Below are 54,224 nucleotides of genomic sequence, written 5' to 3'. Positions count from 1 at the left end.
GGAAGTTCGGCGGACGGGAAGACCAGGGACTCGACGTCGGGCAGGCGGTCCGCCGCATACCGGGCGTAGTGCTGGTCCTCGTTGCCCAGTGCCTCCCAGTGCAGGGTCGCGGTGACCAGCGATGCGCCGGCCTCGGCGGCCAGGAAGCACAGGGAGGTGGAGTCCATGCCGCCGGACAGGTCCGCGGCGAGCACTCGCCCGGGGCGCACCCGCAGGGCGACCGCGTCACACAACGCCTTACGCAGCGCGAGCGCCGCCTCGGCCAGAGGCAGTCCGGCCTCCGGCGCCTGCCACCACGCGACGGTACGGCAGCTTCCGCCGGGTTCCAGGTGCAGTGCGTGACCCGGTGAGACAGTCTCCACTCCGCTCCACATCGCCGCGCCCGCCAGCGGGTGCGGCAGGGGGGAGGCAAGGCGGGCGGCGAGTTGGGCGGTGTCCGGCCCGGCGTCGGTGAGCCAGGCCAGAGTGCGCGCCCGGTCCGCGCACACCGTCACACCATCGACCACGGCCCGGTGAACGCGACGGGCCCCGGAGGCACTCCCGCGCACATAGCCACGCCCCTTCAGGGACGCGACCACATGGAAACTGCCGTGCACGCCACGCAGCGCCCCCTCCACGTCCGCGACCGCGCTCACGCCCTTCAGACGAGCCCGCAGATCTGTGGTGGTCACCGAGGACGTACCCGCCACGGCCAGCAACTGCCCGCCCGCCGACGCCACCACCATCCGCTCCGGCGCCCAGTCACCCAGCAGCCACGGCCGCCCCGACGGGTAGCGCACCACCCTGCCGACTCGCGGCCTCAACCGGGTCAGCAGACCGGGGGGCAGTTCCTGGTCCGGAACCACGATGAACCAGCTCCGCGAGGTACCACTCGCCATACTCAGCTCCTCATGCCTGCCGCGAGATCTCACCCATGGACGGCGATCGGCCGTGCTCCGTGGTGTAGCGGCGGACGAATGGCAGGCGGAGGCGGCGAAGACGCACACCCATGAGACCGGTCAGCACCAGTAGTATTTGTTGTACATACCTTCGGCACATCCCGTGTACGAGGTGCCCTGAGTGGCTTCGGCGAACTCGCCCGCCTCGACCAGCAGCGGCGGCTCGTAGACGTCCTCGGATTCGATGTTCGCCAGCGTTTCGCTCACGGCACTCACCTCCATCGGATGGGAAACGGAATCTCCGTCTCCTTTCATTCAGTAAGACAGGCTGCGCGGAGCCTGACCAGAGATGCCCAAGCCGGTCCACCCGTATGGAGGTGCCGCGCGTGAGGCACGACACCAACCGGAACGCACACTGGGCGCCTCCGAATGCTTCACCTTCGGCCTCGTGCGCCCTATCAGGCTGACGACGCCCGATGGGCCCTGGTGGAACCGCTGTCGACGAGCCGACGGGACGGCAAGGCCCGCCACGGGCTCAACATCGGAAAACACGGTCTACGGCTACTTCGGCAGGTGGGAACGCGACGGCATCCTCGAGCACCTCAACGCCCTGCCCGCCGAACTGGACCGTTCCCTCGGTTCGTTCATGGTGCTGCTCACCGCGGGCCGGATGCTGGTGGTCCCGGCCGCCCGCGCCTGGCTGCCCGACCTGGTCGAGGACCGCAGGCTCGGGTTCTTCACCGGCGCACTGTCCGCGCTCTCCGGCGCGGTGGTACTGGCGGGCGGCGCGCCGGTGGGGGCACTTCTGGAGCGCGGCGGGGCGCTGCCGTGGCTGGTGCTGGCGGCGGTGCCACTGGTGGGGCCGGCGGCGGTGCCGCGCCGGTGGTGAGCGCGGAGTTCGGATGTCGTGGTGCCGAAGACTCTGCCCCGGAGAAGTCCGTCCCGAACCGTTGACCTCCTCCTATCCCGCCCTTACCGTTTCGGCGTTCGGTATAGCAGATGTTGTTCGATATATCGAATCCACCTCCTGGCCCAGGAAAGGCAGAACAGATGAACCACAACGCCGGCGAACTCCCGAGCCGCAGACTCCTGTTGAAGGGCTCACTGGCCGCGAGCGCCGCGGCGGCGGGCGCCCTGGGCATGGCCCAGGGCAGCGCCCACGCCGCCGACCCGGCCGCCGCGCCGCACGCCGCCAAGGCAGCCCGGCTCTCCAACCCCCTCGTCCCCAACCGCGCCGACCCGCACATCCACCGCCACCGCGACGGCCGCTACTACTTCACCGCCACCGCCCCCGAGTACGACCGCATCATCCTGCGCCGCTCCCGCACGCTGCGCGGCATCGCCACCGCCGAGGAAGCCGTCGTCTGGCGGCGGCACACCAGCGGCGACATGGCCGCGCACATCTGGGCACCGGAGATCCACCACATCGACGGCAAGTGGTACATCTACTTCGCCTCGGCGCCCGCCGACGACGTGTGGAAGATCCGCATGTGGGTCCTGGAGAACGCCCACCGCGACCCGTTCAAGGGGGAGTGGGTGGAGAAGGGGCAGATCACCACGGCCTGGGAGACCTTCTCGCTGGACGCCACCACCTTCACGTACGAAGGCTCCCGCTATCTGTCCTGGGCACAGCACGAGCCCGGCATGGACAACAACACCGCCGTCTTCCTCTCCAGGATGGCCGATCCCTGGACGCTGACGGGGCCTCAAGTACGGCTCACCACACCCGAGTACGACTGGGAGTGCGTCGGCTTCAAGGTGAACGAGGGTGCCTCGTTCCTCCAGCGCAACGGCCGCGTCTTCATGACGTACTCCGCGAGCGCCACCGACGCCAACTACTGCATGGGGCTGCTCACCGCCCGGGCGGGCAGCGACCTGATGGACCCCGGGTCCTGGACCAAGTCGCCCCGACCGGTCTTCACGAGCAACGACAGGACCAAGCAGTACGGCCCCGGCCACAACTCCTTCACCGTCGCCGAGGACGGCCGCACCGACGTCCTCGTCTACCACGCCCGCCAGTACAAGGACATCGTCGGCGACCCCCTGAACGACCCGAACCGCCATACGCGCGTCCAGCGCCTGGGCTGGAAGGCGGACGGAACCCCGGACTTCGGCGTCCCCGTCGCGGACTGAGCGGCTGGTCCGGTGAGACAGGACCGGCTACGGCTCACCCCTCGCGTCCCATCGCGTGGAGGAACCGCAGCCGGTCCTGCTCGGATGCGTCCGGCCTCGTGTCCTCCGTGCGAGGGCCGTAGTAGCGGTGGCCGTCCGGGAGCCGGCTCTCGCTGACGTCCACGTAGAGGAGCAACGCCTTGTCCGTGTCACCGGCGGCCCCCGCTCAGCGCGCCGAGAAGCTGTGCACGGTGCTTGACCGGTACGTCTCGCCGGGGCGCAGCACCGTCGAGGGGAACGACGGCTGGTTCGGGGAGTCGGGGAAGTGCTGGGTCTCCAGACAGAGGCCGTCGCCCTGGCGGTAGGTGCGGCCGGAGGGGCCGGTCAGGGTGCCGTCCAGGAAGTTCCCGGAGTAGAACTGCACACCCGGCTCGGTCGTCGCGATCTTCATCGTGCGGCCCGACTCCGGGTCCCGCAGCGTCGCGAAGTGCTCGGCACGGTCCGTTATGCCCTTGTCGAGCACCCAGTTGTGGTCGTACCCCTTGGCGGTCACCAGCTGGGGGTGCGCGGCGCGGATGTCCTCGCCGACCGTCTTCGTCCGCCGGAAGTCGAAGGGCGTACCGGCCACCCTCGCCAGCTCGCCCGTGGGGATCAGACCGGCGTCGGTCGGGGTGAACCGGCCGGCGGCCAGGGTCAGTTCGTGGTCGTAGACGCCGCCGCTGCCCTCGCCCGCCAGGTTGTAGTACGTGTGGTTGGTGAGGTTCACGACGGTCGCCTTGTCCGTCCGCGCCGCGTAGTCGATCCGCCAGTCGCCGCGCGCGGTCAGCGTGTACGTCACCTTCACGCGCAGCGTCCCCGGATAGCCCATCTCGCCGTCGGCGCTCACATACCGCAGCACCAGTCCGATCCCGGTCGAGTCGGTGAACGGCTCCACGTCCCACACCCGCGTGTTGAAGCCCTTGGCGCCGCCGTGCAGGCTGTTCTCCCCGTCGTTGACGGACAGCTGGTGCGCCGTGCCGTCCAGGGTGAAGCGGCCGCGGGCGATCCGGTTGCCGTAGCGGCCGATCAGCGCGCCGAAGAACGTGGTGCCCGCGGCGTACGCCTCGATCGAGTCGTAGCCGAGCGAGACATTGCGGTACGTGCCGTGCCGGTCGGGCAGTTCCAGGGACTGCACGATGCCGCCGTAGGAGAGGACCTTCAGCCGCGTGCCGCCGTTCGCCAGCGACCAGCGGTGGACCTTCGTGCCGTCGGCGAGCTTGCCGAACAGTTCCTTCGTGGGCTTGGCCAACAAGCGTGCGGGCTGTGCGGGCCGCACTGGCTTTCCGCCTTCCGATGCGTACGAGGTGCCGGCGACGGCGGCGGTGAGACCGGCCGCGGCCGCGGTGGCCAGGACAGTGCGTCTGCTCGTTTCCATGTGCGGCTCCAGAGGCGAGAGGTGAGAGGTGAGAGGTGAGAACAGGGGAGGGTTATCGGCCGGCCTTGCGCTTGTTCCATACGTCGAAGCCGACCGCCGCCAGCAGCACCAGACCCTTGATGACCTGCTGGTAATCCGTGCCGATGCCGACCAGCGACATACCGTTGTTGAGGACACCGAGCACCAGGCCGCCGATCACCGCGCCCATCACCGTGCCGACACCGCCGCTCATCGACGCGCCGCCGATGAACGAGGCCGCGATCGCCTCCAGCTCGAAGTTGAGACCGGCCTGCGGAGTGCCCGCGTTCAGCCGGGCCGCGTACACGCAGCCCGCGAGCGCCGCGAGGACACCCATGTTGACGAAGACCAGGAACGTGACGCGCTTGTCCTTGACGCCGGAGAGCATCGCGGCGGCCTTGTTGCCGCCGAGCGCGTACACATGACGGCCCACGACGGCGTTGCGCATCACGTATCCGAGGCCGATGAGCAGCCCGCACATGATCAGCATGACGACCGGCACACCGTGGAAGCTGGCCAGCGTCAGCGTGAACGCCACCACCGCCGCCGTCATCGCCACACACTTGGCCACCCACAGGCCGGTCGGCAGGACCTCCAGCTCGAACGCCACCTGCCGCTTGCGGTCCCGCCACTCACGGATCAGCAGGAAGGCGACCGTGGCCAGACCGATGAGCAGCGTGGGGTTGTGGTACTGCGTGTACGGGCCCATCTCCGGGATGAAACCCTTGGCGATGTTCTGGAAACCGTCGGGGAAGGGCGCCAGCGACTGGCCTTCCAGGACGATCTGCGTGAGGCCGCGGAAGAGCAGCATGCCGGCCAGCGTCACGATGAACGAGGGGATACCGACGTACGCGATGAAGAAGCCCTGCCAGGCACCCGCGACCGCGCCGATCAGCAGCGACAGGACCAGGGCGAGCACCCACGGCATGTCGTGTCTGACCATCATCACCGCCGACATGGCGCCGACGAAGGCCACCAGGGAGCCGACGGACAGATCGATGTGGCCCGCGATGATGACGATCATCATGCCGATGGCCAGGATGAGGATGTAGCCGTTCTGCTGGATCAGGTTGGAGACGTTGTTCGGCAGCAGCAGCGTGCCGTCGGTCCAGATCTGGAAGAGGACGACGATGAACGCGAGCGCGATCAGCATGCCGTACTGGCGCATGTTGGAGCGCATGCTGTCGATCAGCAGCGCACCGGCCGACCGCACGGCGGGCGGCGGCGCGGAGGACGAGTCCCGCGGGGGAGTGGTCGTGGTGGTCATGGCGGCCCTCAGCTCTTGCTTCTGGTCTTGGTCATATGGCGCATCAGCACTTCCTGGGTGGCCTGTGCGCGCGTGACCTCACCGGTCAGGCGGCCCTCGGCCATCGTGTAGATCCGGTCGCACATCCCGAGCAGCTCCGGCAGCTCCGAGGAGATGAACAGGACCGCCTTGCCCTGCGCCGCGAGCTTGTCGATCACGGTGTAGATCTCGTACTTGGCGCCCACGTCGATGCCGCGCGTCGGCTCGTCGAGGATCAGCACCTCGGGGTCGGCGTGGATCCACTTGCTCAGGACGACCTTCTGCTGGTTGCCGCCCGAGAGCCGGCCCACCTGCTCGAACACCGTGGGCGTCTTGATGTTCATCGACTTGCGGTACCGCTCGGAGACCTGGCGCTCGTGGTGCTCGTCGACGACACCGCGCCGCCGCATGCCCGGCAGCGACGCAAGCGAGATGTTGCGGTTGATGTTGTCGATGAGGTTCAGGCCGTAGCGCTTGCGGTCCTCGGTGACGTACGCGATTCCGGCGTCGACCGCCGCCGGAACCGTCTTGGTGACCACCGGACGGCCGTTCACCGCCACCGTCCCCGCGACGTACTGCCCGTACGAACGCCCGAACACGGACATCGCCAGCTCGGTGCGGCCCGCGCCCATCAGCCCCGCGATGCCGACGATCTCACCGCGCCGCACCGTCAACGACACGTCGTCGACGACTGTCCGCTGATGGTCGACCGGATGCCGCACCGTCCAGCCCGCCACGGCCAGCGCCAACTCTCCCGCGTCCGCGCCCTCGTACGGCGTGCGGTCCGGGAAGCGGTGGTCGAGGTCGCGGCCGACCATGCCCCGGATGATCCGGTCCTCCGACAGCTCCGCGTCGTGCGCGGGGCTCTCGCGCACCGCCAGCGACTCGATGGTCCGCCCGTCGCGCAGGATCGTCACGGCGTCGGTGATCTGCCGGATCTCGTTGAGCTTGTGCGAGATGATGATGCTCGCGATGCCCTGCTCCCGCAGCTCCACGATCAGGTCGAGCAGCTTCGCGCTGTCGTCGTCGTTGAGCGCGGCCGTCGGCTCGTCGAGGATCAGCAGCTTCACCTCCTTCGACAGCGCCTTCGCGATCTCCACCAGCTGCTGCTTGCCGACACCGATGTCCGACACCGGCGTCTGCGGCTTCTCCCGCAGTCCCACCCTCTTGAGCAGAGCGCTCGCCCTGCGCAGGGTGTCGTTCCAGTCGATGAAGCCGCGCTTCGCCTGCTCGTTGCCGAGGAAGATGTTCTCGGCGATCGACAAGTACGGGACCAGCGCCAGCTCCTGATGGATGATCACGATGCCGTGGCGCTCGCTGGCCCGGATGTCCTTGAACGCCATCGACTCGCCCTCGAAGAGGATCTCGCCGTCGTAACTGCCGTGCGGGTACACGCCGCTGAGCACCTTCATCAGTGTCGACTTGCCCGCGCCGTTCTCGCCGCAGATCGCGTGGATCTCCCCCGGCCGCACGGTCAGATCCACACCGGAGAGCGCCTTGACGCCGGGGAACGTCTTCGTGATCCCGCGCATCTCCAGAATGGGCGCGCTCACTTGAGCTGCCCCGCTGTGAAGTACCCCTCGTCGACAAGGAGCCTGGTATTGGACTTGTCGACACTCACCGGCTTCAGAAGGAAGGACGGCACGGTCTTCTCACCGTTGTTGTAATCCGTGGTGTTGTTGACCTGGACCTTCTTGCCCGTCAGGACCGCGTCGCCCATCTTCACCGTCTGCGCGGCCAGCTTCCGCGTGTCCTTGAAGACCGTCTGCGTCTGCTCACCCCGGATGATCGACTTCACCGACGCCAGTTCGGCGTCCTGCCCCGTGATGACCGGCAGCGGCTCGCTCTTCGTCCCGTAACCCGCGCTCTTCAGCGCGGAGATGATGCCGATGGAAATCCCGTCGTACGGGGAGAGCACCGCGTCGACACGCTTGTCGCCGTAACTCTTGCTGATCAGGTCGTCCATGCGCTTCTGCGCCGTGCCGCCGTCCCACTTCAGCGTCGTCGCCTGGTTCAGCCTCGTCTGCTTGCTGCGCACCACCAGCTGACCGCTGTCGAAGTACGGCTTCAGCACCTTCATGGCGCCGTTCCAGAAATACTTCGTGTTGTTGTCGTCCGGGTCACCGGCGAACAACTCGATGGACCGCGCCTCGCCGGCGTTCTTGTCGGGCTTGCCGAGCTTCAACTTGTCGATCACGTACTGGCCCTGGAGACGCCCCACGCGTTCATTGTCGAACGACGCGTAGTAGTTCACGTTCTTCGTGCCGAGGATGAGACGGTCGTACGAGATCACGGGAATGCCCGCGTCATGCGCCCGCTTCAGCACATCCGTGAGCGCGGAGCCGTTGATCGCGGCCACCACGAGCAGCCGGTGCCCCTTCGTGATCATGTTCTCGATCTGGGCGACCTGGTTCTCCACCTTGTCGTCGCCGTACTGCAGGTCGGTCCGGTATCCGGCCTTCTTGAACTGCGTCGCCATGTTCTTGCCGTCGGCTATCCACCGCTCGGACGACTTGGTCGGCATGGCGAGCCCGATCGTGCCGCCCTTGCCGGAATCCGGTTTGTAGCGGCTGCCGCCCTTGGCCTCCTGACCGCAGGCGGACAGCGAGACGGCGAGCAGCGCGGCGGTGACGGCGATGCCGAGAGTGCGGGTGCGCATGGGTCAGTCCCCTTCCGGGACGGCGAAGCGGCGCAGCTCGCCCGGCAGCCGCGAACCGAGCGGCGACATGCCGCCGTCCGCGCCGTGCCGGGCCAGCAGATCCAGGGCGAGGCGGCCACGCCTGACCCGTTCCCGGGCCGTGGCGAGGGCATGGTCGCGCACGTGGGCGCCGTAGGGGTAGATGCCGGTGGCCTTGGAAAGGCCGAACTTCACATACAGCGGGGCGCCGCGCCGGATCAGCTCGGCGACCTCGTACATGCGGATGTAGCCGCCGAGGTCGTCGGGTGCCTCGACGTACATGTCCATGGGCGCCCGGCTGACCCGGCGGATCTCCGTGAGGTGGGCGGTGGTCAGATCGGACGGCACATTGAGGGAGTCGGCGCCGAGACGCTCGTACACCGCGTACGAGGCCGGGTTGACCGGCCCTGTCAGGGCGGACAGCTTGAAGGTGGTGTCGGCGGGGAGCACCCCGGTGGCGCGGAGCCTGTGCAGGGTCCACAGCACGCCCTCGTCGGCGACGAGCAGGCACCTCACGCCGAGTTCCGTGGCGCGTACGGCGTCCTCCACGCAGCCCGCGAGCGCGTCGTGGCCACGGGCGCGCAGACCGGCGCCGCCGGAGTCGGTGCGGGTGGAGCCGCCGATGTCCCAGGTGCCGCGCGGCCCGGTGAACAGGCAGAGCTCGATGTCGCGCTCGGCGCACGAGTCCACCATCTCGGTGATCTCGTCGTCACCGAGCATCCACACGCCGCTGCCCTGACTGATGCGGTGGACGGGCACGTCCAGGCGGGCGCTCTCCTTCAGGACCACGGCGAGGGCCTCGGGCCCCTCGACGGAGGGGATCTCGGTGCGCCAGGTGCCGCCGTCGGGGAACGTGTGCGGGGAGGCGTCGGCCGGATCGATGGCGGGCAGGGGATGCCCGATACGGGCGAGGGCGTCGGCGCCGGGGCGCCGGGGGGCTGACGGGGCGGTCACGGTACTCCAATGTTCGATATGCCGGACGGAGTTCGGCAATTGAGGCATGAGGCATGAGGCACGAGGGACGAGGCATATGAGGGAAAGTGCCCCATAAGGGGCAGGCTCTCAAGGCCGCAGAAGCACCTTCCCCGTCTTCGGGTCACCCCCGCCGACCAAGGCGACCGCCTCCCCGAAGCACTCCAGCGAGAACTCATGAGTGATCAGCGGCGCCGGATCAAGAAGCCCGAGCCCGAACGCCCGCACCGCGTCCGACCAGGCCGAGGACGGTGCCCCGAAGACGGAGCGCACCTCCAGCTGACTGAGGGACAGATGTACCGGATCGATGCCTACGGCCCCCGCCGTGAACATGCCGGTGAGCACGGCCCGCCCGCCCCTGCGGGCCAGCAGACAGGACGAGGCGGCGGTGGTCGCCGCGCCCGCCGTCTCCACGACCAGGTCGAAGGAACCGTTGACGGACTCCGCGTCGGCCGGGGAGAGGGCCGCGGTCGCCCCGAAGCCCAGCGCCAGCTGCCCGCGCGCCGCGCGGGGGTCGACGACGGCCAGCTCCGCGGGGTTCGACGCGGCGAGCAACTGGACCGCGAGCAGCCCGAGGGTGCCCGCGCCGACCACCGCGACCCGTTCGCCGGGCCGGGGGCGGCCGGTCCGTACCGCCGCCGCGATCACCGCGGACGGCTCAAGCAGCGCGGCGGCCCGCAGATCCGCGTCGTCCGCCAAGAGGTGCAACAGGCGGGCGGGCACCGTCAGATGGTCGGCGAAGGCCCCCGGCTCGGTGAACCCGGTCTCGGCGTAGCCGCCGGTGCACAGGCTGGTCTCCCCGCACCGGCACCGCTCGCAGACACCGCACGCCCGGAACCCCTCGGCGACGGTCCCGCGGCCGACGAGCGCGGGGTCGACGCCCTCGCCGACCGCCGCCACGGTCCCGGACCACTCGTGGCCCGGCGTCACCGGGTAGCGGACGTAGGCGGCGTCGCGATGACCGTCGTACACCTCACGGTCGCTCATGCAGATCCCCGCGGCGGCCACCTGGACGAGGACCTCGCCGGGCCCCGGCACCGGGATGTCGCCGGTGACCAGCCGGTGCTCGCCCGGCCGGTCGACGACGATCGCGCGGCTGCTCAACTCTCGGCCCCGCCCGGCGAGCGCTTCTCCCAGCCCTCGGCCCACAGGTCGAACCGGGCCTGCTGCTGGGGGAACTCGGCGGCGGCGTCGGTGTCGAGCTCCACGCCGAGGCCCGGCTCGTGCGACAGCTCGAAGCAGCCCGTCTCCGCGTCGACCTGCGGCGCGCCCTTGATGACCTTCTTGATGTCCGCGTCCGCGAAGTCGTTGAAGTGCTCCAGGATCTTGAAGTTGGGGGCGGTGAACCCGACCTGGAGCGAGGCGGCGGTCAGCACCGGGCCGCCCACGTTGTGCGGGGCGACCAGCATGTAGTGCGTCTCGGCGGTGGCGGCGAGCTTGCGGGTCTCCCAGATGCCGCCGATGTGGCCGACGTCCGGCTGGATGATGTCCACGGCCTGGCTCTCGAACAGCTCCCGGAACTCGATCCGGTCGTGGATGCGCTCACCGGTCGCCACCGGCATGTCGACCTTCGCGGCGACCTTCTCCAGGGCCTTGAGGTTCTCCGGCGGGACCGGCTCCTCCAGCCAGGCCGGGCGGAACGGCGCGAGGTCGCGGGCGAGGCGGATCGCCGTGGCGGGCGAGAACCGGCCGTGCATCTCCAGCATCAGCTCGGCGTCGGGCCCGATGGCGTCCCGTACGGCCTCGATCAACGACACGGCGTACAGGCTCTGCTCGTGGTCGAGTTCGTAGTGACCGGTCCCGAACGGGTCGATCTTCAGGGCACGGTAGCCGCGCTCCATGACGCCCTGGGCCGCCTTGTGGTACGCCTCCGGGGTGCGCTCGGTGGTGTACCAGCCGTTCGCGTACGCCTTGACGCGGTCGGTGACCTTGCCGCCAAGCAGCTGCCAGACGGGGACGCCGAGGGCCTTGCCCTTGATGTCCCAGCAGGCCATCTCGATGACCGCGATGCCCGACATGACGATCTCGCCGGCGCGGCCGTAGTCGCCGTACTTCATCCTGCGGACGAGGTCCTCGACCGCGAACGGATCGGACCCCGCGATGTGGTTGGCCTCCGCCTCGCGGAGATAGCCGATGAGCGCGTCGGTGTGCCCGAGCATGCGCGTCTCACCGATGCCGGTCAGGCCCTCGTCGGTGTGCACCTGGACGTAGGTGAGGTTACGCCAGGGCGTTCCGACCACATGCGTACTGATTCCCGTGATGCGCAAGGCAGTTGTCCCTTGACTTGTTCGGTATTTCGTCACACGTTCGAAATGCTGGCGTGACGTTATTCACCCTGGCCGGAAGGTGTCAATGGTTCGCGCGAAACGGTCTTGAGCCGCCGTGCCATTGCGTCGCGAACGGCGCCATGCCTAACCTGTGTTCGTCATATCGATCAGCGGCCGAGGTTTCGGACGCACAGGGTGGGAGGCCTCATGGGACGACTGGTTCCCGCGGTGACCAGGTCGCTGGACATACTCGAACTCTTCCTGGAAGGGGACGGGACGTTCTCCGCGCCCGAGGTGACGCGCAGGCTCCAGCTGCCGCGCACCACCGTGCACGAGCTGCTCACCACCCTGGCGGCCCGTTCGTACCTCGTACAGATCCCCGACCAGCCGGGCCGCTACCGCCTCGGCGTGCGCACCTACCAGCTCGGCAGCCGTTACGCCGAGCAGCTGGACCTCGCGGCCGAAGGGCAGCAGGTGGCGCGCGAGGTCGCCGAGACCTGCGACGAGACCGTCCACGTCGCCATCCTTGAGGACACCGACGTCATCTACATCGCCAAGGTGGACTCCACGCACGCCGTGCGCATGGTCTCCGCGGCGGGCCGCCGGCTCCCGGCGCACTGCACGTCGGTCGGCAAGATGCTGCTCGCCTCGCTGCCGCAGCCGGAACTCGAAGCCCGCCTGGACGGCCGCGAGTTCGCCGCGATGACGCCCGACAGCATCACCGACCCGGACGAGCTGCTCACCGCGCTCACCGCGGTCCGCGAGCGGGGCGTCGCGGTCGAGCACCGGGAGTCCAACCCGGACGTCAGCTGCGTGGCCGCGCCGGTGCGGGACAGCGCGGGCCGCGTCGTCGCGGCGCTCTCCATCTCCGTACCGATGATCCGCTGGAGCGAGGAGCGCGAGAGCGAGCTGGCCGAACTGGCGGCCAAGGGCGCCGGCGACCTGTCGGTCCGCCTCGGCCACCGAGGCGGCGCGCGATGAGAGCCGCGTACGAGGTGGCGGTGCGCGAGCAGGCGCTGCTCGGCGAGGGCCCGACCTGGGACGCGGCGACCGAGCGCCTCATCTGGGTCGACATCCTCGCCTCGCGCGTCCATACGTACGCACCCGGCGACGGCCGCCGCACGGTCATGGCCACCGAACAGCACGTCGGCGCGGCGAAGCCCCGCGCGGGCGGCGGCCTGGTCGTCAACCTGCGCGACGGCATCGGCCTGTACGGCCCAGGCGGTACGCCCTTCTCGTGGCTGGTGCGCGACCCCGTGCCGGGTCGGCGCGGCAACGACGCGGCCGTCGCGCCCGACGGCGCCCTCTGGGCGGGCACCATGCGCTACGACGAGGCACCGGGCGGCGGCGGCCTCACCCGCGTCGCCGCCGACGGCACCGTCACCGGACAGTCCGGACCGCTCGGCGACGTGGCCGTCAGCAACGGCACGGGCTGGAGCCCCGACGGTCGGCTCATGTACTACGTGGACAGCCCCACGCGCCGCGTCGACGTCCTCGACTTCGACGGACGCCGCGCACACGGCCGGCGCCCGTTCGCGGTGGTCGAGGACGGCGCGGGCGACCCCGACGGGCTCACCGTCGACGCGGACGGCTGCGTCTGGGTCGCCCTCTGGAACGGCGGAGCCGTCCGCCGGTACACCCCCGACGGACGGCTCGACCTGACCGTCGACCTCCCGGTATCCCGCCCCACCGCCTGCGCCTTCGGCGGCCCCGGTCTGCGCGACCTCTACATCACCACGGCCGCCGTCGGCCAGGAGCGCCCGCATCCGCTGGCGGGGTCGGTGCTCGTGCTGCCGGACGCGGGCCGGGGGCTGCCGGGCACGCCCTTCGCGGGCTGAGCCGCACGGAGACGGCGACGGTCAGCAGCGGCGATGGTCAGCGCTTCAGCTCCCGCAGGTACTTCCCGAACTTCTCAAGGCCGTCGATGTTGCGCGGCCCGCTGATGCCCTCGTTGTAGTCGAGGACGAAGAAGTTGTTCTTCTTCACCGCGGGCAGCTCCTTGGTGTGCGGGGACTTCTTCAGGAACTCGATCTTCTTCTTCGCGGGCTGGTCGCCGTAGTCGAAGATGATGACGACCTCGGGCTCGGCCTGGGTGACGGCCTCCCAGTTGACCTGGGTCCAGCGCTCGTCGAGGCCGTCGAAGACGTTCCTGCCGCCCGCGGTCTTGATGATGTCGTTCGGGGGGACCTGGCTGCCCGCCGTGAAGGGCTGGTCGGTCCCGGAGTCGTAGAGGAAGACCGGCACGGGATCACCCTTGGGCGCCTTCTCCTTCACCGCCGCCACCCGCTTCTTCAGGTCCCCGACGACTTTGTCGGCCTTCTTCTCGACGCGGAAGATCTTCCCGAGCCGCTCCAGATCGCTGTAGAGCGCGTTGAACGGCGACACCTTCTGCGGGAAACCCGGGTAGTTGAAGCAGCTCTCCGTGTGCATGAAGCTCTGGACGCCGAGCTTGTCGAGGATCTTCGGGGTGATGCCGCGCTGGTCGCTGAAGCCGGAGTTCCAGCCCGCGACGACGAAGTCGGACTTGGCCTGGACGACGATCTCCTTGTTGAGCAGGTCGTCGCTGAGCATCTTCACCTTGGCGTACTCCGACGCCCAGGGGGACTCGCTCACCGGCGGGTTGGCGGGCGGCATCACGTACCCGTGGACGTGCTCGGTCAGACCGAGGCTGAACAGCTTGTCGGCGCTGCCGCCCTCGTAGGCGACGGCGCGCTGGGGCACCTTGTAGGGGACGGACTCGCCGCATCTCTTGACGGTGACCTTCTCGGACGCCTTCGCGTCGCCGTCCGATTCGACCTCGGCTCCGCAGCCGCTCAGCAGCAGCGTGGCCGCGAGCGCGGACCCCAGGGCGATGGACCGGGTGTGGGACATGGGGATGTGGTGCCTTTCAGAGGTGTTACGGCAAGGGTCGGTGTTACGGCAAGGGTCGGTGTTCCGGCAGGATCAGAGGGAGGGGCGCAGCGCGTAGAGCAGCTGGGGGTCGCCGGTGAGCGGATGCGGGACGACGGTCGCCTTCACACCGAACACATCGGCCACGAGCCCTTCGGTGAGTACGTCCTCGGGGGTCCCCGAAGCCACCAGGCGCCCCTGGGAGAGCACACCGATCCGGTCGCAGGCGGCGGCCGCGAGGTTCAGGTCGTGCAGCACGACCAGGACCGTGAGCCCGGCGCCCCGCAGATGGGAGAGCATCTCGATCTGGTGGCGTACGTCGAGGTGGTTGGTCGGCTCGTCGAGCACCAGGATCTTCGGTTCCTGGACGAGAGCGCGGGCGAGCAGGACGCGCTGGCGCTCCCCGCCGGACAGGGTGAGGACGCCCCGCCGGGCCAGGTGACGGATGTCGAGCCGCTCCATGGCCCACTCGCACAACTCCCGTTCGCGTCCGCTGAGCGCCTGGTTGCCCCGCTGGTGGGGTGCCCGGCCGAGCGCGACGACCTCCTCGACGGTGAAGTCGAGGTCGACGGCGCCGTCCTGCGTCATGGCGGCGACGAGCTGCGCGCTACGGCGCATCGGCAGGCGTGAGATGTCGTCGCCGCCGACCCGGACGGTGCCGGCGGCCGGGCGCAGCGCGCGGTAGACACAGCGCAGCGCGGTCGACTTGCCGCTGCCGTTCGGGCCGACGAGGCCGACGACCTCGCCGCTGCCCACGTCGAGCGACAGCTCCCGTACGAGGCTCTTGCCGTCGATGTCGACGCCGAGCCCCTCGATTCGCAAGTCCATCTCAACGGCCCCCGAACACATAGCCCTTGCGGCGCATCAGCGCGATGAACACCGGCACCCCGACGAGCGCGGTGATGACACCCAGCGGCAGTTCGCGCGGCGCGACCACCGTGCGGGACAGCAGATCGACCCAGACCATGAAGACCGCGCCGACGAGCGGGGCGACGGCGAGGACCCGGGCGTGCCCGGCGCCGACCACCATGCGCACCAGGTGCGGCATGACGAGCCCCACGAAGCTGATGGCGCCGCTCACGGCGACCATCACGCCGGTGATCAGCGAGACGAGCACGAGCAGGGACCTGCGGTGCCGGTCGGGGCTGTATCCGAGGCTCGCCGCGGTCTCGTCGCCGAGCGCGAGGACGTCCAGGGCCCGGCCGTGGCGGTGGAGCACGGCCAGGCCGAGCAGGACGACCGCGGCGACGACGGGCAGCGACCCCCAACTGGCCGCGCCGAAGCTGCCCATGGTCCAGTACAGGACCATGCTGGTCGCCTCGCTGTCCGGCGCGAAGTAGATGATCACGCTCATGACGGCCTGGAAGCCCAGCGACATGGCGACGCCCGTCAGGACGAGCCGCAGCGGTGAGAGCACACCCCGGCTCGACGAGGCGACGTACACGAGGAACGAGGCGACGAGCGCGCCGATGAACGCCCCCGCCGACACGGCGTAGACGCCGAGCGCGGCGAGCCCGCCGGTGACCGTCACGCCGACCGCGCCCACCGACGCCCCCGAGGAGACACCGAGGACGAACGGGTCGGCGAGCGCGTTGCGCACCATCGCCTGGATGGCGACGCCGACCGCGCTCAGCCCGGCCCCCACCATCGCGGCGAGCAGCACGCGCGGCGTCCGGATCTGCCAGATGATCTGGTACGTCGTCGTCTCGTCGGCGCCGATCCGCCCACCGCTGAGCGCCGCCCACAGATAGCGGGCGGTCTCGGCGGGCGTCACGAAGGCGGCGCCGAGCCCGATGGCGACGACGACGGAGACGACAAGGACGAGGAAGAGCGCGACGCAGGTCACGACGAGGGCCCTGGGCGAGGCGAGCCGCTCCCGCACGGTGGCCCGCGCGGGTGCGGGTGCCGCCTCCACGACGGTGCTCACGGGGTCTCGGCCTCCGTCTCCTCGTCGTCGCCCCGGTGCGCGCGCGGCACCAGGACGGCCGCGCCGAGCGCCGCGACGACCAGGGCGCCGAAGACGACGGCGGTGCCGGGGTAGCCGGCGAGGCCGAGGCCCGCGCCGCCGAGCGCCGCGCCGGCGAACACGCCGAGGCTCTGTCCCGCCGCGTTCAGGCTCAGCGCCGAGCCGCGCAGCGTCGTGCCGCAGCGCCGCACGATGAGGCTGACCACGCACGCGGCGACGATCGCGTGGCTCGCCGCGTGCAGCGCGGTCATGGCGAGGGCGAGCGGCAGCCAGTGCGTGAAGTAGAAGCCCACGACGGAGACGAGGGCGGCGACCAGGCCGAATACGAGCATCCGCTCCGTGGTGACGCGCGGCGCGGCGGAGTTGGTGACGCGGCCGGTGAGCAGATTGCTGACGAAGAACGCCGCGCCGCTCAGCGTCCACACGAACGCGAAGAGCCCGGCGTCGAGATCGAACCGCTCCTCATAAAAGGCCGCGAGATACGACAGATAGCCCATGAACACGGCGGTGCGCAGGAACCCGATGAGCAGCAGCGGCACCACGCCGCGCACCGCCGCCAGGGCCTTGAACGAGGCGAGGTAGCCGAGGCGCCGCTCGGGCGGAGTGCCGACCGGGGACGCCTCCCGCTGCTTCCTGCGCCGGGCCACGAAGACCACCGCGAGCAGCAGCGACACCACCGTCACGCCGAACAGGTCGCCCTGCCAGCCCCAGAACAGCGCGGGCAGCGCGATGACGGGCGCCGCGAGCATGGCGGTCATCGACTGGGTGGCGGTGACCAGGGTCGCCGCGCGGCCCGCGGCCTTGCCGGTGCCGAAGCGGTCGGCGGCGGCGGCCGTCAGCGCCGGGTTGAGGACGGCCGTACTGGCGCCGATGAGCAGGCAGAACACGGCGAGCAGCACGAAGTCGCCGCTGGCGCCGAGCGCCGCCGAGAGGCCGAGCGCGGCGAGCGCGCCCGCCACCGCCCACTCCCTGGGCACCCGGTCGATCAGCGGGGCGAGCGCGGTGCCCACGAGGAGGGCGGCGAGACCGCCGAGTCCGCGCAGACCGCCCATCGCGGCGACGCCGCTGCCCGCCTCGTCGGCGATCGGTACGAGGTAGGTGCTGAAGACGGTGAACGGGAGCAGGCCGACCGCGGAGGCGAGCAGGACCGGCCACAGGGTGCGGGCCATGCGCAGATCGCCCGGTACCGGCTCCTCGACCTTGTCCGCCGCGGGGCCCTTGACGGCGTCGACGCTCACGCGGCCGCTCCGTTCGGGAGGGCGGCGCGGTAGCGGTACATCGGCGTGGCGTCGGCGCTGAACTGGGAGAACGTGAACGGCTCCGCGTTCAGTCCGGTGACCCCCGCGCCGAGGAAGGCACGGGCGACGGCGCTGCCGCTCTGGGCGTACACGGTCAGCGGCACCTGGTGTTCGACGCAGTGCTGGAGGATCAGGTCGAAGGTGCCGTTGCTGAGCGTCATGCCGGTGGCGACCACCGCGTCCGCCTGCGCGAGCACCTCGGTCATGTCGTCGCTGACCGGCTCGCCCCACGCGGTCGTACGCAGATTCAGATCGCAGGGCAGACAGACGCCGCCCCGCTCCCGTATCGCGGCGACGAGGGGGTTGACCACGCCGATCAGGGCGACCTTGGCGCCGGGCGCGATGTCGAGGAGCCCCGCCACGGCGGCGTCGCGGGCCTCGGCGCGGACCTCCGGAGTGCCGGTGGGCAGCATGACGCGCTCGGCGTCGTCGGCGTCGCGGTGCGGGCGCACCCGCGCCAGATAGGCGTCGAGGGCGGCGGTCCGCACCGGCGCGGACTCGTTGCGCAGGAGCTTGTCCAGGGAGTGGCCGGAGGCGTTCTCACAGAACTCCGGGGCGAGTTCGCCCGCTTCGAAGGAGCAGGCGCCGAAGGAGTCGCCGACGCGCAGCAGCAGGTAGTGGTTGTGGTACGTGACGTCGCCGCCGGCCAGCCGAGTGGTGTTGTACAGCCAGAACGCGCTGGTGACGGTGAGCTCGGCCGGGTCGGGCCCGTGGGCGCCCGCGAGGACGGCTTCGGTGAGCTCGGCGACGGTGTGGGGTGTGGGGTGCGGCATGTGTGTTTCTCTCTGGGATCGCCGGGCGGTTCAGGGGTGATTCAGGAAGTGGTGCAGAAAGCGGTTCAGCGGGTGGTTCAGCGGGTCGTTCAGGAGGTGACGGGGGGCCAGGCCGTGGTGGACCAGGGGTGCTTGAGCTGGTCGAGCGAGGTGATCTCGTGCGGCTTCAACGTGTCGATGCCCAGGGCCTGTTGGTGCCGTGCGTAGGCGCTCTCGACGTAGCGGTGGCCGGTGTCGGCCGCGATGAAGACGTACGTACGGGAGTCGTCCCTGCGCCGCTCCCACAGGGCGCTCAGATACGAGGCGCCCGCCGAGAGCCCGGCGAAGATGCCGCTGGTGCGCAGCAGGGAGACCGCTCCGGAGACGGCGCTGTCGAAGTTGACCCAGTGCACGCGGTCGTACAGCTCGTGCCGGACGTTCTGGAACGCGATGGCGCTGCCGATCCCGGCGATGATCATGTCCGGGTCCGCGACGTGCTCGGAGCCGAAGGTGACGCTGCCGAAGGGCTGTACGCCGATGAGCGTCACATCCCGCCCTGCCTCGCGCAGATACGTGGCGACGGCCCCCGTCGAGGCCCCCGACCCCACGCCGCCGACCAGCGCGAGGGGCCCGGCGGGGAGGTCCTCGTCGACCGACTCGGCGACCTCGCGGTAGCCGTGGTAGTGGATGGCGTCGTGGTACTGCCGCATCCAGTGGTACGTGGGGTTGTCGGCCAGGATCTCGGCGATGCGGCGCACCCGCAACTCCTGGTCCAGGCGCAGGTTCTTGGAGGGTGCGACCTGCTCCAGCGTGGCGCCGAGTATCTCCAGCTGTACGCGCGTGGAGCGGTCCACGGTCGTGGAGCCGACGATGTGGCACTTCATTCCGTAGCGGTGACAGGCGAGTGCGAGGGCCTGGGCGTAGATGCCGCTGGAGCTGTCGATGAGGGTGTCGCCGGGTTCGACGGCACCGGTTTCGAGGAGGTGGCGGACGGCTCCGAGAGCCGAGTAGATCTTCATGGTCTCGAACCGGAGGCACGCCAGATCCGGTTCGAGGGATATGAGATCGGGTCTTTTCACGGCTTCGGCGATGTGTGGGTGCATGGCGGAGATCCCCCCGTTGGGACGTCGGAGCGGAAGACGCCGAGAGCATCACACTAGATGAAAATGATTGTCAAGACCGGGTAAGGTCGCCACACTGGTCCTTACTGGTCCGTGAGGGGCGGCGGTGCCGTTGTGTGCCCCGCCGTGTCGAGAGGAGTCGCGTGAAGCTGTCCCAGGAGGCCGGAGCGGGGGCTCGCCTGCCGAGGCAGGGCCCGTTCCCTGGAGGAAGGCCGGGAGCGGGGGTGGGCATGGGAACCGGGGTGGGCATGGGAACCGGGGTGGGGACGGCTTTCGGCACCTTCGGTGAGCTGCTCCAGGGCGTGCTGCCGGAGGAGGACGGGGACTTCCTCGTGACGCTGCCCGTCGCCCGCTGGACCATGGCGACGTTCCGGCAGGAGTCCGACTCGGGAGAGCTGGAGGTCTGGCCGCCGCGCAAAACAAAAGCCCTCCGACTCACCCGCATGATCGCGGAGTTGGCGCCTCGCGGGGCGCGGTCGGCGCGCGGCGGGGTGCTCACCGTCAGCAGCGTGATCCCCGAGGGCAAGGGGCTCGCCAGCTCCTCCGCCGACCTCGTCGCCACGGCGCGGGCGGTCGGCCGGGCCCTCGGCGTCGCCATGCCGCCCGCCCGGATCGAACGGCTCCTGTCCCGCATCGAACCCACCGACGGCGTGCTCTACCCCGCGATCGTCGCCTTCCACCACCGCAGCGTGCGGCTCCGCGCGGTCCTCGGGTCGCTGCCCGCCATGGCCGTGGTCGGCGTCGACGAAGGCGGCTCGGTCGACACGGTGGACTTCAACCGCATCCCCAAGCCGTTCACCCCGGCCGACCGGCGCGCCTACGCCGACCTCCTCGGCCGGCTCACCGAGGCCGTACGCGCCCGTGACCTAGCGGAAGTGGGCCGCATCGCGACGCGCAGCGCCCTGATGAACCAACGCCTGCGGCACAAAGCCCTGTTGGAGCCGATGCGGGCGATCTGCCGCGATGTCGGAGGCCTCGGCGTGGCCGTCGGACACAGCGGTACGACCCTGGGCATCCTGCTCGACGCCACGGACCCGGCGTACACGCGCCGCGTCACGGCGGCGGCCCAGGCATGCGGGGAGCTCGCCGGCGGCGTAACGGTCTACAGAACCCTGAGCTTCGGGAGCGCCGCCTGCGCGACGCCCACCCTGCCGACGCGGCCCGCCCCGTTCCCGGCACCTGGCCTACCGACGGCCCCCGCCTTGACGGCGCCATCCGCCCCATCCTCGGCGTCCGCCCTGCCCGGGCCATCTGCCCTGCCCGGGGCACCCGCCCCGCCCCCGGTCTCCACCGCGCCTGCGGCACTCGCCCCGCGTCCCGTGTCCGGTTGGCCGGTGGTGTCTGGCTTGTCGACGGCACCCGCCCTGCCGGTGCCATCCACCCCGCCCTCGGCATCCACCGCGCCTGCGGCGTCCGCCCTGCCTGTGGCGTCCGGTCGGCCGGTGGTGTCTGGCTTGTCGACGGCGCCGGCCCTACCCGTGGCGCCGGCCCCGGCCGTGGTGGACGGCCCGTCCCTGGCGCCCGCCGCGCCTCCGGGGTTCGCCCGGCCCTCGGTGTCCGACCTGTCGGCGGCGCCAGCCCAGCCTGCGGCACTGGCTCCGGCCGTGATGTCCGCCCCGCCCTCGGCGTCCGCCCCGCCCTCGGCGTCCGCCCCGCCCCCGGCGGCGGGCGAGGCGTTGCCGTGAGCGGCGGGGTGCGGCGCGTGCGTGTGGGCGGGGGTGTGGGCGTGGTGGCTGAGGAGGTGGGGCGTGGGGACGCGGGGGTCGGGGTGCGTAGGACTCCGCAGCGTGTCGCCGTGCTGGAAGCACTCGGGCGGTGCCGGGAGTTCGTTTCCGCGCAGGAGTTGCACGGGCGGCTCGTCGGGGCCGGCAGCGCGGTCGGGCTCACCACCGTCTACCGCGCGCTGCGGCACCTCGACCGCGCCGGTCTCGTCGACGTCGTACGCGACGAGACCGGCGAGCGGCTCTATCTGCGGCGGCCCACCGACGAGCACCGGCACTACCTCATCTGCCGCCGCTGCGGCCGCAGCCAGCCGGTCGACGCGCGGGACGTCGAGGCGTGGGCCGAGCGCCTCGGCGAGACGACCGGCTTCGCCGAACTGGAGCACACCCTCGAACTCAGCGGCGTGTGCCGACCGTGCCGCCCTCCTGCCGCCAGGCCGAACGGCGAAGCAGGCGCAGGCCGTTGAGCCCGACCAGGACCGTGGACCCCTCGTGGCCCGCGACGCCGAGCGGCAGCGGCAGATGTCCCGCCAGATCCCAGACCACCAGGGCGCCGATGCACGCGGAGGCGATGACCAGGTTCTGCACCACCACGCGCCGGGCCCGCCGGGAGAGCGCCACGACCGCGGGCACGGTGGCGAGTTCGTCCCGTACGACCACGGCGTCGGCGGTCTCCAGGGTCAGGTCGGAGCCGGTCCGCCCCATGGCGATGCCGCTGTGCGCGGCGGCCAGCGCGGGCGCGTCGTTCACACCGTCCCCGACGACGAGGACCCGCTCGCCCAGCCCCTCCCACTCCCGTACGGCCGCCACCTTGTCCTGCGGAAGAAGCCCGGCCCGCACATCCTCGATCCCGGTCTCCTCCGCCAGGCGTGCGGCGGCGTGCGGCGTGTCGCCGGTCAGCAACACGGGGCTGGAGCCGGTGAGTTCACGCAGCCCGGCCACGGCCTCGGCGGCTCCGGGGCGCGGCAGGTCGGCGAGGCGCAGGAGGGCCGAGGGGACGCCGTCGACCACGACGAGTACAACGGTGCGGGCGTCGTCGTCCGCAGCGGTAGCGGTAGCCGCAGCCGCCGTAGTCGCCTCCCGTGTCATCGCGTCCGCCGCCATCACCGACGTACGAGAGGATTCGCCGGCGAGGAGCCGGTCCGGGCTGCCGACCTGCACCGCGCGTCCCGCGACGACCGCGCGGACCCCGCGCCCCGGAGCGGCGACGAAGTCCCGCGCGCTCTCCAGGGGCAGCCCACGTTCGCGGGCCGCGGCGACCACGGCGCGCGCCAGCGGATGTTCGCTCGGGTGCTCGGCGGCCGCGGCCAGACCAAGCACCTCGTCCTCGGTGAGGTCCGTGCCCGGCAGCGTCCGGATCTCCGTGACACGCGGCGCGCCCTCGGTCAGCGTCCCCGTCTTGTCCAGGGCGACCTTGGTCACCGTCCCGAGCCGCTCCATCACGACGGCGGACTTGACGAGCACGCCGTGGCGCCCGGCGTTGGCGATCGCGGAGAGCAGCGGCGGCATGGTGGCCAGCACCACCGCGCAGGGCGACGCCACGATCATGAAGGTCATGGCCCGCAGCAGTGTCTCCGTGAACGCGGCGCCGAGCGCGAGCGGAACGGCGAAGAGCGCGAGAGTGGCCACCACCACGCCCACCGAGTACCGCTGCTCGACCTTCTCGATGAAGAGCTGCGTGGGCGCCTTGGTCTCGCTCGCCTCCTCCACCATGGCGACGATGCGCGCGATGACGGAGTCGGACGGGTCACGGCCGACGCGGACGCGCAACGCGCCCGTGCCGTTGAGGGTGCCCGCGTACACCTCGTCGCCCACTTCCTTGGCCACCGGCAGAGGCTCACCGGTGATGGTCGCCTGGTCGACCTCGCTGCTGCCGTCCAGCACGGCGCCGTCGGCGGGCAGCCGTTCACCGGGTCGGACGAGAACGGTGTCGCCGATCCTCAGCGAGTCCGCCGACACTCTCTCCTCGCCGCCCTCGCCGCCCTCGCCGCCCTCGCCGCCCTCAGCGGTGAGCCGGAGCGCCATCGCGGGTGCCAGGTCCAGCAGGCCGCGCACGGAGTCGGCGGTGCGCCGCGTCGCGAGGGCCTCCAGCGCTCCCGAGACGGCGAAGATGACGATGAGCAGACCGCCGTCGAGGAACTGCCCGATGGCCGCCGCGCCGAGAGCCGCGACCACCATCAGCAGATCGACATCCAGGCTCCGCTCCCGCAGCGCCTGGAGCCCCGCCACGGTCGGCTCCCAGCCGCCGGCCGCGTAACAGAGGGCGTAGAGCGGCCCCCACGCCCAGGCGGGCGCCCCGGCGAGGTCGAGCGGGAACGCGAGCAGGAACGCGGCCGTGGCCAGCGCCGCCCAGCGCACCTCGGGCAGAGCGAGCAGCCGCGTACGGCGCGCACGCGCGGGCGCGGCGGGGGAGCCGGGGGAGCCGGGGGAGGGGGCCGGGGTCGGCCGGTCGCCCACCAGAGCGGAAGACATCGGAGCACACCTCGTGGTCGGGGGTCGTCGGGAGCCGTCGGGCACGCGTCAAGGCGTCCGGCACGTCAAGCCGTCGGCACCGTCACGGGCGCCTTCACACACGCCTTCACGCGCGCCGTCACACACGCCTTCACGCGCGCCGTCACACACACCGGAGAAGCGGCGCACCCCATAGCCGAACACATGAAGAGGTCTTCAAGTGTACGCCGAGTAGGATTGCCGCATGGGACACGGAGTCGACAGCAAGATCACCCCTGCGACGCACCTCGACGCGGACTCCGCCGCCACGATCGCCGCCACCCTCCAGGCGCTCGCCACCCCGTCCCGGCTGATGATCCTCACCAAGCTGCGCCAGGGACCGTGCGGCGTCGGCGCGCTCGCCGAGGCGGTCGGCATGGAACAGTCGGCGGTCTCCCACCAGTTGCGCCTGCTGCGCGCCCTCGGCCTGGTCACCGGCTCACGGCAGGGCCGCCGCATCGTCTACAGCCTCTACGACAACCACGTGGCCCAGCTCCTTGACGAGGCCGTCTACCACATCGAGCACCTGCGCCTCGGCGCCCGCGACCTGCCCGCGGCACGGGACGACCTCGACTGAGCCGGTACGCCCTGAAAACAGAGAAGGTGGGCGGGGCCGAGCCGCCCACCTCAACGGTGTACCGGTGTCGTTCATACGGTGCCGCTCACACGCTCAAGGGCACCTGGTGGACCTCGTCGGCCCGGTGGCCGGCACGTTCGTGGATGCGTTGGACCGCGTCGGCCGAGGGTGCCTCGGAGAGGCAGTAGACCGTGCCGGACTGCGGGTCCGCCCAGGCTTTCTGGAAGTGGACACCTTCTTCCTTCTCGATGGCGAGGTCGGCCTGGTGGGCCTGTTTCAGCTGGTCGGCCGTAATGCCCCGCATCCCGTGGTGGACGTCCATGAACTGGGACATGGCGTCGCACCTCCTTCCGGCATACCCGTGCATACCCGTTCGTTCGTTCCGGCTCCGCTATCTCCATCGTGCGCCCGTACGGCCTTGAGGGCGACTGTGCGCCTGGGCTCGAACCGAGCAGGCCGTGGGCTCTGACGACGGCTGTTACGGGCGCGGCTCCAAGGTGATGTGCGGGGACAGCGACCTCAGGAAGTCGGGCGCGTCGAAGAGCTTGCCGGCGGAGGCGACGCCGACCGTCCTGGTCCGCCCGGTGAGGATGCGGTCGACCGCTTCCACCGTGAGCGGCGCGGTGACGGCGTAGATGTCCTGCCCGCTTGCCACGGCGCGCCGCTCGGTGTCCCCGGAGCGTACGACGACGTCGACGAGGAAAGTCTGCGCGGACCGCCCCTGCTCGTCGACCGCGGAGGGGGTCGGCGTGTCCGGAGCCGCGACGCCGCCGGCCGCCTCGACCGTCATATACGTGCGCACTTCGGGGATGGGCAGATGGCTCGGGACGGTGACGACGTCGGCCATCGTGAACTCGCCGATGACGGCCCTCGGGCCCACGGGCTCGGGGAAGGACCACTTCAGGGTGGGCAGTTCGTCGTTGTGGTACTCCAGCCGCCCGTTGGCGAAGCGGACGCGGCGGCCGCCACGCCGCTCGACGGAGATTCTGCCCGCGGCGCGCGTCCCCTCGGTGGGCTCCCAGCTGTTCAGGCCGTACGCGATGTGCGCCTCGTCGGCCTTGTCCCAGTCGCCCATGGCGGCGGTGACCAGCAGGTCGCCGAGGCCGCCGTAGAAGGCCATCGCGGGGACGATCACCGTGCCCGCGGCACGGGCACGGTCCGCGAACCGCGCGAAGGTGTCGGCGTTGGCCTCGATCTCCGCCGCCACATCGACGTACGGGATCCCGGCGCGCAGGGCCGCCTCGATCACGGGTGCGGCCGTCGTGGCGAAGGGCCCCGCGCAGTTGATGACGGATGCCGCCCCGGCCAGCGCGTGGTCGAGCGAGACCGGGTCGTCGACCGACGCGGGGCGGACGTCGAGTCCGGCTCCGGGGTGTTCGTCCGCCAGCGCCCGCAGCTTGTGGGCGTCACGCCCGGAGAGGACCGGGACGAATCCGCGCTCTCGCAGATGTGCCACCACGAACCGGCCGGTGTGCCCGTATGCGCCGTACACCGTCACTGTCTGCCCCGTTGCCATGTCTTCTCCCTGTGTTCTGTGCAGAGCTGCTGTTCTGTGCAGTTCCGCGCTCGGCTGATGGGAACAGCCTGTCGTAGTTGAACCATCAACTGTGAGTGTCTGGAACGACATGCCCCATACACTTTCGGACATGGCCACTGTCGCGCTCGCCGTCACCGACGGGATGCTGCACTTCGAACTGTCCATCGCCCATGAGGTCTTCGGCTCCGCCCCGGCCGCCGTCACCGTCCCCTGGTACGACCTCACCGTCTGCGGGCAGGACACCGTGCCCTTCGGCCGGTTCCGCCTGGAGCCCGACCATGGTCTCGACCACCTCAGGTACGCCGACACCGTGATCGTCCCCGGCTGGGCCGACGTCGACGTGGAACCGCCCGCCGAACTGGTCGACGCGGTACGAGCGGCTCACGCCGCGGGCGCCCGCGTGGCCTCCCTGTGCACCGGCGCGTTCGTACTGGCCGCCGCCGGCCTGCTGGACGGAGGGCGCGCCACCACGCACTGGGCGCACACCGACGTCCTGGCCGCCCGCCACCCCGAGGTGGAGGTCGACCCCGGCGTCCTCTACGTGGACAACGGCAGCGTGCTCACCTCCGCCGGCAAGGCCGCCGCACTGGACCTGTGCCTGCACCTCGTCCGCCTCGACCACGGCTCATCGATCGCCAACACCGTCGCGCGCCGCCTGGTCGTCCCTCCGCACCGGTCCGGCGGTCAGGCCCAGTTCGTCACCGCCCCGGTGCCCGCGCGGGACGACCACCCGCTCACCGCCCTCTTCCCCTGGGTCATCGAACGGCTCGACCAGCCACTGACCGTGGAGGACCTGGCGCGCCGGGCCCGGATGAGCTCACGCCACCTGGGCCGCCACTTCCGCGCGACGACCGGCACCACGCCCCTGCGATGGCTGCTGGCCCAGAGGATCCGCCTCGCCCAGGAGCTGCTGGAGAAGTCCGACGACAGCGTCGACACCATCGCGGCCGCCACCGGCATGGGCACCGCCACCACACTGCGGCGGCACTTCAACCGCACCCTCGGCGTGCCCCCGGACAGCTATCGCCGTACGTTCCGCTCGTCGGCCGCGAGGGCGGAACGGTCCGCATGCGCCCCGCTGGTGCCTCCGTGCGTGCATCCGCCCGCGGGCCGCTGACACCGCCGTGCCCCGGAGTGGCCTGTGACTACACTCACGCTGCGCTGCGGGCTCTGTCAGCGACTGATGTCAGCGTGAACTGTTTGCTCCTCCGACGTGAGGGGATGGTGGAAGGTTATGAAGATCCTCATCAGCGCCGACATGGAGGGCGCGACCGGAGTGACCTGGCCGGCCGATGTGCTGCCGGGCACCGCGCAGTGGGAGCGGTGCCGTGGGATGTTCACCTCGGACGTGAACGCCGCCGTGCTCGGGTTCTTCGACGGCGGCGCCGACGAGGTGCTCATCAACGAAGCGCACTGGTCCATGCGTAATCTGCTGCTCGAAGAGCTGGACGAGCGGGCGCAGATGCTCACCGGGCGGCACAAGTCGCTCTCCATGGTGGAGGGCGTGCAGCACGGCGACGTGGACGGCGTCGCGTTCGTCGGCTACCACGCCGGCGCCGGCATGGAGGGTGTCCTCGCGCACACCTACCTCGCCAACCAGATCACCGGCGTCTGGATCAACGGCGTACGCGCCAGCGAAGGGCTGCTCAACTCGCATGTCGTCGCCGAGTACGGCGTCCCCGTCGTGCTCGTCACCGGCGACGACCTGGCCTGCGAGGACGCTCTCGGATACGCGCCGGGCGCGCTGAAGGTCGCGGTCAAGGACCACGTCTCGCGGTACGCCGCCGTCTGCCGCACCCCCGCCCGCACCGCCGCCGACATCCGCGCCGCGGCGAAGGAGGCCGCCGCGCTCGCCGTATGCCATGAGCCGGTGGCCGGCGGCCCGTTCACCGTGGAGGTCGAGTTCGACGCCGAACATCTGTCGATGGCCTCGACCGTCGTACCGGGAGTGCGCCGTACGGGGGAGCGCAGGGTCGCGTACGACAGCGAGACGATGTACGAGGGGATCCGTACCTTCAAGGCGGTTACGACGATCGCCGACGCCGCCGTGGAGGAGCAGTATGGCTGACCCGGCTCAGGGCCAAGGGCACGACGATCAGGAGCACGACAAACGCGTGGACGACGACCAGGAGCACCACCACGACCGGGAGCGCCACGACCAGGCGCACCACGAGCGTCCCGACCAGGTGGACGCGCGGGCGCTCGACGAGGTCGTGACCTTCACCTCCGAGCTGATCCGCATCGACACCACCAACCGCGGCGGCGGCGACTGCCGCGAGCGGCCCGCCGCCGAGTACGCCGCCGAACGCCTCGCCGACGCGGGCCTCACCCCGACGCTCCTGGAGCGCACCCCGGGGCGTACGAACGTCGTCGCCCGCATCGAGGGCACGGACCCGGGCGCCGACGCGCTGCTCGTCCACGGCCACTTGGACGTCGTGCCCGCCGAGGCTGCCGACTGGAGCGTGGACCCGTTCTCCGGGGAGGTCCGCGACGGCGTCGTCTGGGGCCGCGGCGCGATCGACATGAAGAACATGGACGCGATGATCCTGTCCGTCGTACGGAGCTGGGCGCGCACCGGGATCCGGCCGAGGCGGGACATCGTGATCGCCTTCACCGCCGACGAGGAGGCCAGCGCCGCCGACGGCTCCGGGTACCTCGCCGACCGGCACGCCCCGCTCTTCGAGGGCTGCACGGAGGGCATCAGCGAGTCCGGTGCCTTCACCTTCCACGACGGCAGGGGCAACCAGATCTACCCGATCGCCGCCGGGGAGCGCGGCACGGGCTGGCTCAAGCTCACCGCGCGCGGCAAGGCGGGCCACGGCTCCAAGGTCAACCGCGCCAACGCCGTCAGCAGACTCGCCGCCGCCATCGCCCGCATCGGCGAGCACCGGTGGCCGGTGCGGATCACCCCGACCGTGCGCGCCGGGCTCGTCGGACTCGCCGCGCTCTACGGCCTGGAGAGCGACCCCGAGGCACCCGGCTTCGACGTCGACGCCTTCCTGGAGAAGCTCGGCCCGACCGCCGCGCTCGTCGAGCCGACCGTCCGCAACAGCGCCAACCCGACGATGCTCCAGTCGGGTTACAAGGTCAATGTGATCCCTGGGGAGGCCGTGGCCTACGTCGACGGCCGTTTTCTGCCCGGCGGCGAGGAAGAGTTCCGCCACACGCTTGACCTGCTCACAGGCCCTGACGTCGACTGGGAGTTCCACCACCGCGAGGTGGCGCTGCAGGCGCCGGTCGACTCGACGACGTACGCGAGGATGCGGGCGGCCGTCGAGGAGTTCGCGCCCGAAGGGCACGTCGTGCCGTACTGCATGTCGGGCGGTACGGACGCCAAGCAGTTCTCGCGGCTCGGCATCACCGGCTACGGCTTCTCGCCGCTGAGGACACCGGAGGGCTTCGACTATCAGGCGCTCTTCCACGGAGTCGACGAGCGCGTCCCGGTGGACGCCCTGCACTTCGGCGTCCGTGTCCTCGACCGCTTTCTGCGCACGGCCTAGGAAAAATGGGGGAAGTAAAGGACATGATGCAGACCCGGGCGTACGGATCATGGCCGTCACCGATCGACGCCGAACTCGCCGCCACCCACGACGGCGCCGCGGGGTACGTGGGCTTCGTCGGCGCCGAGACATGGTGGACCGAGCCGCGCCCCACCGAGGGCGGTCGCCGCGCACTGGTACGCCGGCTGACCGACGGCGAGGAGCGCTCGGTGCTGCCCGCGCCGTGGAACGTGCGCAGCCGCGTCGTCGAGTACGGCGGCCGCCCCTGGGCCGGGGCAGAGGGCCCCGAGGGGCCGCTGCTCGTCTTCGCGAACTTCACCGACCAGCGCCTGTACGCGTACGGGCCCGACGCCCCGGACACCGCGCCCCGGGCGCTGACCCCGCTCTCCGCGGTGGGTGGCGGCCTGCGCTGGGCCGATCCGGTGCTGCGCCTGGACCGGGGCGAAGCCTGGTGCGTCCTTGAGGAGTTCACCGGCGACGCGCCCACCGACGTACGCCGCGTCATCGCCGCGGTGCCGCTCGACGGATCGGCGGCCGACGACCGCGGCGCGGTGCGCGAACTGTCCGACGGCGCCCACCGGTTCGTCACCGGACCCCGCCTCTCGCCGGACGGCACCCGCGCCGCCTGGATCGCCTGGGACCACCCCCGCATGCCGTGGGACGGCACGGAGCTGGTGCTCGCCGACGTGCGCGGCGACGGCACCTTCGGTGCCGCACGGACCTTCGCCGGCGGGCCCGAGGAGTCCGTCGCGCAGGTCGAATGGGCCGCTGACGGACGGCTGTTGTTCTCCAGCGACCGCACCGGCTGGTGGAACGTGTACCGCGCGACCCCGGACGACGCCACCGGCGTACAGGCGCTGTGCCCGCGCGAGGAGGAGTTCGCGGGACCCCTGTGGCAAGTCGGCCTCAGCTGGTTCGCGCCGCTGGAGACCGGGCTGATCGCCGTCGTGCACGGCAAGGGCGCCACCGCGCTCGGCATACTCGACCCCGAGACCGGCGAGGTCGTCGACGCGGCGGGCCCCTGGACGGAGTGGGCCCCGACCGTCGCCGCGCACGGCCCCCGCGTGGTCGGCGTCGCCGCGAGCCCGCGCAGCGCGTACGAGGTCGTGGAGCTGGACACCGGCACCGGCCACGCCCGCGTCGTCGGCGCCGCCCACGACGACCCCGTCGACCCGACGTACTACCCGGAACCCCAGATCCGCGCCTTCTCCGGCCCGGCCGGACGCACCGTCCACGCGCACATCTACCCGCCGCACCACCCCGGCCACGTCGCGCCCGACGACGAACTGCCGCCCTACGTGGTGTGGGCGCACGGCGGCCCCACCGGCCGCTCACCCCTCGTACTGGACCTGGCCATCGCCTACTTCACCTCGCGCGGCATCGGCGTCGCCGAGGTCAACTACGGCGGCTCCACCGGGTACGGGCGCGCCTACCGCGACCGGCTGCGCGAGCAGTGGGGCGTCGTCGATGTCGACGACTGCGCGGCCGTCGCCCTCGCGCTGGCCGACGAGGGCACCGCGGACCGCGCCCGGCTCGCGATCCGCGGCGGCAGCGCGGGCGGCTGGACCGCGGCCGTCTCCCTGACCAGCACCGACGTCTACGCCTGCGGGACGATCATCTATCCGGTGCTCGACCTCGCCGCCTTCGCGTCGGGGGAGACCCACGACCTCGAATCACGCTACCTGGACTCCATCGTCGGACCGCTCGACGAGGTGCCCGGGCGGTACGGGGAGCGGTCGCCGCTGGAGCACGCCGAGCGCGTCACCGTCCCCTTCCTGCTCCTCCAGGGGCTCGACGACGTGGTCTGTCCGCCCGCGCAGACCGAGCGGTTCCTCGCCAGGATGGAGGGGCGCGGCATCCCGCACGCCTACATCGCCTTCGAGGGGGAGGGCCACGGATTCCGCCGCGCCGACACGATGGTCCGCGCCCTGGAGGCCGAACTCTCCCTGTACGCACAGGTGTTCAGACTCGACCTGGCCGGGTCCGTGCCGACCCTGGAGCTCGCCAAGTGAGAGCCCGCGCACGGCCCGCGCGCCTCACGCCCGGCGCGCGGGTGGCCGTCATCGCCCCGAGCGGACCCGTCCCGGAGGGCTGTCTCGAAGCGGGCCTCGACATCCTGCGCGGCTGGGACCTCGACCCCTTCGCCATGCCCCATGTACTGGACCGGCACCGGGAGTTCGCCTACCTCGCGGGAGCCGACGCCGCCCGCGCCCGTGACCTGGAGCGGGCGTGGTGCGACCCGTCCGTGGCCGCCGTGTTCTGCGCGCGCGGCGGGTACGGCGCCCAGCGCATGGTGGACCTCGTCGACTGGGCGGCGCTGCGGAAGGCGGCCGGGGCGGCGCGGGCGGCGGGTGCGGCCGGGCCCAAGGTGTTCCTCGGCTACAGCGACATCACCGCGCTGCACGAGGCGTTCGCCACACGGCTCTCGGTGGCCACCCTGCACGGCCCCATGACCGCCGTGACCGACTTCCTCAAGAACGCGGACGCCCAGGACCACCTGCGCACGACCCTCTTCACGCCCGAGGCCGCCCAGGTGATCCCCGCCGCCGGGCGCGCGAGGGCGCTGGCCGGCGGCCGGGCCCGGGGCGTCACGCTCGGCGGCTGCGCGTCGCTGCTCGCCGCCGACCTCGGCACACCCGGGGCGCGGGCGTCCGCGCGCGGGGGCCTGCTGTTCCTGGAGGACATCGGCGAGGAGCCGTACCGCCTGGACCGGATTCTCACCCAACTCCTGCGCTCGCGCTGGCTGGAGGGCGTCGCCGGGATCGCGCTCGGCTCATGGGAGCAGTGCGAGCCGTACGACGATGTGCGCGCGCTCTTCGCCGACCGGCTCGGCGGGCTCGGTGTGCCCGTGGTCGAGGAGTTCGGGTTCGGGCACTGCGCCGGGGCGCTGACCGTGCCGTTCGGGGTGCCGGGCGAACTGGACGCGGACGCGGGGACGTTGACGCTGGACGTCCCGGCGCTCGTCTGACCGGCACCGGCCGGTGGTGCTGTCCGACGCCGTAGTGCGCCGTGGGGTGCCGTGGGGGTGCCGTGGGGGTGCCCCTTCGACCGGTTGCCTACCGGCCAGTAGCCCGACCCGCCCGCGGCCGACGGCCTCCGTCACCCGTCCGGCCCACCGCCCCACTCCGGAGACACGCCCACCGCGCGCGAACCCGCCCCGGCCGCCCATGCTGGTGCCGGGGGAGGCCGGAACGACGTACCACCGACGGAAGGGTCCACATCATGAGCCCCAAAACCTCCACGGGCGGCTCCAGGAGCGGCGGCTCGGGCGGCGGGCTGATGACCCCCGGCAGGGTCGCCGTCGCCGCGGTCGCCGTCCTCACCCTGGTCTTCATCTTCGAGAACACCCGCAGCACCAAGATCCGACTGCTGATCCCCGAAGTGACCATGCCCCTGTGGATGGCCCTGCTCGGCACGGGACTGATCGGCGCCCTGTGCGGGGCCTACTTCATCCGGAGGCGCGGATAGCGTAGCCCGATGTCCGACACCGCCGACACCGCCGACACGGCCGCACATCTCGCCGAGGGCCCCCGCGTGGGCATACGTCACTTCACCTGCGCGGACTCCGCGGAATTCACCGCCCGTACGCGCGAGAGCCGGGAGCTGCACCGGCCCTGGCTCTTCCCGCCGTCCACGGACGACACCTACCGCGCGTACGCCGCGACGCTCAACGAGGACCCGGCCAAGGCGGGGTTCCTCGTGTGCGAGCGCGACAGCGGGGCCATCGCCGGGTTCATCAACATCAACAACATCGTCCGGGGCGGCTTCCGCAGCGGGGCACTCGGATACGGCGCCTTCGCGCACGCCGCCGGACGGGGCCTGATGGCCGAGGGGCTCGGCCTCGTCATGGCGTACGCCTTCGGGGAGCTGCGACTGCACCGTCTGGAGGCCAACATCCAGCCGGGCAACGCCCCGTCGATCGCGCTCGTGCGCCGGCGCGGCTTCCGCCTGGAGGGCTTCTCGCCGGACTTCCTCTACGTCGACGGGGCCTGGCGCGACCACGAACGCTGGGCGTTCGTCCACGGCAGGGACGCGGGGCCGCCGCCGGGCCGGGTCAGCGGCGCGACGGCTTCCGGTTGATCTTCATGGTGTCCATGTCCGTCACCGTCGACCTCAGACCGCGGAACCCGTGGCCCAGCTCCCTCAGCCGGGCCTCCGCCTGCTCCTCGGCGAGCGCCCCCGCCATCTCGTCGCCGTCCTCGGCGTCACAGAGCACCACGTAGCGCAGGGAGAAGTGCTTGAGCGCGCGGTCGTACGTGAGGGAGCCCTCGGGCGTGAACTTCATCCGGGCCAGGCCGTGCTCCTCGACCTCCGCGAGAAGCGTGGCACGTGACGCGTCCGTCAGCTCGTCCCACGTGCCCCGGACGATCACCCGGTAGGTGTGCTGCGTGCCCATGTCGTTCGCGTCCCTCTCTGTCGACTGCCCTGCCCACGGCCGATCACGGCCGTTGCCGGATGCAGCGTACGTCGCCGAGGATGGGCCGCATGCGGAATATCGTGGTCGTCGACGCACCCTCCAACCTGGGCCTTCGCCCACCGGCCCCCGGCACCGTGCCCGGCTGCCACAAACTCGCCGGAGCGATGCGGGAGCGGGGCGTCCTGCGGCGTCTCGGCGCCTTCGAGGGCGGCGTCGTCGTCCCGCCGCGCTACGACCGCGGCGACTGGCAGGAGGGCGACGGCGTCTTCAACGCGGCCGCCATCGCCTCGTACACCGTGAAACTCGCCGACCGCGTCGAACACCATGTGCGCGCCGGTGACTTCCTCGTCGTGCTCGGCGGCGACTGTTCGATCCAGCTCGGGGCGGCGCTCGCGCTGCGCCGCGTCGGGCGGTACGCGATCGCCGCTGTCGACGGTTCGGCCGACTTCCGCCACCCCGGCAACTCGGATCACATCGGCGCCGCGGGCGGCGAGGAGCTGGCCCTCGCCACCGGGCGCGGACAGGACGATCTCACCGACATCGAGGGGCTCAAGCCCTATGTGCGCGATGAGGACGTACGCCTCTTCGGGATGCGCGACGAGGACGAGGACCGCGCCGAGTTCACCGCCCTGAAGATCTCCCACGCCACCGTCGGCGAGATCAGGGAGTGGGGCGCCGACGACATCGCCCGCGCCGTCACCCAGACCCTGGAGGTGCCCGTGCTCGACGGGTTCTGGGTGCACCTGGACGCCGACGTCCTCGACCCGTCGGTGATGCCCGCCGTCGACAGCCCCGACCCCGGCGGACTGCTCCCCGACGAACTCCTGGCACTGCTGAGGCCCTTGGTGAACTCACCCCGCTGCGCGGGCCTCAACCTCACCATCTACGACCCCGATCTCGACCCGGACGGCACGGCCGGTGACCTGCTCGCGGACCTGCTCGTGGCGGCCATCGACCGGCCCTGAGCGGCCTCGGGGCAAACCTGACCCGAAGAGGCCCTGGTCGGCGCCGCGGCGGCGGTGTTCCATGGTGATCGTGAAGACCACCGTGCGCCGTGACGTCATGACCCTGCCCGTCGCTCCGACCGGTCCCGAGAATCCTCTGCCCCCGCTGCGTCCCCTCCACGAAGTGCATACCTTCGACGAGGGGGACGAGCGAGCCGAGCGGGCCAAGGACGGCCTGCCGCGCGACATGGCGCGCCAGCTCGGGTACGAGCCGCTGCGCGGCGTCCTGCCCGTACGGCTCCTCGACGGGTACGGGCGCGAACGGGCCGACACGGAACTCGACACGCTCGTCATCGAGAACGACCGGCTGCGCGCCACCGTCCTGCCCGGATACGGCGGCCGTATCCACTCCCTCTTCCACAAGCCGACCGGGCGCGAACTCCTCTACCGCAACCCGGTGTTGCAGCCCGCGGGCTTCGCGCTCAACGGCGCGTGGTTCTCCGGCGGCATCGAGTGGAACACCGGCGCCACCGGCCACACCGCCCTGTCCTGCGCGCCCGTGCACGCCGCCCGCCTGACCGCGCCCGACGGCGGCGAGATGCTGCGCCTGTGGGAGTGGGAGCGGCTGCGCGACCTGCCCTTCCAGGTGGACCTGTGGCTGCCCGACGGCTCCGACTTCCTCCACGTCGGCGTGCGCGTCCGCAACCCCCACGAGCGGCCCGCGCCCGTCTACTGGTGGTCGAACATCGCGGTGCCCGAGGAGCGCAGGGTGCTCGCCCCGGCCGACGAGGCCTGGCGGTTCGCGTACCCGGGCGGGCTGCGGCGGGTGCCGGTGCCGGAGTGCGACGGCGCCGACCGGACGTACCCACTGCGCAGCGAGCACCCCGCCGACTACTTCTACGACGTACCGGACGGCGCCCGCCGGTGGATCGCCGCGCTCGACGCGTCCGGCAGCGGGCTCGTCCAGACCTCCACCGACCTGCCGCGCGGCCGCAAGCTCTTCGTCTGGGGCACCGGCAGCGGCGGCCGGCGCTGGCAGCGGTGGCTCACCGAGCCCGGCACCGGCGGCTACGCGGAGATCCAGGCGGGCCTCGCGCGCACGCAGTTGGAGCACGTGCGCCTGGACGCCGAGTCCGAGTTCAGCTGGCTGGAGTCGTACGGGCCGCTGTCCGCGCGGGCCGACCTGGTGCACGGCGACTGGGCGGGCGCGCGTGGCGAGGCAGAGGCGCGGCTCGCCGACGCCCTGCCGCGGGAGGCCGTCGACGCCGCGTACGCGGCGTGGCTGACCCGAGCCGACACCGAGCCCCGGGACGTGCTCGCGGTGGGCTCCGGCTGGGGCGCGCTGGAAGTCCTGCGCGCCGGGTACAAACTGCCGGGCACGCCCTTCGGCGAGTCGACGCTCGGCCCCGAACAGGCGCCGTGGCTGGAGCTGCTGCACACCGGCGCCGTTCCCGAGCCGCGCAAGGTCGCCCCGCCCGGTCCGACGCTCGTGGCACCGCACTGGCGCGACATGCTGGAGACCGCGCCCGCGCGCCCGCTCGCCGAGTACCACCTGGGGGTCGCCCAGTGGCACGCGGGCGACCGGGCACAGGCCGTCCGCAGCTGGGAGCGCGGCCTCGAACTGGCGCCGTCCCGCTGGCCGTTGCTGCGCTGCCTCGCCGTGGCGGACAGCGCCGAAGGACATCTGGAGCGGGCCGCCGACCGGTACGCGGAAGCCTTCGACGACCTGTGCCAGGAGCGGCGCGACGACGGCGTCACCTGGACGGCGGCGACGGCCGCGCTCGGCCGCGAGGCGATATCGGCGCTGCTCGCCGCGGACCGCCCGCGAGCGGCCCGCGCGGTCTGGAACCGCCTCCACGAAGCCACCCGCGCCGAGGGCCGCTTCCGCCTCGTCGAAGCCCGGCTCCTCCACGCCGAGGGTGACATGGCGGCGGTGCGCGCCGTCTTCGACGAGGGCTTCGAGGCGGCGGACCTGCGGGAGGGCGCCGAGACCCTCGGCGACCTGTGGACGGCGGCGACGGGCGGTGAGGAGGTCCCGGCGCGGTACGACTTCCGGATGCGGCCGCCGGGGAGTGGGACGGCGGGGGAGTGAGACACCGCGGCGCTCGTCGGGGCGCGGCCGCGCCTGCGGTGCCGTCAGGTCGCGGCGGTGCGGCGGTCCACGTACTCGAAGACGGCGCCGTCCGGGTGCATCGCGATGAGGTTGCGGCCGGCGGGGGTCGGGACCGGGCCCGCGATGACGCGGGCGCCGGAGGCGGTCAGAACGGCGTACGCCTCGTCCACGTCCTGCACCGCGATGGTCGCCGCGACCTTGCGCAGCACCTCAAGATCCTGCTCCGGGCCGCTCATCAGCAGGAAGCAGCCGACCGCGGCCACGGACACGCCGCCGCGCTCGAAGCGCATCGCCTTGCCGCCCGCGAGCCGCTCGTAGAACGCGACGGAGGACTCCAAGTCCTCGACGCAGACGCGCAGCGTGGTTCCCAGGATCTCCATGATCGGACGCCCTCACCTCTGTGACCGGCCAACGGCTCCGCAACGATTTCATGATTGGCCGCTCCCTCGCCACCGCCTCCGGCGTGGGGACCTGTCGCATCCCGTTACCCGTCGGGGCCCGCGGGTACCCGTCGCCCATGACTGGGCCCGAGAAGAATCCACTGACCGGCCTCGACAAGCAGCCGTTCGACAAGGCTCTGACCGACGAGCTGGTCCGCACGATCCGTACCGAACTCCGCGAAGAACTGCGGGAGCAGACCAAGAAGCAGCGGCGCAAGGCCGCGCTCTACGCGGGCTCCGGCGCCACCGCGCTCTATGCGGGCGCCGCGGTCGCCCTGGCTGTCGGCCTCGCCCTCGCGCTCGTCCTGCCCGACTGGGCGGCCGCGCTGATCGTGGGCGCGCTGCTCGGCCTCGCCGCGGTGCTGCTGCGCAAGGCGGCACGGCCGGGCTCGGGGCGGCCCGACGCCCACCCCGGTGGCTACGCGGACCCCGCGGACCCCATGGGCAACGCCCCCGCCGCCCCCGTGGTCGCGCCGGGTGGCCTCGCCGCGCCCGCGCCGCCGCCGATGCCGCCCACCGCGCCCGCGACCGACGCCGCCCCCGGCCGGCTCCGCGTCCCGGGCCAGGAGCTGCCGCGGCGCGACGAGCACTGAGGGCGTCGCTCCGGGGGGTGTTCAGCGGTCCGCCCGCACAGCACCTCACAGCTCGCACCTCACACCACCCGGAACCGTTCCACCTCGTCCGTGCGCAGCTGCAGGCCGTGCCCGACCCCGCCGTCGGGGCGGACGACGCCGCCGGTCGGGTCGAGCGCCCCGTCGAAGAACATCGACTCGATCCGCACATGGTCGTGGAACCACTCGATGTGCCGCAGGTTGGGCACGCACGCCGCGACCGCGGCGTGCGCGTGGGGCGCGCAGTGCGCAGAGACCTCCAGGCCGTGGGCCTGCGCGAGTGCCGCCGCGCGCAGCCACTCGGTGAGGCCGCCGCAGCGTGTCGCGTCCACTTGGAGACAGTCCACCGAGGGGATCATGCGTGCGAAGTAGGGCAGGTCGTAGCCGTACTCGCCCGCCGTCACGTCACACACCATCGCGTCCCTGACCAGCGCGAGGCCCCGCAGGTCGTCCGAGGACACCGGCTCCTCGAACCAGCCCACGCCGTGCTCGGCGAGCACCCTGCCGACCCGTACCGCCTGCTTGCGGGTGTAGCCGCCGTTCGCGTCGACGTACAACTCCGCCTGAGGGCCGATGACCTCACGCGCGGTACGGACCCGCGACACGTCACGGGCCGCCGCCCGGCCCCACCCCTCGCCGATCTTGATCTTCACGCGCGGGATGTTCTGGCCGTGCACCCAGCCGTTCAGCTGCGCCGCCAGATGCGTGTCGTGGTACGTCGTGAAGCCGCCGCTGCCGTAGACGGGAACCTCGTCGCGGGCCGCTCCGAGGAGACGTACGAGAGGCAGTTCCAGGAGACGGGCCTTCAGGTCCCACAGGGCGATGTCGACCGCCGAGATCCCGCAGGCGGCGGCGCCGGGGCGGCCGGTGTTGCGGACCGCCTTCGCCATCGCGTCGTGCGCGGCGGGGATGTCGAGGGCGTCCCGCCCGAGGACGGCCGGAGTGAGCTGCTCGTCGACGAGGGCGGCGACGGAGGCGGGCGCGTAGGTCCAGCCGGTGCCGGTCGCGTCGCCCGCGGTGATCTCGGTGACGACGACCGTCGTGGTGTCCCAGGCGAAGGTGCCGTCCGCCTCGGGTGCGTCCGCGGGCACGGTGTACGCGGAGACGGCCGGCCGTTCGATGGAGACTGCGTCCTTCATCTGGGACTTCCTAGGTTCATCGTGCGCGGGGCGGCGGGAGGCGGTGCGGTGGAGACCGGGGGAGCGAGCGCAGGGCACGTCGGCCGGGGGCATGGTGGGGCGCGCCTCCGGTGCGGCGGGCGGAGCTGGTCGGATACGGCTTCGAGTAACCCCGAGAAGCGGTGACAAACGGTGCCCGAGGCGTCACGGACCTCGGATCTTCTACGCTTCTCGGCCTTGTCGTCGGAACGCCCTCGTCCCTGCCCGCCCGGTGATCTCGGCCTTGCTCCAGGGCGCCCGCCAGGCTCGCTTCCGGGTGGCCGCCGGGCTCGCCCCCGCGCCCGGCATCCGGAGTTTGGTGCCCGTCGGCCTGGGGCACGCGGGAGGTTCCGACCCCGCCGGAGGCGCATCGTGAGCCGATCCCGCACCGTCACCGTCATCGTCGGAGCCGGTTCTGCCGGGCGACGGCGTGCGCGTCGCCGCAGACTGGCTCCTGGACGCCGTTCTGCCGCGTAGGCCGCTTGCCCAAGGACATCCCCACCAAGACCCTCTCCGCCCAAAGCCCCGGCCCCCCAAGGAGCAGCCCCCCATGCCCCAGACCACCACCCCCAGCGACCGCGACCTCGCCGCCCTCGCCCAGCAGCTCCGCGTCGACTCCGTTCGCGCCTCGGCCGCCGCCGGCTCCGGGCATCCCACCTCGTCGATGTCCGCCGCCGACCTGATGGCCGTACTCCTCGGCCGCCATCTGCACTACGACTTCGACCGGCCCGACCATCCCGGCAACGACCGTTTCATCCTCTCCAAGGGCCACGCCTCACCGCTGCTCTACGCGGCGTACAAAGCGGCGGGGGCGCTCACCGACGAAGAGCTTCTCACCTTCCGTAAAGAAGGCAGCCGCCTCCAGGGGCACCCGACGCCCCGCGCCCTGCCGTGGGTGGAGGTCGCCACCGGCTCGCTCGGGCAGGGACTGCCCGTCGGCGTCGGCATGGCCCTCTCCGGCAAGCGGCTCGAACGCATCCCCTACCGCGTCTGGGTGCTCTGCGGCGACAGCGAACTGGCCGAGGGCTCGGTCTGGGAGGCGGCCGAGCACGCCGGGTACGAGCACCTCGACAACCTCACCGCCATCGTCGACGTCAACCGCCTCGGCCAGCGCGGCCCGACCCGCCACGGGTGGAACCTGAAGGCCTACGCGGACCGCTTCAAGGCCTTCGACTGGCACGTCGTCGAGACCGACGGGCACGACGTCGAGGCCATCGACCGCGCCTGCCAGGAGGCGGGCTCCACCGCCGGGCAGCCGACCGTCATCCTCGCCCGCACCCTCAAGGGCAAGGGCGTCGCCTCCATCGAGGACCGCGAGGGCCTGCACGGCAAGCCGCTGCCGGAGGCGGAGGAGGCGGTCGAGGAGCTGGGCGGCGTACGCGACGTACGCGTGGAGGTCCGCAAGCCCGCCGCGGCGCGGACCCTGCACGCGGTACGCACCGGGCACCTGGAACTGCCCCGCCACGAGGTGGGCGAGGCCATCGCCACCCGCGACGCCTACGGCGAGGCGCTGGCCGCGCTCGGCACCGCCCGCGGCGACGTCGTGGCCATCGACGGGGAGGTCGGTGACTCGACACGGACGGAGCACTTCGCCAAGGAACACCCCGAGCGCTACTTCGAGTGCTACATCGCCGAGCAGGAACTCGTCGCCACCGCCGTCGGCATGGCCGCCCGCGGCTGGGTGCCGTACGCGACGACGTTCGCGGCGTTCCTCACGCGCGCCTACGACTTCGTACGGATGGCGGCGATCAGCGGCGCGGGCATCAACCTCGTCGGCTCGCACGCGGGCGTCGCGATCGGGGCGGACGGCCCCTCCCAGATGGGCCTCGAAGACCTGGCGCTCCTCCGCGCGGTGCACGGCTCCACGGTCCTGTACCCGTGCGACGCCCACCAGACCGGGCGGCTCATCGCACAGATGGCCGAACTCGACGGCGTCCGCTACCTGCGTACGTCACGCGGGGACACGCCCGTCATCTACGGACCCGGCGAGGAGTTCCCCATCGGAGGGTCCAAGGTCCTGCGCTCCTCCGACGCGGACCGGATGACCCTCGTCGCCGCCGGAGTGACCGTCCATGAGGCGCTCTCCGCGGCCGAGTTGCTCGAAGGCGAGGGCATCCCGGTGCGCGTCGTCGACCTGTACTCCGTCAAGCCCGTCGACCGCCGCACCCTGCGCGAGGCGGCGGCGCGGACCGGCTGCCTGGTCACCGTCGAGGACCACCGCGAGGAGGGCGGCCTCGGTGACGCGGTCCTCGACGCGTTCACCGACGGCGGCCCGGTGCCGCGCCTGGTCCGGCTCGCGGTGCGCACGATGCCGGGCTCGGCCTCCCCCGAGCAGCAGCTGCGCGCGGCGGGCATCGACGCCCAGTCCATCGCGGCGGCGGCGCGACTGCTGGTGGAGGAGGCGGTGGTCCGGTGAGGCAGTCACCCTCCCGACCAGGGTGAACGCCACCACATCGGGGGGTTGAGGCGACTGGCGGGACCGCCCGGGGGTACTCGTCAGGTCCGTCCCGACCTGACGGGACGAACGGAAGGACACGCCTATGACCGACGTACGGACAGTGCGGGCGGGCCGCCGCACCGTGGAACTGCACCGGCCGGAGAAGATCCTCTTCCCGGCCGGCGGCGATGAGGGCAGAGGCAAGAGCAAGGGCTACACGAAGGCGGACCTCTTCGACTACTACCGGTCCGTCGCCTCCTTCATGCTGCCCCACCTGCGCGGCCGCCCCCTGATGCTGGAGCGCCACCCCGACGGCGTCGACGGCCCCCGCTTCATGCAGAAGGACACCCCCGACCACTACCCGGACTGGATCACCCGCGCCGAGGTCGCCAAGCAGGGCGGCACCGTCACCCACACCGTGTGCGACGACACCGCGACCCTGCTCTTCCTCGCCGACCAGGCCTGCCTCACCCTGCACCGCTGGCTCTCCCGCACCAGCAGGATCGACCGCCCCGACCGGCTGGTCTTCGACCTCGACCCCGCGAAGGACGACTTCGGCACCGTGCGCGACGCGGCCCGGCTCCTCGGTGAACTCCTCGACCACATGGGCCTGCCGTCCGCCCTGATGACGACCGGCTCACGCGGGCTGCACGTCGTCGTGCCCCTCAACGGCCACCACGACTTCGACGACGCACGCGACTTCGCCAGGGACGTCGCCGACACCCTCGCCGCCGCCCACCCCGAGCGGTTCACCACGGCCGCCCGCAAAGAGGCGCGCGGGGACCGGCTCTACCTCGACGTGCAGCGCAACGCGTACGCGCAGACAGCGGTGGCCCCGTTCTCGGTGCGGGCCAAGCCCGGCGCCCCGGTGGCCGTCCCCCTCGCCTGGGAGCAGCTCGACGACCCTGCGGTGCACGCCCGCCGCTGGACCATCGAGGACGCCGTGGAGCAGGCCCGCACCGACCCGTGGGCCGGCGTCCTGCGCGCCGGACGCGCCCTCGGACCGGCCCGCCGCAAGCTCCGCGCCCTGCGCGGCTGAACACCTCCCGCGCCGCCGGGGGATACACACCGGCGAGGTTTGGCCAAGGGCCACCGGGACACCCGGGCCGGGAGGTGGACATGGCCAATACATCACGTAAGACAACAGACTCGACGACAGACACCAAGAAGACGGACGCCGCGCGGAACGAAGAACTGCCGGGCCCCATGGCAGTGCTGCGCGCCGCCCAGGACCAGCTCGCCGAGCTCACCGGTATGACGGCCGAGTCGGTGTCGTCCTTCGAACGCACCGACGACGGCTGGCAGTTGGAGATCGAGGTGCTCGAACTGGCCCGTGTCCCCGACACGATGAGCCTGCTCGCGAGCTACGAGGTGCGGCTCGACCCCCAGGGCGAGCTCACCGGCTACCGGCGGGTCCGCCGCTACGAGCGCGGCCGTTCGGACCCCCACAGCAAGTAAGGGAAGCACGAAAGCCGAGAAAGACACAGCAGACAAGGCAAGGAGGCACAGTCGGTATGACCGTGGTCCCGGCACAACAGTCCGGCGGCGGAGGCGGCTCCAGTGGCCTGTACGACGTCGTGGAACTCATCCTCGACCGAGGACTCGTCATCGACGCCTTCGTACGCGTCTCACTGGTCGGCATCGAGATCCTGAAGGTCGACGTCCGTGTCGTCGTCGCGAGCGTCGACACCTATCTGCGGTTCGCCGAGGCGTGCAACCGCCTCGACCTGGAATCCGGGCCGAAGAAGAACCCCGGCCTGCCCGACCTCGTCGGCGAGATCACCGAGTCCGGCGCCAAGGGCAAGTCCAAGGGCGCGCTCTCCGGAGCCGCCGAGACGATATCGGACGCCTTCAAGCAGTCCCGTGAGGACGGCGAGCGTCAGACCGAGGAACGCCCGCGGGCCCGGCGCTCCACGACCTCCCGCCGGAAGGAGGAGAAGGAGTGAGCACCTACGTCTACGGCATCGCGAGCAGCTCCCACCCGGCCCTGCCGGACGGCATGGAGGGCATCGGGAAGCCGCCGTGCACCGTGCGCGTCCTGAAGCAGGGTGACCTCGCCGCCATCGTCAGCGATGCTCCCGAGGGCCTGAAGCCCAAGCGGCGTGACCTGCTCGCGCACCAGAACGTGCTGTCGGAGGCAGGCGCCGCCGGTTCCGTGCTCCCGATGCGCTTCGGCAGCCTCGCGCCGGACGACGAGACCGTCGTATCCGTGCTGGGGGAGCGGGCCGATCACTACACGGAGCGGCTGCGCACCCTCGACGGCAAGGTCGAGTACAACGTGAAGGCCTCGCACAACGAGCAGGCCGTGCTGCACCAGGTGCTCGCGGAGAACCCGGAACTGCGCGCCATGGTGGAGGCCAACCAGCGCCAGGGCGGCGGCAGCCACGAGCAGAAGCTGAAGCTCGGTGAGGCGGTCACCGCCGCGGTGCGGGCCCGGGAGGCGAGCGACGGCGTCGAGGTGCGGCGCGCGCTGGAGCCGACGGCCGAGGCGGTCGCCGAGGGGCCCGAGGGCACCGGCTGGCTCGCCAACATCTCGTTCCTGGTGAGCCGCAAGTCGGCCGAGGGCTTCGTCGCCGCGGTGGAGGAACTCCGGGCCACGCAGCCTCACTTGGAGCTCAAGGTGCACGGTCCGCTGCCGCCGTACAGCTTCGTCGACCCGGGACCCGCCAAGTCCGCGGAGTGAGGGCATGGGACTGATCGGCGAACTGCTGTTGCTGCCCCTCGCCCCGGCCCGTGGCTCCCTCTGGGTGCTGAGACAAGTGGTCGACGAGGCGGAGCGGCAGTACTACGACCCCTCGGCCATCCGTCGCGAACTCGCCCGCCTCGAGGAGCTCCTGGAGGCGGGCGAGATCGACGAGGACGAGTTCGAGCGGGCCGAGGACGAACTCCTCGACCGGCTGCAACACAGCACAGGACAGGACTTCAGACAATGAACCGACTCGCAGTGGGCCTCGCCGTGGGCGCGGGGTACGTGCTCGGACGCACGAAGAAGGCGAAGTTCGCGTTCGCCGTGGGCACGATGGTGGCCGGGAAGCGGCTGCGTCTGAGCCCCAAGGCGCTGGGCGCGCTCGTGACCCAGCAGCTGGAGAACAACCCGCAGTTCAAGGAGATCGGCGATCAGCTGCGCGAGGACATGCGGGGCGTGGGCAAGGCCGCCACCGGCTCGCTCCTGAACCGGCAGCTCGAAGGCCTCGCCGACCGCCTGCACGACCGCACCCTGGACGTCCAGGACCGCATCTCCGGCGTGGTGCCGGACGGTGCCAAGAGGGCCGTCGGCCGGGATGAACAGGACGAGGACGAGGACGAGGACGCGGAGTCCGAGCCGGCCGGTCGGCGCGGGAAGGCGCCGGCGAAGCGGACACCCGGCTCGAAGCCGAGGTCCGCCGACAAGCCGGAGCCGAAGTCGGGCCCGGAGTCGAAGTCGGACGCGAAGTCGGCTACGAAGTCCGCCGCGAAGAAGGCCCCGGCGAAGAAGACCGCACAGAACACATCCCGCAAGTCCGCCCAGAACAAGACCGCCCAGAACAAGACCGCCAAGAAGTCCACCTCGGCCGCCCGCGGCACCGCCCGCAAGACGGCTTCGGCCGCCCGCACGGGCGGCGGGGCGAAGGGAGGCGACCATGGCTGAGTCACCCCTGAGCAACATCACGCGCGGCCCCGCGGCCGACCGCGTGAAGGAAGAAGCGCAGGCCTACCTGATGGCGCAGGTCGAGCGCATGCTCATCGGCGTGGGCCACCGCCTCGGCGACGCCACCGTCAAGCTGAACGACATCGCGGACGGCAAGAGCCCCGGCTTCGGCAAGCTGGCGGCGCAGGCGGGCAAGAAGCTCGCCGAGGGCAAGGGCCCGGTGCGCGGCGCGCTCGAACTGGGCGGCAGCCACCTCAAGGACTCGGTGAAGAACGCCGTCAAGGGCATCGGCGGCGGCAAGCGCAAGAAGGGCGGCGCGGGCCAGAAGCCCACGGTGATCCTGGAGTACGTCGACGTGGGCGTCCCGATCCGTGAGGCGTACGACCAGTGGACCCAGTACCAGGAGTTCTCCACCTTCGCCAAGGGCGTCAAGGGCGCCACCGTGGCGAACGACACGGACTCCGACTGGAAGCTCAAGGTCTTCTGGTCCAACCGCAGCTGGAAGGCGCACACCACCGAGCAGGTGCCCGACCAGCGGATCACCTGGACGTCGGAGGGCGCCAAGGGCACGACCAAGGGCGTCGTCACCTTCCACGCGCTCGCGGAGAACCTCACGCGGGTGCTGCTCGTCGTCGAGTACTACCCGAAGGGTCTCTTCGAGAAGACCGGCAACATCTGGCGCGCCCAGGGCCGCAGGGCCCGCCTCGACCTCAAGCACTTCGCCCGGCACATCTCGCTGCGCGGCGAGGCGAGCGACGGATGGCGCGGTGAGATCCGCGACGGCGAGGTCGTCCGCAGCCACGAGGACGCGGTGGCCGAGGAGGAGGGCGAGGAGCCCGAGGAGCAGCGGCCCGAGGACGAGTACGACGAGGAAGAGGACGTCCGGGAGGACGAACCGGCGGAGGAGTACGAGGACGAGGACGAGCCCGCGGACGAGCAAGAGGAAGAACTCGACGACGAGCCCGAGGGCGAGTACGACGAAGAGGCCGAGGGCGAGTACGACGAAGAGGCCGACGTCGAGGCCGACGACCAGGCTGACGAGGACGTCGACGACGAGGCCGACGACCAGGCCGATGTCGACGCCGACGAGGAGAAGCAGCGCGAGTACGCCGGGTCGGCCGGCGGTGGACGGGGCCGTCGATGACGGCCACCCCCGGCGGCGGACTGCCCGGCCCCTACGGCAGCAGTGGCGGAGGCGCCAACCTCGCCGACATCCTCGAACGCGTCCTGGACAAGGGCATCGTCATCGCGGGCGACATCAAGATCAACCTGCTCGACATCGAGCTGCTCACCATCAAGCTCCGCCTGATCGTCGCCTCCGTCGACAAGGCCAAGGAAATGGGCATCGACTGGTGGGAGGACGACCCGGCGCTCTCCTCCGGGGCGCGCCGGGCGGAACTCTCCCGGGAGAACGCCGAGTTGAGGCGCCGCGTGGAGGAACTGGAGTCCCTGGAGACCCTGGAGCCCGCCGAAAAGGAGTCACGTGAGCCTCGCAAGTGAGCAACTGCGCTACGTCTACGCGGTGTGCCGCCCCCTGGACGCACCGCTCGCCGCCGACCTGACCGGGGTCGGCGGCGTCCCGCCCCGGCAGCTCGCCCACGAGGGCCTCGTCGCCCTCGTCGGCGCCGTGCCGGAGCGGGACTTCGCCGAGGAGCCCCTGCGCGCGCACCTGGAGGACCTGGACTGGCTCGCCGACACCGCCCGCGCCCACCAGCGGGTGATCGCCGCGCTCACCTCCGTCACCTGCCCGCTGCCGCTGCGGCTCGCGACCGTCTTCCGGGACGACAGCGGCGTACGCGCCATGCTGGAGGACGGGGCGGAGCGCTTCCGGCGCGTCCTGGACCGGATCGACGGGTGCGTGGAGTGGGGCGTCAAGGTCCACATGGGCGGCGAGGAGACGCCGGGGGAGGGGGAGGCCGCCCCGCAGGAGCCGCCGGCGCAGGAGAAGCCCCGCTCGGGCCGCGACTATCTGCGCCAGCGGCGCAGGCAGCGCTCGGCCCAGGAGGAGAGCTGGGAGCGAGCCGAGACGTTCGCGCGGCGGCTGCACGAGTCGCTGTCCTCGCACGCCGACGACTCCCGGCTGCACGCCCCGCAGAATTCGTCCCTGTCCCGTACGCCGGGCCGCAACGTCCTCAACGCCGCCTACCTGGTGCGGCGTTCGCACTCCGAGGAGTTCGTCGAACTCGTGGACCGCACCAAGGACGAAGAGCGGGACACGGCCGACCTGCGGGTGGAACTGACGGGCCCGTGGGCCGCCTACTCCTTCACCGGCGACGAGACGGAACGCAACGGCGTAACGGGGACCGGAACCGGGACCGGGACCGATACCGGAAGGGGCCGCTCGCGATGACCGTCGTGGAACGCCGCGAAATCGCCCTGGTCGATCTGCTCGACCGCCTTCTCGCGGGCGGCGTCGTCATCACGGGCGACATCACCCTGCGGATCGCGGACGTCGATCTCGTACGCATCGACCTGAACGCCCTGATCAGCTCGGTGAACGAGCAAGTACCGTCGCCGTGGCCGGAGTTGGAGTGAGTGAACCGTGGAACGTGACCGTGTGGAACGTGACCGTCGCAACCGCATGGACCTCGACCCCGACACCGTGGAGCGGGACCTGGTGAAACTGGTCCTGACCATCGTCGAACTCCTGCGCCAGCTCATGGAGCGCCAGGCCGTGCGCCGCTTCGACACCGGCGATCTGACCGAGGAGCAGGAGGAGCGGATCGGGCTGACGCTCATGCTGCTGGAGGACCGGATGGCCGAGCTGAGGGGGCGGTACGGGCTGCGGCCCGAGGACCTGAATCTGGACCTCGGGCCGCTGGGCCCCCTGCTTCCCAGGGAGTAGTGCTCACCCGGCGCTCAGGGGCCGGTCACCACCGGTACCAGCGGGACCTCGTGCCCGTGGCCGACGTGCTGCGCATCAGGAATCCGAGCAGCCAGACGACGAGCACGGCAATGGCGATCCACCAGAGAACCTTCACGGCGAAGCCCGCTCCGAAGAGGAGAAGGGCCAGCAGAAGGACCAGCAGAATGGGAACCATAGTGTGTACCTCCTGCTGACCGAGTGACCCCAACGCGCCTGTTTACGCCGCCAGTTGGGGAAATGGGCGCGCTATTTCCGGCAGAGCAGCTCGCCGTGCAGCACCACGAACCACCCGTCCTTGTGGCCGCCCCACGCCCGCCACGCCGCCGCGATGGCCTCCAGCTGCTCCGCGTCCGCGTGCCCGCCCGTCACCGCCCGCTCGGCGTAGGAGGAGGCGACCGTGCGGTCCGCCCACATCCCGCTCCACCAGGCGCGCTCCTCCTCGGAGGCGTAGCACCAGGTGCCGGCGCTCGCGGTGACGTCCGTGAAACCGGCCTCCAGGGCCCAGGACCTGAGGCGGCGCCCCGCGTCGGGTTCGCCGCCGTTGGCGCGGGCCACCCGCAGATAGAGGTCCAGCCAGTCGTCCATGCCGGACACGTTCGGGTACCAGGTCATCGCCGAGTAGTCCGCGTCGCGGACCGCGATGACGCCGCCCGGCTTGCATACCCGCCGCATCTCGCCCAGCGCCCGCACCGGGTCGCCCACGTGCTGGAGCACCTGATGGGCGTGGACGACGCAGAAGGTGTCGTCGGGGTAGTCGAGGTCGTGGACGTCCGCGACGGCGAACTCGACATTGTCCAGGCCGCGTTCGGCGGCCGTGGCACGCGCCGTGCCGAGGATGTCCGGCGCGTGGTCGACGCCCGTGACATGGCCCTCCGGGACCAGCTCCGCCAGGTCCGCGGTGATGGTGCCGGGGCCGCAGCCGATGTCGAGGATTCTCATGTGCGGCTTCAGCGAATCGAGGAGGTACGCGGCCGAGTTGGCGGCGGTGCGCCAGGTGTGGGAACGCAGCACGGACTCATGGTGCCCGTGCGTGTAGACGGCGGTCTCCTTCGGCATGGCGGAACTCCTCCAAGTGCGCTGCGTACGTGCTGAGGTACGTTTGAACCGTACGCCGCCATGCCGAATAATGAGACCCGCGTATCAGTATATGGTCGCCCCCATGGTCACTCCCATGGTCAATCGGCGGTCAGTCGGCGGTCGGGAGCGGGCGGTACACGATGAGCGCCTCCGGCAGCTTGTCGATCACCAACGCCCCCTGCACTCCGATGACTTCACCGTCGTACGCGGCCACCGTGCCGGGTCCGACGTCGTCCACCCGCAGACTGCGCAGCCGCACCGCCGCGGGACCGGCCAGCGCGGCGGCGAGCAGCCGCGCGCCGGGCCTGCGGCCGCCGTGCACGACGCGCACGTCCAGCAGCCCGTCCGCCAGATCGAGCCGGCGCCCAGGCCCCAGCCCGAACCGGTGGTACGTGCCGTTTCCCACCACGAGCAGCCACAGCGCCCGCCTGCGGCCCCGGACCACGGCACTCATCGGCTCCGGCACCGACCCCGGCGCCCGCAGGGCGGCGACGGCGGCGAAGACGGCCGCGGGCCTCTCACCCAGACGATGGGCCCAGCGCTCCCGCCGCCGAACCAGCTCCGGGCGGACACCGACGCTGAAGGTATTGAGAAAGACCCCCTCGACCCGACGCCCGGCGGCGGCGTCGTCCGGTGAGCTGAATCGGCCCACGTCCACCGAGACCGCGGCGCCCTCCTCCACGGCGCGGCACATGTCGCGTGGCTCCTCGACGCCGATGTCGTACGCGAAGTGACCGAGGGTGGCGCCCGGCAGTACCGCGAGTGGCAGGCCGTGGCGCAGGGCGGTGTCGGCCGCGGCATTGACGGTGCCGTCGCCGCCGCACACCCCGAGTGCCCGCGCGCGGGCCGCCGCCTTCTCCAGTTCGGCGGACAGTTCGGTCCGTTCGCAGGTGATGACCTCCGCCAGAGGCAGGGCGGCGCGCAGGGCCTTCGTACGCTCGTCGGTGCGCGGCGCGGACTCGGCGACCAGGACCAGGCCCTCACCGCCCGGCAGCGCGGGGGCGTCGGCGCGCGGCCTGCCCGGCGCCGGCAGCTGTGCGCGGGTCGGCGCGAGGCCGCGTACCGCGAAGGCGGCGCCCGCGCCGAGGGCCGCGCCCGCGAGGACATCGCTCGGGAAGTGCACACCGGTGTAGACGCGGGACAGCGCCACCGCGCCCGCGACGGGCGCGACCCCGGCGCCCCAGCCCCGCGACTCCAGCGCCACCCCCGTGGCGAAGGCCGCGGCGGAAGCGGAGTGCCCCGAGGGGAACGACGTGGTGATGGGCTGCCGCTTCAGCTGCCGGATCAGCGGCACCGAGTCGAGCAGCGGCCGGGCACGCCGCACCGAGCGCTTGCCGAGCGTGTTGATGGTCGCGGAGGCCACCGCGAGCGAGGCGACCCCGCGCACGGCGGCGCGGCGGGCCCTCGGCGTGCCGGTCGCCGCGATCACCGCCGCCGTGCCGAACCAGAGCAGCCCGTGGTTGGCGCCGCGGCTCAGCCGGGGCAGGAGGCGGTCCGCGCCCGGCCAGTGCCGGGAGGCGACGGCGTCGAAGACCCGGCAGTCGAGGGCGAGCAGGCGGGCCCGCAGGCCGTCCTGACATGTGACGGAGACGTCTGTGGTCATACGCTCCGGGTACCCGGGGCGGTCGCGGCCACTACCACCGGGGAAACCGGTTTGCCGTGGCGGCGGCCGGACACGGAGAATCCCGCCCATGGGACATCTGGAAGCCGCGCACCTCGAGTACTACTTGCCGGACGGGCGGGCGCTGCTCGGTGATGTCTCCTTCCGGGTCGGCGAGGGCTCGGTGGTCGCCCTGGTCGGGGCGAACGGCGCGGGCAAGACCACGCTGCTCCGCCTGATCTCCGGCGAGCTCCAGCCGGACGGCGGCAGCGTCACGGTGAGCGGCGGCCTCGGCGTGATGCCGCAGTTCGTCGGCTCCGTACGCGACGAGAGCACCGTGCGCGACCTGCTCGTCTCCGTCTCCCACCCGCGGATCCGGGCGGCCGCGAAGGCCGTGGACGCCGCCGAGCACGCCATCATGACGGTCGACGACGAGGCCGCGCAGATGCAGTACGCGCAGGCGCTCTCCGACTGGGCGGAGGTCCAGGGCTACGAGGCCGAGACGCTGTGGGACATCTGCACCACCGCCGCGCTCGGCGTCCCCTACGACAAGGCACAGTTCCGCGAGGTCCGCACGCTCTCCGGCGGCGAACAGAAGCGGCTCGTCCTGGAGGCCCTGCTGCGCGGCTCCGACGAGGTGCTGCTCCTCGACGAGCCGGACAACTACCTCGACGTGCCCGGCAAGCGCTGGCTGGAGGAGCGGCTCAAGGAGACCCGTAAGACCGTCCTGTTCGTCTCCCACGACCGGGAGCTGCTCGCCCGCGCCGCCGAGAAGATCGTCAGCGTCGAGCAGAGCCCCGGGGGCGCCGACGCGTGGATGCACGGCGGCGGCTTCGGCACGTTCCACGAGGCCCGCAAGGAGCGCTTCGCCCGCTTCGAGGAGCTGCGCCGCCGCTGGGACGAGAAGCACGAGCAGCTGAAGAAGCTGGTACGCACACTGCGCCAAGCCGCCGAGGTCAGCCATGAAATGGCATCCCGGTACCACGCGGCGCAGACCAGGCTCCGCAAGTTCGAGGAGGCGGGCCCGCCGCCCGAGCCGCCGCGCGAGCAGGACATCACCATGCGCCTGCACGGCGGCCGCACGGGCGTACGGGCCGTCACCTGCGAGGCGCTCGAACTCACCGGTCTGATGAAACCCTTCGACCTGGAGGTCTTCTACGGCGAGCGGGTCGCCGTCCTCGGTTCGAACGGCTCGGGCAAGTCGCACTTCCTGCGTCTCCTCGCGGGCGAGCCCGTCGACCACAGCGGCCTCTGGAAGCTCGGCGCGCGCGTCGTGCCCGGCCACTTCGCGCAGACCCACGCCCACCCCGAGCTGACCGGCCGCTCCCTCCTGGACATCCTGTGGCGCGAGCACGCGCAGGACCGCGGCGCCGCCATGTCCCGGCTGCGGCGCTACGAGCTGACCGGCCAGGCCGAGCAGAACTTCGAGCGCCTCTCCGGCGGCCAGCAGGCCCGCTTCCAGATCCTGCTCCTGGAGCTGGAGGGCTGCACGGCCCTGCTCCTGGACGAGCCCACCGACAACCTCGACCTGGAATCGGCCGAAGCCCTGCAGGAAGGTCTCGAAGCCTTCCAGGGCACGGTCCTCGCCGTCACCCACGACCGCTGGTTCGCCCGCTCCTTCGACCGCTATCTGGTCTTCGGCAGCGACGGCCGGGTCCGGGAGACCCCCGAGCCGGTCTGGGACGAGCGCCGCGTGGAGCGCAAGCGGTAGCCGCGGCCTGCGCGGCGCGGCCTTCGCGCCGCGCGCCGGGAGCGGGCGCGGTGCATGCTGGGGTAGTACGCGCCGAGCGGGTACCCGGGGGGCACCGGAGCGACGCGACAAGGAGCGATCCATGAGCAACGGAGTCGACCCGGGCCAGCTGGACGACCAGCAGCTCATCAAGGAGCTGGAGGCGATCCACCGGACCCGGCACACCACCCTGCTGCACGGCTCGGACGACGCCCTGCGGACCCACGACGAGCGGATGGCGGAGCTGGAGGGCGAGTACCTGCGCCGCCACCCGCGCAGGTCGGTCGCCCCCGGGCGGACCCGTACGGGCGCACGGGAGCGGGGAAGCGGGGACTCATGACGGACAGCACCGCCCCGTCCGTGCTCGACCGGCACGGCCAGGCGCTCGACCTCTTCACCGACCGGGTGCACGCCGTCCGCGCCGACCAGTGGGGCGCGCCCACGCCATGCACCGACTGGACCGTGCGCGACCTGGTCAACCACCTCACGTCCGAGCAGCTGTGGGTGCCGCCGCTGGTCCGCGACGGCGCCACCGTCGAAGCGGTCGGCGACACCTTCGACGGCGACCTGCTCGGCCCCGATCCGGCCGCCTCCTGGGACACCGCGGCCACCGCCTCCCGCGCCGCGTTCCATGAGCCGGGCGCCCTGGACCGCACCGTCCACCTGACCTCCGGCGAGACCTCCGCCGCCTTCTACTGCGGCCAGATGACCACCGACCTGGTCGTCCACGCCTGGGACCTGTCCCGGGCGATCGGCGCCGACGAGACGCTGCCCGACGACCTCGTCGACTTCGCCGTACGGGAGATCTCGCCGTACGCGGCGGAGTTGGCGAAGAGCGGCCTGTTCGACCCACCGGTGGAGCCGCCGCCGGGCGCCGACGCGCAGACCAGGCTGCTGAGCCTGGTCGGCCGCCGGGTGTGAGAACGGCGGGCACGGCGCGGGCGGCGGCCGATTCCTTTCGCGCGCATCGGGGTACCGGATCTGCCATGAGAGTTGGCGTGGTGGACGTGGGGTCGAACACGGTGCGGCTCGTGGTCGCGGACGCGGACGGGCAGGTGCCGCTGCCCGTCCACACGGTGAAGCGCCGGCTGCGGCTCGCCGAGGATGTGGAACGCGACGGGCGGCTCGGCGACGAACCCGTACAGAGGCTGGCCGACGCGGTGCGGGACGTACGGGCGCAGGCGCGGCGGTGGGGAGTGGCGGAGCCGTTCGCCTTCGCCACGTCGATCGTGCGCGACGCCCCGAACCGGGCGGAGGTGCTCGACGCCGTGGAGGCCGGGACGGGGCTGCGGCTGCGCACCCTGACCGGTGAGGCCGAGGCGGAGCTGACGTTCCTCGCCGCCCGGCGGTGGATGGGCTGGCGCGCCGGACCGCTGGTGCTCTTCGACATCGGCGGCGGCACGTTCGAGGTGGCCTTCGGCCGCAGCCGCCTGCCCGACTACGCGGCGTCGTTGCCGCTGGGCGCGGGCCGCCTCACGCGGGACTTCTTCGACGGGCAGGACCCGCCGCGCGAGCGGGACATCAAGGCCGTGCGCCGCCAGGTCCGCCACCAGCTGCGGGACGTGGCCGCGCGGATCCGCTGGGAGATGCCGCACACCGCCGTCGCCACCTCGCGTACGTTCCAGCAGCTCGCCCGGTTGTGCGGCGCCGCCCCGGGGCGCTATGGCCCCTTCGTCCAGCGGGAGCTGGGCCGCGCCGAACTGGGCGCGGCGCTCAAGGAACTCGCGCGGC

At 71.7% G+C, this 54,224-nt stretch carries 58 protein-coding genes (2 of these 58 cut by a window edge); 33 read left to right on the top strand and 25 right to left on the bottom strand.

What is annotated here, in order from left to right; genetic code table 11:
- A protein-coding gene (locus ACWDZ7_RS13830; protein WP_451796892.1) for an asparagine synthase-related protein crosses the window boundary here: on the bottom strand, positions 1-878 show its start. The gene continues 997 nt to the left of window position 1, outside the view; the window shows 878 of its 1,875 coding nt (coding positions 1-878); it begins with the start codon at positions 876-878; its stop codon lies off the left edge, out of view.
- 120 nt (positions 879-998) lie between these two features.
- On the bottom strand, positions 999-1,145 hold the full coding sequence (locus tag ACWDZ7_RS13825) for a lasso RiPP family leader peptide-containing protein (RefSeq protein ID WP_451796891.1): 147 nt from the start codon (positions 1,143-1,145) through the stop codon (positions 999-1,001).
- Positions 1,146-1,326: 181 nt separating this feature from the next.
- On the opposite strand from ACWDZ7_RS13825, the gene ACWDZ7_RS13820 reads away from it, so the two are divergent.
- Positions 1,327-1,767: a hypothetical protein gene (locus ACWDZ7_RS13820; protein WP_451796890.1), complete on the top strand. Its 441-nt coding sequence runs from the start codon at positions 1,327-1,329 to the stop codon at positions 1,765-1,767.
- Positions 1,768-1,928: 161 nt separating this feature from the next.
- Positions 1,929-3,011: a glycoside hydrolase family 43 protein gene (locus tag ACWDZ7_RS13815; RefSeq protein ID WP_451796889.1), complete on the top strand. Its 1,083-nt coding sequence runs from the start codon at positions 1,929-1,931 to the stop codon at positions 3,009-3,011.
- Positions 3,012-3,045: 34 nt separating this feature from the next.
- On the opposite strand, the gene ACWDZ7_RS13810 is transcribed toward ACWDZ7_RS13815, so the two are convergent.
- Genes ACWDZ7_RS13810 through ACWDZ7_RS13775 form a run of 8 tightly spaced genes read right to left on the bottom strand, consistent with a single transcriptional unit; the run spans position 3,046 to position 11,623 of the window.
- A complete protein-coding gene (locus tag ACWDZ7_RS13810) occupies positions 3,046-3,186 on the bottom strand; it encodes a hypothetical protein (protein WP_451796888.1) in 141 nt (46 codons plus the stop codon).
- Positions 3,187-3,216: 30 nt separating this feature from the next.
- Positions 3,217-4,404: an aldose epimerase family protein gene (locus ACWDZ7_RS13805; protein ID WP_451796887.1), complete on the bottom strand. Its 1,188-nt coding sequence runs from the start codon at positions 4,402-4,404 to the stop codon at positions 3,217-3,219.
- 52 nt (positions 4,405-4,456) lie between these two features.
- Positions 4,457-5,689, bottom strand: a complete 1,233-nt coding sequence (gene mmsB / locus ACWDZ7_RS13800; protein WP_451796886.1) for a multiple monosaccharide ABC transporter permease — start codon at positions 5,687-5,689, stop codon at positions 4,457-4,459.
- Positions 5,690-5,697: 8 nt separating this feature from the next.
- Positions 5,698-7,239, bottom strand: coding sequence for a multiple monosaccharide ABC transporter ATP-binding protein (gene mmsA, locus ACWDZ7_RS13795; protein ID WP_451797088.1), 1,542 nt, complete (start codon positions 7,237-7,239; stop codon positions 5,698-5,700).
- Between the two features lie 17 nt (positions 7,240-7,256).
- Positions 7,257-8,366, bottom strand: coding sequence for a multiple monosaccharide ABC transporter substrate-binding protein (gene chvE, locus ACWDZ7_RS13790; RefSeq protein ID WP_451796885.1), 1,110 nt, complete (start codon positions 8,364-8,366; stop codon positions 7,257-7,259).
- A gap of 3 nt (positions 8,367-8,369) precedes the next feature.
- Complete coding sequence (locus ACWDZ7_RS13785; RefSeq protein ID WP_451796884.1) at positions 8,370-9,386, bottom strand: hypothetical protein; 1,017 nt, start codon at positions 9,384-9,386, stop codon at positions 8,370-8,372.
- Positions 9,387-9,446: 60 nt separating this feature from the next.
- Positions 9,447-10,460 carry a zinc-dependent alcohol dehydrogenase gene (locus ACWDZ7_RS13780; protein ID WP_451796883.1) on the bottom strand — a complete coding sequence of 338 codons (1,014 nt, stop codon included), beginning with the start codon at positions 10,458-10,460 and terminating at the stop codon, positions 9,447-9,449.
- Positions 10,457-11,623 (bottom strand): mandelate racemase/muconate lactonizing enzyme family protein, encoded by a 1,167-nt coding sequence (locus tag ACWDZ7_RS13775; RefSeq protein ID WP_451796882.1) that lies wholly within the window; start codon positions 11,621-11,623, stop codon positions 10,457-10,459. The genes ACWDZ7_RS13780 and ACWDZ7_RS13775 overlap by 4 nt, the downstream gene beginning before the upstream one ends.
- A 207-nt stretch (positions 11,624-11,830) precedes the next feature.
- On the opposite strand from ACWDZ7_RS13775, the gene ACWDZ7_RS13770 reads away from it, so the two are divergent.
- Together ACWDZ7_RS13770 and ACWDZ7_RS13765 are read left to right on the top strand one after the other, a co-directional pair.
- Positions 11,831-12,604 (top strand): IclR family transcriptional regulator, encoded by a 774-nt coding sequence (locus ACWDZ7_RS13770; protein WP_451796881.1) that lies wholly within the window; start codon positions 11,831-11,833, stop codon positions 12,602-12,604.
- Positions 12,601-13,461 carry an SMP-30/gluconolactonase/LRE family protein gene (locus tag ACWDZ7_RS13765; RefSeq protein ID WP_451796880.1) on the top strand — a complete coding sequence of 287 codons (861 nt, stop codon included), beginning with the start codon at positions 12,601-12,603 and terminating at the stop codon, positions 13,459-13,461. The genes ACWDZ7_RS13770 and ACWDZ7_RS13765 overlap by 4 nt, the downstream gene beginning before the upstream one ends.
- A gap of 37 nt (positions 13,462-13,498) precedes the next feature.
- On the opposite strand, the gene ACWDZ7_RS13760 is transcribed toward ACWDZ7_RS13765, so the two are convergent.
- The 6 genes from ACWDZ7_RS13760 to ACWDZ7_RS13735 all read right to left on the bottom strand — a co-directional run bounded on the left by ACWDZ7_RS13760 (position 13,499) and on the right by ACWDZ7_RS13735 (position 19,631).
- Positions 13,499-14,494, bottom strand: coding sequence for an ABC transporter substrate-binding protein (locus tag ACWDZ7_RS13760; RefSeq protein WP_451796879.1), 996 nt, complete (start codon positions 14,492-14,494; stop codon positions 13,499-13,501).
- 72 nt (positions 14,495-14,566) lie between these two features.
- Complete coding sequence (locus ACWDZ7_RS13755) at positions 14,567-15,340, bottom strand: ABC transporter ATP-binding protein (RefSeq protein ID WP_451796878.1); 774 nt, start codon at positions 15,338-15,340, stop codon at positions 14,567-14,569.
- A 1-nt stretch (position 15,341) separates the two neighbouring features.
- Positions 15,342-16,394 (bottom strand): FecCD family ABC transporter permease, encoded by a 1,053-nt coding sequence (locus tag ACWDZ7_RS13750; protein WP_451797087.1) that lies wholly within the window; start codon positions 16,392-16,394, stop codon positions 15,342-15,344.
- A 41-nt stretch (positions 16,395-16,435) separates the two neighbouring features.
- A complete protein-coding gene (locus ACWDZ7_RS13745; RefSeq protein ID WP_451796877.1) occupies positions 16,436-17,716 on the bottom strand; it encodes an MFS transporter in 1,281 nt (426 codons plus the stop codon).
- Positions 17,713-18,549 carry a Rossmann-like domain-containing protein gene (locus ACWDZ7_RS13740; RefSeq protein WP_451796876.1) on the bottom strand — a complete coding sequence of 279 codons (837 nt, stop codon included), beginning with the start codon at positions 18,547-18,549 and terminating at the stop codon, positions 17,713-17,715. The genes ACWDZ7_RS13745 and ACWDZ7_RS13740 overlap by 4 nt, the downstream gene beginning before the upstream one ends.
- Positions 18,550-18,638: 89 nt before the next feature.
- Entirely contained in the window at positions 18,639-19,631 is a 993-nt protein-coding gene (locus ACWDZ7_RS13735) for a pyridoxal-phosphate dependent enzyme (protein ID WP_451796875.1), read from the bottom strand.
- A gap of 248 nt (positions 19,632-19,879) precedes the next feature.
- Between ACWDZ7_RS13735 and ACWDZ7_RS13730 the strand changes: the two genes are divergently transcribed.
- Together ACWDZ7_RS13730 and ACWDZ7_RS13725 are read left to right on the top strand one after the other, a co-directional pair.
- Positions 19,880-21,334 carry a GHMP family kinase ATP-binding protein gene (locus ACWDZ7_RS13730; protein ID WP_451796874.1) on the top strand — a complete coding sequence of 485 codons (1,455 nt, stop codon included), beginning with the start codon at positions 19,880-19,882 and terminating at the stop codon, positions 21,332-21,334.
- Positions 21,335-21,351: 17 nt separating this feature from the next.
- Entirely contained in the window at positions 21,352-21,837 is a 486-nt protein-coding gene (locus ACWDZ7_RS13725; protein ID WP_451796873.1) for a Fur family transcriptional regulator, read from the top strand.
- Here ACWDZ7_RS13725 and ACWDZ7_RS13720 read toward each other — a convergent pair.
- Positions 21,767-23,842 (bottom strand): heavy metal translocating P-type ATPase, encoded by a 2,076-nt coding sequence (locus ACWDZ7_RS13720; RefSeq protein ID WP_451796872.1) that lies wholly within the window; start codon positions 23,840-23,842, stop codon positions 21,767-21,769. The two genes, ACWDZ7_RS13725 and ACWDZ7_RS13720, sit on opposite strands and share 71 nt — an antisense overlap.
- Positions 23,843-24,065: 223 nt before the next feature.
- On the opposite strand from ACWDZ7_RS13720, the gene ACWDZ7_RS13715 reads away from it, so the two are divergent.
- Positions 24,066-24,437 (top strand): ArsR/SmtB family transcription factor, encoded by a 372-nt coding sequence (locus ACWDZ7_RS13715; protein WP_451796871.1) that lies wholly within the window; start codon positions 24,066-24,068, stop codon positions 24,435-24,437.
- Between the two features lie 85 nt (positions 24,438-24,522).
- On the opposite strand, the gene ACWDZ7_RS13710 is transcribed toward ACWDZ7_RS13715, so the two are convergent.
- Together ACWDZ7_RS13710 and ACWDZ7_RS13705 are read right to left on the bottom strand one after the other, a co-directional pair.
- Complete coding sequence (locus ACWDZ7_RS13710) at positions 24,523-24,771, bottom strand: SCO4226 family nickel-binding protein (protein WP_451796870.1); 249 nt, start codon at positions 24,769-24,771, stop codon at positions 24,523-24,525.
- 144 nt (positions 24,772-24,915) lie between these two features.
- Complete coding sequence (locus ACWDZ7_RS13705) at positions 24,916-25,953, bottom strand: saccharopine dehydrogenase family protein (RefSeq protein ID WP_451796869.1); 1,038 nt, start codon at positions 25,951-25,953, stop codon at positions 24,916-24,918.
- Positions 25,954-26,083: 130 nt separating this feature from the next.
- On the opposite strand from ACWDZ7_RS13705, the gene ACWDZ7_RS13700 reads away from it, so the two are divergent.
- The 7 genes from ACWDZ7_RS13700 (at position 26,084) to ACWDZ7_RS13670 (ending at position 33,554) form a co-directional block, all read left to right on the top strand.
- Entirely contained in the window at positions 26,084-27,091 is a 1,008-nt protein-coding gene (locus ACWDZ7_RS13700) for a helix-turn-helix domain-containing protein (protein ID WP_451796868.1), read from the top strand.
- A gap of 117 nt (positions 27,092-27,208) precedes the next feature.
- Entirely contained in the window at positions 27,209-28,042 is an 834-nt protein-coding gene (locus ACWDZ7_RS13695; RefSeq protein ID WP_451796867.1) for a M55 family metallopeptidase, read from the top strand.
- Entirely contained in the window at positions 28,035-29,474 is a 1,440-nt protein-coding gene (locus tag ACWDZ7_RS13690) for a M20/M25/M40 family metallo-hydrolase (RefSeq protein ID WP_451796866.1), read from the top strand. Before ACWDZ7_RS13695 ends, ACWDZ7_RS13690 begins: the two co-directional genes overlap by 8 nt.
- Before the next feature lie 26 nt (positions 29,475-29,500).
- Positions 29,501-31,486, top strand: coding sequence for an LpqB family beta-propeller domain-containing protein (locus ACWDZ7_RS13685; protein WP_451797085.1), 1,986 nt, complete (start codon positions 29,501-29,503; stop codon positions 31,484-31,486).
- Positions 31,483-32,442: a S66 peptidase family protein gene (locus ACWDZ7_RS13680; RefSeq protein WP_451796865.1), complete on the top strand. Its 960-nt coding sequence runs from the start codon at positions 31,483-31,485 to the stop codon at positions 32,440-32,442. The genes ACWDZ7_RS13685 and ACWDZ7_RS13680 overlap by 4 nt, the downstream gene beginning before the upstream one ends.
- Before the next feature lie 254 nt (positions 32,443-32,696).
- The gene (locus tag ACWDZ7_RS13675; RefSeq protein WP_451796864.1) at positions 32,697-32,942 is read left to right on the top strand and encodes a hypothetical protein; all 246 of its coding nucleotides are present in this window, start codon (positions 32,697-32,699) and stop codon (positions 32,940-32,942) included.
- Positions 32,943-32,951: 9 nt separating this feature from the next.
- Positions 32,952-33,554, top strand: a complete 603-nt coding sequence (locus ACWDZ7_RS13670; RefSeq protein WP_451796863.1) for a GNAT family N-acetyltransferase — start codon at positions 32,952-32,954, stop codon at positions 33,552-33,554.
- On the opposite strand, the gene ACWDZ7_RS13665 is transcribed toward ACWDZ7_RS13670, so the two are convergent.
- Entirely contained in the window at positions 33,529-33,870 is a 342-nt protein-coding gene (locus ACWDZ7_RS13665; protein WP_451796862.1) for a DUF6204 family protein, read from the bottom strand. The two genes, ACWDZ7_RS13670 and ACWDZ7_RS13665, sit on opposite strands and share 26 nt — an antisense overlap.
- Positions 33,871-33,959: 89 nt before the next feature.
- On the opposite strand from ACWDZ7_RS13665, the gene ACWDZ7_RS13660 reads away from it, so the two are divergent.
- Both ACWDZ7_RS13660 and ACWDZ7_RS13655 read left to right on the top strand, forming a co-directional pair.
- The gene (locus tag ACWDZ7_RS13660; RefSeq protein WP_451796861.1) at positions 33,960-34,856 is read left to right on the top strand and encodes an arginase family protein; all 897 of its coding nucleotides are present in this window, start codon (positions 33,960-33,962) and stop codon (positions 34,854-34,856) included.
- Positions 34,857-34,917: 61 nt separating this feature from the next.
- Positions 34,918-36,927, top strand: a complete 2,010-nt coding sequence (locus ACWDZ7_RS13655) for a DUF5107 domain-containing protein (protein WP_451796860.1) — start codon at positions 34,918-34,920, stop codon at positions 36,925-36,927.
- Between the two features lie 44 nt (positions 36,928-36,971).
- Here ACWDZ7_RS13655 and ACWDZ7_RS13650 read toward each other — a convergent pair whose 3' ends face one another.
- Positions 36,972-37,328 carry a VOC family protein gene (locus ACWDZ7_RS13650; protein WP_451796859.1) on the bottom strand — a complete coding sequence of 119 codons (357 nt, stop codon included), beginning with the start codon at positions 37,326-37,328 and terminating at the stop codon, positions 36,972-36,974.
- 137 nt (positions 37,329-37,465) lie between these two features.
- Between ACWDZ7_RS13650 and ACWDZ7_RS13645 the strand changes: the two genes are divergently transcribed.
- Positions 37,466-37,981 (top strand): phage holin family protein, encoded by a 516-nt coding sequence (locus ACWDZ7_RS13645; RefSeq protein ID WP_451796858.1) that lies wholly within the window; start codon positions 37,466-37,468, stop codon positions 37,979-37,981.
- Between the two features lie 59 nt (positions 37,982-38,040).
- On the opposite strand, the gene ACWDZ7_RS13640 is transcribed toward ACWDZ7_RS13645, so the two are convergent.
- Positions 38,041-39,138 (bottom strand): enolase C-terminal domain-like protein, encoded by a 1,098-nt coding sequence (locus ACWDZ7_RS13640; RefSeq protein ID WP_451796857.1) that lies wholly within the window; start codon positions 39,136-39,138, stop codon positions 38,041-38,043.
- Between the two features lie 568 nt (positions 39,139-39,706).
- Between ACWDZ7_RS13640 and ACWDZ7_RS13635 the strand changes: the two genes are divergently transcribed.
- The 12 genes from ACWDZ7_RS13635 to ACWDZ7_RS13580 all read left to right on the top strand — a co-directional run bounded on the left by ACWDZ7_RS13635 (position 39,707) and on the right by ACWDZ7_RS13580 (position 48,066).
- The gene (locus tag ACWDZ7_RS13635) at positions 39,707-41,572 is read left to right on the top strand and encodes a transketolase (protein ID WP_451796856.1); all 1,866 of its coding nucleotides are present in this window, start codon (positions 39,707-39,709) and stop codon (positions 41,570-41,572) included.
- Between the two features lie 124 nt (positions 41,573-41,696).
- Positions 41,697-42,632, top strand: coding sequence for a non-homologous end-joining DNA ligase (gene ligD / locus ACWDZ7_RS13630; protein ID WP_451796855.1), 936 nt, complete (start codon positions 41,697-41,699; stop codon positions 42,630-42,632).
- An 80-nt stretch (positions 42,633-42,712) separates the two neighbouring features.
- Positions 42,713-43,051, top strand: coding sequence for a gas vesicle protein GvpO (locus tag ACWDZ7_RS13625; RefSeq protein ID WP_451796854.1), 339 nt, complete (start codon positions 42,713-42,715; stop codon positions 43,049-43,051).
- Between the two features lie 56 nt (positions 43,052-43,107).
- Positions 43,108-43,539 carry a gas vesicle structural protein GvpA gene (locus ACWDZ7_RS13620; RefSeq protein WP_451796853.1) on the top strand — a complete coding sequence of 144 codons (432 nt, stop codon included), beginning with the start codon at positions 43,108-43,110 and terminating at the stop codon, positions 43,537-43,539.
- Positions 43,536-44,276, top strand: coding sequence for a GvpL/GvpF family gas vesicle protein (locus ACWDZ7_RS13615; RefSeq protein WP_451796852.1), 741 nt, complete (start codon positions 43,536-43,538; stop codon positions 44,274-44,276). The genes ACWDZ7_RS13620 and ACWDZ7_RS13615 overlap by 4 nt, the downstream gene beginning before the upstream one ends.
- A gap of 4 nt (positions 44,277-44,280) precedes the next feature.
- On the top strand, positions 44,281-44,526 hold the full coding sequence (locus ACWDZ7_RS13610; RefSeq protein ID WP_451796851.1) for a gas vesicle protein GvpG: 246 nt from the start codon (positions 44,281-44,283) through the stop codon (positions 44,524-44,526).
- On the top strand, positions 44,523-45,221 hold the full coding sequence (locus ACWDZ7_RS13605) for a DNA primase (protein ID WP_451796850.1): 699 nt from the start codon (positions 44,523-44,525) through the stop codon (positions 45,219-45,221). The genes ACWDZ7_RS13610 and ACWDZ7_RS13605 overlap by 4 nt, the downstream gene beginning before the upstream one ends.
- On the top strand, positions 45,214-46,365 hold the full coding sequence (locus ACWDZ7_RS13600) for an SRPBCC family protein (RefSeq protein ID WP_451796849.1): 1,152 nt from the start codon (positions 45,214-45,216) through the stop codon (positions 46,363-46,365). The genes ACWDZ7_RS13605 and ACWDZ7_RS13600 overlap by 8 nt, the downstream gene beginning before the upstream one ends.
- Entirely contained in the window at positions 46,362-46,721 is a 360-nt protein-coding gene (locus ACWDZ7_RS13595) for a gas vesicle protein (protein ID WP_451796848.1), read from the top strand. The genes ACWDZ7_RS13600 and ACWDZ7_RS13595 overlap by 4 nt, the downstream gene beginning before the upstream one ends.
- Entirely contained in the window at positions 46,705-47,571 is an 867-nt protein-coding gene (locus ACWDZ7_RS13590; protein WP_451796847.1) for a GvpL/GvpF family gas vesicle protein, read from the top strand. Before ACWDZ7_RS13595 ends, ACWDZ7_RS13590 begins: the two co-directional genes overlap by 17 nt.
- Positions 47,568-47,756, top strand: coding sequence for a gas vesicle protein (locus ACWDZ7_RS13585; protein WP_219688115.1), 189 nt, complete (start codon positions 47,568-47,570; stop codon positions 47,754-47,756). The genes ACWDZ7_RS13590 and ACWDZ7_RS13585 overlap by 4 nt, the downstream gene beginning before the upstream one ends.
- A 46-nt stretch (positions 47,757-47,802) precedes the next feature.
- The gene (locus ACWDZ7_RS13580; protein ID WP_451514281.1) at positions 47,803-48,066 is read left to right on the top strand and encodes a gas vesicle protein K; all 264 of its coding nucleotides are present in this window, start codon (positions 47,803-47,805) and stop codon (positions 48,064-48,066) included.
- A gap of 25 nt (positions 48,067-48,091) precedes the next feature.
- On the opposite strand, the gene ACWDZ7_RS13575 is transcribed toward ACWDZ7_RS13580, so the two are convergent.
- From ACWDZ7_RS13575 to ACWDZ7_RS13565, 3 genes are all read right to left on the bottom strand, one after another.
- The gene (locus ACWDZ7_RS13575) at positions 48,092-48,262 is read right to left on the bottom strand and encodes a hydrophobic protein (RefSeq protein ID WP_451514228.1); all 171 of its coding nucleotides are present in this window, start codon (positions 48,260-48,262) and stop codon (positions 48,092-48,094) included.
- A gap of 71 nt (positions 48,263-48,333) precedes the next feature.
- A complete protein-coding gene (locus ACWDZ7_RS13570) occupies positions 48,334-49,143 on the bottom strand; it encodes a class I SAM-dependent methyltransferase (RefSeq protein ID WP_451796846.1) in 810 nt (269 codons plus the stop codon).
- 130 nt (positions 49,144-49,273) lie between these two features.
- Positions 49,274-50,767 (bottom strand): phosphatase PAP2 family protein, encoded by a 1,494-nt coding sequence (locus ACWDZ7_RS13565; protein WP_451796845.1) that lies wholly within the window; start codon positions 50,765-50,767, stop codon positions 49,274-49,276.
- Positions 50,768-50,855: 88 nt separating this feature from the next.
- On the opposite strand from ACWDZ7_RS13565, the gene ACWDZ7_RS13560 reads away from it, so the two are divergent.
- From ACWDZ7_RS13560 to ACWDZ7_RS13545, 4 genes are all read left to right on the top strand, one after another.
- Positions 50,856-52,475: an ABC-F family ATP-binding cassette domain-containing protein gene (locus ACWDZ7_RS13560; RefSeq protein WP_451796844.1), complete on the top strand. Its 1,620-nt coding sequence runs from the start codon at positions 50,856-50,858 to the stop codon at positions 52,473-52,475.
- A 121-nt stretch (positions 52,476-52,596) separates the two neighbouring features.
- Positions 52,597-52,833, top strand: a complete 237-nt coding sequence (locus ACWDZ7_RS13555; RefSeq protein WP_451796843.1) for a DUF6158 family protein — start codon at positions 52,597-52,599, stop codon at positions 52,831-52,833.
- Positions 52,830-53,414 carry a TIGR03086 family metal-binding protein gene (locus ACWDZ7_RS13550; RefSeq protein WP_451796842.1) on the top strand — a complete coding sequence of 195 codons (585 nt, stop codon included), beginning with the start codon at positions 52,830-52,832 and terminating at the stop codon, positions 53,412-53,414. The genes ACWDZ7_RS13555 and ACWDZ7_RS13550 overlap by 4 nt, the downstream gene beginning before the upstream one ends.
- A gap of 65 nt (positions 53,415-53,479) precedes the next feature.
- A protein-coding gene (locus ACWDZ7_RS13545; RefSeq protein WP_451796841.1) for a Ppx/GppA phosphatase family protein crosses the window boundary here: on the top strand, positions 53,480-54,224 show its 5' portion. The gene runs 281 nt beyond the window's last position; 745 of the gene's 1,026 nt are visible here — the first part of the coding sequence; its start codon is at positions 53,480-53,482; its stop codon lies off the right edge, out of view.

It is taken from the genome of Streptomyces sp. NPDC003032 (assembly GCF_053591415.1).
Note: the sequence above shows the minus strand (reverse complement) of the source record. Positions and strands in the feature narration are given on the sequence as shown.

What these genes read in the sequence shown, in the direction of transcription:
- ACWDZ7_RS13705 (WP_451796869.1), bottom strand. Translation starts at nt 25,953, where the DNA reads ATGGCAACGGGGCAGACAGTGACGGTGTACGGCGCATACGGGCACACC.
- ACWDZ7_RS13595 (WP_451796848.1), top strand. Translation starts at nt 46,362, where the DNA reads ATGACGGCCACCCCCGGCGGCGGACTGCCCGGCCCCTACGGCAGCAGT.
- ACWDZ7_RS13720 (WP_451796872.1), bottom strand. Translation starts at nt 23,842, where the DNA reads ATGTCTTCCGCTCTGGTGGGCGACCGGCCGACCCCGGCCCCCTCCCCC.
- ACWDZ7_RS13565 (WP_451796845.1), bottom strand. Translation starts at nt 50,767, where the DNA reads ATGACCACAGACGTCTCCGTCACATGTCAGGACGGCCTGCGGGCCCGC.
- ACWDZ7_RS13695 (WP_451796867.1), top strand. Translation starts at nt 27,209, where the DNA reads ATGAAGATCCTCATCAGCGCCGACATGGAGGGCGCGACCGGAGTGACC.
- ACWDZ7_RS13635 (WP_451796856.1), top strand. Translation starts at nt 39,707, where the DNA reads ATGCCCCAGACCACCACCCCCAGCGACCGCGACCTCGCCGCCCTCGCC.
- ACWDZ7_RS13650 (WP_451796859.1), bottom strand. Translation starts at nt 37,328, where the DNA reads ATGGAGATCCTGGGAACCACGCTGCGCGTCTGCGTCGAGGACTTGGAG.
- ACWDZ7_RS13550 (WP_451796842.1), top strand. Translation starts at nt 52,830, where the DNA reads ATGACGGACAGCACCGCCCCGTCCGTGCTCGACCGGCACGGCCAGGCG.
- ACWDZ7_RS13805 (WP_451796887.1), bottom strand. Translation starts at nt 4,404, where the DNA reads ATGGAAACGAGCAGACGCACTGTCCTGGCCACCGCGGCCGCGGCCGGT.
- ACWDZ7_RS13625 (WP_451796854.1), top strand. Translation starts at nt 42,713, where the DNA reads ATGGCCAATACATCACGTAAGACAACAGACTCGACGACAGACACCAAG.
- ACWDZ7_RS13785 (WP_451796884.1), bottom strand. Translation starts at nt 9,386, where the DNA reads ATGCCTCAATTGCCGAACTCCGTCCGGCATATCGAACATTGGAGTACC.
- ACWDZ7_RS13675 (WP_451796864.1), top strand. Translation starts at nt 32,697, where the DNA reads ATGAGCCCCAAAACCTCCACGGGCGGCTCCAGGAGCGGCGGCTCGGGC.
- ACWDZ7_RS13670 (WP_451796863.1), top strand. Translation starts at nt 32,952, where the DNA reads ATGTCCGACACCGCCGACACCGCCGACACGGCCGCACATCTCGCCGAG.
- ACWDZ7_RS13715 (WP_451796871.1), top strand. Translation starts at nt 24,066, where the DNA reads ATGGGACACGGAGTCGACAGCAAGATCACCCCTGCGACGCACCTCGAC.
- mmsB (WP_451796886.1), bottom strand. Translation starts at nt 5,689, where the DNA reads ATGACCACCACGACCACTCCCCCGCGGGACTCGTCCTCCGCGCCGCCG.
- ACWDZ7_RS13665 (WP_451796862.1), bottom strand. Translation starts at nt 33,870, where the DNA reads ATGGGCACGCAGCACACCTACCGGGTGATCGTCCGGGGCACGTGGGAC.
- mmsA (WP_451797088.1), bottom strand. Translation starts at nt 7,239, where the DNA reads ATGCGCGGGATCACGAAGACGTTCCCCGGCGTCAAGGCGCTCTCCGGT.
- ACWDZ7_RS13645 (WP_451796858.1), top strand. Translation starts at nt 37,466, where the DNA reads ATGACTGGGCCCGAGAAGAATCCACTGACCGGCCTCGACAAGCAGCCG.
- ACWDZ7_RS13620 (WP_451796853.1), top strand. Translation starts at nt 43,108, where the DNA reads ATGACCGTGGTCCCGGCACAACAGTCCGGCGGCGGAGGCGGCTCCAGT.
- ACWDZ7_RS13815 (WP_451796889.1), top strand. Translation starts at nt 1,929, where the DNA reads ATGAACCACAACGCCGGCGAACTCCCGAGCCGCAGACTCCTGTTGAAG.
- ACWDZ7_RS13660 (WP_451796861.1), top strand. Translation starts at nt 33,960, where the DNA reads ATGCGGAATATCGTGGTCGTCGACGCACCCTCCAACCTGGGCCTTCGC.
- ACWDZ7_RS13735 (WP_451796875.1), bottom strand. Translation starts at nt 19,631, where the DNA reads ATGCACCCACACATCGCCGAAGCCGTGAAAAGACCCGATCTCATATCC.
- ACWDZ7_RS13585 (WP_219688115.1), top strand. Translation starts at nt 47,568, where the DNA reads ATGACCGTCGTGGAACGCCGCGAAATCGCCCTGGTCGATCTGCTCGAC.
- ACWDZ7_RS13640 (WP_451796857.1), bottom strand. Translation starts at nt 39,138, where the DNA reads ATGAAGGACGCAGTCTCCATCGAACGGCCGGCCGTCTCCGCGTACACC.
- ACWDZ7_RS13710 (WP_451796870.1), bottom strand. Translation starts at nt 24,771, where the DNA reads ATGTCCCAGTTCATGGACGTCCACCACGGGATGCGGGGCATTACGGCC.
- ACWDZ7_RS13755 (WP_451796878.1), bottom strand. Translation starts at nt 15,340, where the DNA reads ATGGACTTGCGAATCGAGGGGCTCGGCGTCGACATCGACGGCAAGAGC.
- ACWDZ7_RS13730 (WP_451796874.1), top strand. Translation starts at nt 19,880, where the DNA reads ATGGGAACCGGGGTGGGCATGGGAACCGGGGTGGGGACGGCTTTCGGC.
- ACWDZ7_RS13610 (WP_451796851.1), top strand. Translation starts at nt 44,281, where the DNA reads ATGGGACTGATCGGCGAACTGCTGTTGCTGCCCCTCGCCCCGGCCCGT.
- ACWDZ7_RS13765 (WP_451796880.1), top strand. Translation starts at nt 12,601, where the DNA reads ATGAGAGCCGCGTACGAGGTGGCGGTGCGCGAGCAGGCGCTGCTCGGC.
- ACWDZ7_RS13605 (WP_451796850.1), top strand. Translation starts at nt 44,523, where the DNA reads ATGAACCGACTCGCAGTGGGCCTCGCCGTGGGCGCGGGGTACGTGCTC.
- ACWDZ7_RS13570 (WP_451796846.1), bottom strand. Translation starts at nt 49,143, where the DNA reads ATGCCGAAGGAGACCGCCGTCTACACGCACGGGCACCATGAGTCCGTG.
- ACWDZ7_RS13690 (WP_451796866.1), top strand. Translation starts at nt 28,035, where the DNA reads ATGGCTGACCCGGCTCAGGGCCAAGGGCACGACGATCAGGAGCACGAC.
- chvE (WP_451796885.1), bottom strand. Translation starts at nt 8,366, where the DNA reads ATGCGCACCCGCACTCTCGGCATCGCCGTCACCGCCGCGCTGCTCGCC.
- ligD (WP_451796855.1), top strand. Translation starts at nt 41,697, where the DNA reads ATGACCGACGTACGGACAGTGCGGGCGGGCCGCCGCACCGTGGAACTG.
- ACWDZ7_RS13770 (WP_451796881.1), top strand. Translation starts at nt 11,831, where the DNA reads ATGGGACGACTGGTTCCCGCGGTGACCAGGTCGCTGGACATACTCGAA.
- ACWDZ7_RS13600 (WP_451796849.1), top strand. Translation starts at nt 45,214, where the DNA reads ATGGCTGAGTCACCCCTGAGCAACATCACGCGCGGCCCCGCGGCCGAC.
- ACWDZ7_RS13555 (WP_451796843.1), top strand. Translation starts at nt 52,597, where the DNA reads ATGAGCAACGGAGTCGACCCGGGCCAGCTGGACGACCAGCAGCTCATC.
- ACWDZ7_RS13580 (WP_451514281.1), top strand. Translation starts at nt 47,803, where the DNA reads ATGGACCTCGACCCCGACACCGTGGAGCGGGACCTGGTGAAACTGGTC.
- ACWDZ7_RS13685 (WP_451797085.1), top strand. Translation starts at nt 29,501, where the DNA reads ATGCAGACCCGGGCGTACGGATCATGGCCGTCACCGATCGACGCCGAA.
- ACWDZ7_RS13575 (WP_451514228.1), bottom strand. Translation starts at nt 48,262, where the DNA reads ATGGTTCCCATTCTGCTGGTCCTTCTGCTGGCCCTTCTCCTCTTCGGA.
- ACWDZ7_RS13700 (WP_451796868.1), top strand. Translation starts at nt 26,084, where the DNA reads ATGGCCACTGTCGCGCTCGCCGTCACCGACGGGATGCTGCACTTCGAA.
- ACWDZ7_RS13655 (WP_451796860.1), top strand. Translation starts at nt 34,918, where the DNA reads ATGGTGATCGTGAAGACCACCGTGCGCCGTGACGTCATGACCCTGCCC.
- ACWDZ7_RS13760 (WP_451796879.1), bottom strand. Translation starts at nt 14,494, where the DNA reads ATGTCCCACACCCGGTCCATCGCCCTGGGGTCCGCGCTCGCGGCCACG.
- ACWDZ7_RS13560 (WP_451796844.1), top strand. Translation starts at nt 50,856, where the DNA reads ATGGGACATCTGGAAGCCGCGCACCTCGAGTACTACTTGCCGGACGGG.
- ACWDZ7_RS13740 (WP_451796876.1), bottom strand. Translation starts at nt 18,549, where the DNA reads ATGCCGCACCCCACACCCCACACCGTCGCCGAGCTCACCGAAGCCGTC.